This window comes from Nocardiopsis listeri NBRC 13360, assembly GCF_001570765.1.
GTDB classification, from domain to species: Bacteria; Actinomycetota; Actinomycetes; order Streptosporangiales; family Streptosporangiaceae; genus Nocardiopsis; species Nocardiopsis listeri.
In genome coordinates this window covers 1-56,117 of sequence record NZ_BCSH01000051.1, presented here as the reverse complement: position 1 = coordinate 56,117, position 56,117 = coordinate 1, and the positions used below count along the sequence as shown (strand labels likewise).

54 protein-coding genes and 1 tRNA gene (1 of these 55 running past the window's edge) are annotated in these 56,117 nt (G+C 69.2%); 26 read left to right on the top strand and 29 right to left on the bottom strand.

The genetic code is table 11. The annotated features are described in order from the left end of the window. The 8 genes from NLI01S_RS16755 to NLI01S_RS16725 all read right to left on the bottom strand — a co-directional run. Window positions 1-610: the 5' portion of a TetR/AcrR family transcriptional regulator gene (locus NLI01S_RS16755; RefSeq protein ID WP_067605525.1), read on the bottom strand. It extends 5 nt beyond the left edge of the window; only the first 610 of its 615 coding nucleotides appear in the window; its start codon is at window positions 608-610; its stop codon lies off the left edge, out of view. Between the two features lie 205 nt (window positions 611-815). After that, window positions 816-1,661, bottom strand: coding sequence for an ABC transporter ATP-binding protein (locus NLI01S_RS16750; protein WP_371850617.1), 846 nt, complete (start codon window positions 1,659-1,661; stop codon window positions 816-818). Then, entirely contained in the window at window positions 1,658-2,749 is a 1,092-nt protein-coding gene (locus tag NLI01S_RS16745) for a FecCD family ABC transporter permease (RefSeq protein ID WP_067605523.1), read from the bottom strand. Before NLI01S_RS16745 ends, NLI01S_RS16750 begins: the two co-directional genes overlap by 4 nt. After that, window positions 2,746-3,711 (bottom strand): FecCD family ABC transporter permease, encoded by a 966-nt coding sequence (locus NLI01S_RS16740; RefSeq protein WP_084392664.1) that lies wholly within the window; start codon window positions 3,709-3,711, stop codon window positions 2,746-2,748. The genes NLI01S_RS16745 and NLI01S_RS16740 overlap by 4 nt, the downstream gene beginning before the upstream one ends. Before the next feature lie 71 nt (window positions 3,712-3,782). Then, complete coding sequence (locus NLI01S_RS16735) at window positions 3,783-4,811, bottom strand: iron-siderophore ABC transporter substrate-binding protein (protein WP_067605550.1); 1,029 nt, start codon at window positions 4,809-4,811, stop codon at window positions 3,783-3,785. A gap of 194 nt (window positions 4,812-5,005) precedes the next feature. Beyond that, window positions 5,006-5,179 carry a hypothetical protein gene (locus NLI01S_RS25785; RefSeq protein WP_157091058.1) on the bottom strand — a complete coding sequence of 58 codons (174 nt, stop codon included), beginning with the start codon at window positions 5,177-5,179 and terminating at the stop codon, window positions 5,006-5,008. 45 nt (window positions 5,180-5,224) lie between these two features. Then, on the bottom strand, window positions 5,225-6,376 hold the full coding sequence (locus NLI01S_RS16730) for an FAD-dependent oxidoreductase (protein WP_067605517.1): 1,152 nt from the start codon (window positions 6,374-6,376) through the stop codon (window positions 5,225-5,227). A gap of 117 nt (window positions 6,377-6,493) precedes the next feature. Next, a complete protein-coding gene (locus tag NLI01S_RS16725; protein ID WP_067605514.1) occupies window positions 6,494-8,167 on the bottom strand; it encodes a glycoside hydrolase family 13 protein in 1,674 nt (557 codons plus the stop codon). A gap of 150 nt (window positions 8,168-8,317) precedes the next feature. On the opposite strand from NLI01S_RS16725, the gene NLI01S_RS16720 reads away from it, so the two are divergent. Continuing rightward, the gene (locus NLI01S_RS16720; RefSeq protein WP_067605511.1) at window positions 8,318-9,118 is read left to right on the top strand and encodes a cyclase family protein; all 801 of its coding nucleotides are present in this window, start codon (window positions 8,318-8,320) and stop codon (window positions 9,116-9,118) included. Window positions 9,119-9,326: 208 nt separating this feature from the next. On the opposite strand, the gene NLI01S_RS16715 is transcribed toward NLI01S_RS16720, so the two are convergent. Further along, entirely contained in the window at window positions 9,327-10,394 is a 1,068-nt protein-coding gene (locus NLI01S_RS16715) for a TetR/AcrR family transcriptional regulator (RefSeq protein ID WP_067605509.1), read from the bottom strand. Between the two features lie 127 nt (window positions 10,395-10,521). Between NLI01S_RS16715 and NLI01S_RS16710 the strand changes: the two genes are divergently transcribed. The 4 genes from NLI01S_RS16710 to NLI01S_RS16700 all read left to right on the top strand — a co-directional run bounded on the left by NLI01S_RS16710 (window position 10,522) and on the right by NLI01S_RS16700 (window position 13,456). Beyond that, a complete protein-coding gene (locus tag NLI01S_RS16710) occupies window positions 10,522-11,481 on the top strand; it encodes an ATP-binding cassette domain-containing protein (protein WP_067605506.1) in 960 nt (319 codons plus the stop codon). After that, entirely contained in the window at window positions 11,478-11,672 is a 195-nt protein-coding gene (locus tag NLI01S_RS26450; protein WP_223809273.1) for a hypothetical protein, read from the top strand. The genes NLI01S_RS16710 and NLI01S_RS26450 overlap by 4 nt, the downstream gene beginning before the upstream one ends. Window positions 11,673-11,687: 15 nt before the next feature. Beyond that, on the top strand, window positions 11,688-12,284 hold the full coding sequence (locus NLI01S_RS16705; RefSeq protein ID WP_223809275.1) for an ABC transporter permease: 597 nt from the start codon (window positions 11,688-11,690) through the stop codon (window positions 12,282-12,284). A 209-nt stretch (window positions 12,285-12,493) separates the two neighbouring features. Continuing rightward, window positions 12,494-13,456, top strand: coding sequence for an alpha/beta fold hydrolase (locus NLI01S_RS16700; protein ID WP_067605505.1), 963 nt, complete (start codon window positions 12,494-12,496; stop codon window positions 13,454-13,456). 7 nt (window positions 13,457-13,463) lie between these two features. On the opposite strand, the gene NLI01S_RS25780 is transcribed toward NLI01S_RS16700, so the two are convergent. The 6 genes from NLI01S_RS25780 to NLI01S_RS16670 all read right to left on the bottom strand — a co-directional run bounded on the left by NLI01S_RS25780 (window position 13,464) and on the right by NLI01S_RS16670 (window position 17,855). Then, window positions 13,464-13,685 (bottom strand): hypothetical protein, encoded by a 222-nt coding sequence (locus NLI01S_RS25780; RefSeq protein ID WP_190318495.1) that lies wholly within the window; start codon window positions 13,683-13,685, stop codon window positions 13,464-13,466. A gap of 383 nt (window positions 13,686-14,068) precedes the next feature. Further along, a complete protein-coding gene (locus tag NLI01S_RS16690) occupies window positions 14,069-15,604 on the bottom strand; it encodes a polysaccharide lyase family 1 protein (RefSeq protein WP_157091057.1) in 1,536 nt (511 codons plus the stop codon). Window positions 15,605-16,169: 565 nt separating this feature from the next. Further along, a tRNA-Val gene (locus NLI01S_RS16685) sits at window positions 16,170-16,243 on the bottom strand. 49 nt (window positions 16,244-16,292) lie between these two features. After that, window positions 16,293-16,751 (bottom strand): peroxiredoxin, encoded by a 459-nt coding sequence (locus tag NLI01S_RS16680; protein ID WP_067605499.1) that lies wholly within the window; start codon window positions 16,749-16,751, stop codon window positions 16,293-16,295. An 80-nt stretch (window positions 16,752-16,831) separates the two neighbouring features. After that, window positions 16,832-17,257 carry a DUF3052 domain-containing protein gene (locus NLI01S_RS16675; protein ID WP_067605496.1) on the bottom strand — a complete coding sequence of 142 codons (426 nt, stop codon included), beginning with the start codon at window positions 17,255-17,257 and terminating at the stop codon, window positions 16,832-16,834. 187 nt (window positions 17,258-17,444) lie between these two features. After that, window positions 17,445-17,855: a secondary thiamine-phosphate synthase enzyme YjbQ gene (locus NLI01S_RS16670; RefSeq protein ID WP_067605493.1), complete on the bottom strand. Its 411-nt coding sequence runs from the start codon at window positions 17,853-17,855 to the stop codon at window positions 17,445-17,447. 129 nt (window positions 17,856-17,984) lie between these two features. Between NLI01S_RS16670 and NLI01S_RS16665 the strand changes: the two genes are divergently transcribed. After that, window positions 17,985-19,646: an alkaline phosphatase D family protein gene (locus tag NLI01S_RS16665; RefSeq protein ID WP_067605484.1), complete on the top strand. Its 1,662-nt coding sequence runs from the start codon at window positions 17,985-17,987 to the stop codon at window positions 19,644-19,646. Window positions 19,647-19,707: 61 nt separating this feature from the next. Here the strand turns inward: NLI01S_RS16665 and NLI01S_RS16660 are convergent, their stop codons facing one another. Together NLI01S_RS16660 and NLI01S_RS16655 are read right to left on the bottom strand one after the other, a co-directional pair. Next, complete coding sequence (locus NLI01S_RS16660) at window positions 19,708-20,724, bottom strand: hypothetical protein (protein WP_190318494.1); 1,017 nt, start codon at window positions 20,722-20,724, stop codon at window positions 19,708-19,710. 304 nt (window positions 20,725-21,028) lie between these two features. Further along, window positions 21,029-22,273: a PucR family transcriptional regulator gene (locus NLI01S_RS16655; protein ID WP_067605477.1), complete on the bottom strand. Its 1,245-nt coding sequence runs from the start codon at window positions 22,271-22,273 to the stop codon at window positions 21,029-21,031. Between the two features lie 330 nt (window positions 22,274-22,603). On the opposite strand from NLI01S_RS16655, the gene NLI01S_RS16650 reads away from it, so the two are divergent. From NLI01S_RS16650 to NLI01S_RS16630, 5 genes are all read left to right on the top strand, one after another. Further along, the gene (locus tag NLI01S_RS16650; protein ID WP_067605473.1) at window positions 22,604-23,506 is read left to right on the top strand and encodes an ACP S-malonyltransferase; all 903 of its coding nucleotides are present in this window, start codon (window positions 22,604-22,606) and stop codon (window positions 23,504-23,506) included. Window positions 23,507-23,508: 2 nt separating this feature from the next. After that, window positions 23,509-24,465, top strand: a complete 957-nt coding sequence (locus NLI01S_RS16645; protein ID WP_067605468.1) for a beta-ketoacyl-ACP synthase III — start codon at window positions 23,509-23,511, stop codon at window positions 24,463-24,465. A gap of 70 nt (window positions 24,466-24,535) precedes the next feature. After that, window positions 24,536-24,775, top strand: a complete 240-nt coding sequence (locus NLI01S_RS16640) for an acyl carrier protein (RefSeq protein WP_067605459.1) — start codon at window positions 24,536-24,538, stop codon at window positions 24,773-24,775. Between the two features lie 126 nt (window positions 24,776-24,901). After that, window positions 24,902-26,140, top strand: coding sequence for a beta-ketoacyl-ACP synthase II (gene fabF, locus NLI01S_RS16635; protein WP_067605457.1), 1,239 nt, complete (start codon window positions 24,902-24,904; stop codon window positions 26,138-26,140). A 181-nt stretch (window positions 26,141-26,321) separates the two neighbouring features. Next, window positions 26,322-27,485 (top strand): EAL domain-containing protein, encoded by a 1,164-nt coding sequence (locus NLI01S_RS16630; RefSeq protein WP_067605455.1) that lies wholly within the window; start codon window positions 26,322-26,324, stop codon window positions 27,483-27,485. Between the two features lie 67 nt (window positions 27,486-27,552). On the opposite strand, the gene NLI01S_RS16625 is transcribed toward NLI01S_RS16630, so the two are convergent. After that, window positions 27,553-28,494, bottom strand: a complete 942-nt coding sequence (locus NLI01S_RS16625) for an SGNH/GDSL hydrolase family protein (protein ID WP_190318492.1) — start codon at window positions 28,492-28,494, stop codon at window positions 27,553-27,555. Between the two features lie 689 nt (window positions 28,495-29,183). Between NLI01S_RS16625 and NLI01S_RS16620 the strand changes: the two genes are divergently transcribed. Together NLI01S_RS16620 and NLI01S_RS16615 are read left to right on the top strand one after the other, a co-directional pair. Next, window positions 29,184-31,496 (top strand): hypothetical protein, encoded by a 2,313-nt coding sequence (locus NLI01S_RS16620; RefSeq protein ID WP_067605453.1) that lies wholly within the window; start codon window positions 29,184-29,186, stop codon window positions 31,494-31,496. 162 nt (window positions 31,497-31,658) lie between these two features. Next, the gene (locus NLI01S_RS16615; RefSeq protein WP_371850616.1) at window positions 31,659-32,402 is read left to right on the top strand and encodes a DUF2470 domain-containing protein; all 744 of its coding nucleotides are present in this window, start codon (window positions 31,659-31,661) and stop codon (window positions 32,400-32,402) included. Window positions 32,403-32,489: 87 nt separating this feature from the next. On the opposite strand, the gene NLI01S_RS16610 is transcribed toward NLI01S_RS16615, so the two are convergent. The 8 genes from NLI01S_RS16610 to NLI01S_RS16575 are packed head-to-tail and all read right to left on the bottom strand — an operon-like array spanning window position 32,490 to window position 39,114. Next, complete coding sequence (locus NLI01S_RS16610) at window positions 32,490-32,867, bottom strand: metal-sulfur cluster assembly factor (protein ID WP_067605450.1); 378 nt, start codon at window positions 32,865-32,867, stop codon at window positions 32,490-32,492. Then, entirely contained in the window at window positions 32,868-33,344 is a 477-nt protein-coding gene (gene sufU, locus NLI01S_RS16605) for a Fe-S cluster assembly sulfur transfer protein SufU (RefSeq protein WP_067605448.1), read from the bottom strand. It lies immediately after the preceding gene. Between the two features lie 21 nt (window positions 33,345-33,365). Continuing rightward, window positions 33,366-34,649 (bottom strand): cysteine desulfurase, encoded by a 1,284-nt coding sequence (locus tag NLI01S_RS16600; protein ID WP_067605446.1) that lies wholly within the window; start codon window positions 34,647-34,649, stop codon window positions 33,366-33,368. A gap of 3 nt (window positions 34,650-34,652) precedes the next feature. Further along, entirely contained in the window at window positions 34,653-35,414 is a 762-nt protein-coding gene (gene sufC / locus NLI01S_RS16595) for a Fe-S cluster assembly ATPase SufC (protein ID WP_067605444.1), read from the bottom strand. An 8-nt stretch (window positions 35,415-35,422) separates the two neighbouring features. Further along, window positions 35,423-35,758, bottom strand: coding sequence for a non-heme iron oxygenase ferredoxin subunit (locus tag NLI01S_RS16590; RefSeq protein ID WP_067605440.1), 336 nt, complete (start codon window positions 35,756-35,758; stop codon window positions 35,423-35,425). Further along, window positions 35,751-36,911 carry a Fe-S cluster assembly protein SufD gene (gene sufD / locus NLI01S_RS16585; protein ID WP_067605437.1) on the bottom strand — a complete coding sequence of 387 codons (1,161 nt, stop codon included), beginning with the start codon at window positions 36,909-36,911 and terminating at the stop codon, window positions 35,751-35,753. Before sufD ends, NLI01S_RS16590 begins: the two co-directional genes overlap by 8 nt. A gap of 1 nt (window position 36,912) precedes the next feature. Continuing rightward, window positions 36,913-38,325 (bottom strand): Fe-S cluster assembly protein SufB, encoded by a 1,413-nt coding sequence (gene sufB / locus NLI01S_RS16580; protein WP_067605434.1) that lies wholly within the window; start codon window positions 38,323-38,325, stop codon window positions 36,913-36,915. A 21-nt stretch (window positions 38,326-38,346) separates the two neighbouring features. Continuing rightward, window positions 38,347-39,114 carry a helix-turn-helix transcriptional regulator gene (locus NLI01S_RS16575; protein WP_067605432.1) on the bottom strand — a complete coding sequence of 256 codons (768 nt, stop codon included), beginning with the start codon at window positions 39,112-39,114 and terminating at the stop codon, window positions 38,347-38,349. A gap of 380 nt (window positions 39,115-39,494) precedes the next feature. Here NLI01S_RS16575 and NLI01S_RS16570 point away from each other — a divergent pair, with 380 nt between their 5' ends. Genes NLI01S_RS16570 through NLI01S_RS16560 form a run of 3 tightly spaced genes read left to right on the top strand, consistent with a single transcriptional unit; the run spans window position 39,495 to window position 42,124 of the window. Beyond that, window positions 39,495-40,433 carry an ABC transporter ATP-binding protein gene (locus tag NLI01S_RS16570; protein ID WP_067605430.1) on the top strand — a complete coding sequence of 313 codons (939 nt, stop codon included), beginning with the start codon at window positions 39,495-39,497 and terminating at the stop codon, window positions 40,431-40,433. Between the two features lie 2 nt (window positions 40,434-40,435). Continuing rightward, entirely contained in the window at window positions 40,436-41,272 is an 837-nt protein-coding gene (locus NLI01S_RS16565) for an ABC transporter permease (protein WP_067605535.1), read from the top strand. Window positions 41,273-41,323: 51 nt separating this feature from the next. Then, complete coding sequence (locus tag NLI01S_RS16560) at window positions 41,324-42,124, top strand: inositol monophosphatase family protein (protein WP_067605428.1); 801 nt, start codon at window positions 41,324-41,326, stop codon at window positions 42,122-42,124. Window positions 42,125-42,148: 24 nt separating this feature from the next. Here the strand turns inward: NLI01S_RS16560 and NLI01S_RS16555 are convergent, their stop codons facing one another. After that, on the bottom strand, window positions 42,149-42,844 hold the full coding sequence (locus NLI01S_RS16555; protein ID WP_067605533.1) for an RICIN domain-containing protein: 696 nt from the start codon (window positions 42,842-42,844) through the stop codon (window positions 42,149-42,151). A 99-nt stretch (window positions 42,845-42,943) separates the two neighbouring features. On the opposite strand from NLI01S_RS16555, the gene NLI01S_RS16550 reads away from it, so the two are divergent. From NLI01S_RS16550 to NLI01S_RS16535, 4 genes are all read left to right on the top strand, one after another. After that, window positions 42,944-43,312: a hypothetical protein gene (locus NLI01S_RS16550; RefSeq protein ID WP_067605424.1), complete on the top strand. Its 369-nt coding sequence runs from the start codon at window positions 42,944-42,946 to the stop codon at window positions 43,310-43,312. Window positions 43,313-43,318: 6 nt separating this feature from the next. Beyond that, window positions 43,319-44,197, top strand: a complete 879-nt coding sequence (locus NLI01S_RS16545; RefSeq protein ID WP_157091056.1) for an EamA family transporter — start codon at window positions 43,319-43,321, stop codon at window positions 44,195-44,197. Window positions 44,198-44,343: 146 nt separating this feature from the next. Further along, window positions 44,344-44,541 carry a hypothetical protein gene (locus NLI01S_RS16540; protein WP_067605419.1) on the top strand — a complete coding sequence of 66 codons (198 nt, stop codon included), beginning with the start codon at window positions 44,344-44,346 and terminating at the stop codon, window positions 44,539-44,541. Between the two features lie 135 nt (window positions 44,542-44,676). Continuing rightward, window positions 44,677-45,816, top strand: coding sequence for a COX15/CtaA family protein (locus NLI01S_RS16535; protein WP_067605417.1), 1,140 nt, complete (start codon window positions 44,677-44,679; stop codon window positions 45,814-45,816). Here the strand turns inward: NLI01S_RS16535 and NLI01S_RS16530 are convergent. Further along, the gene (locus tag NLI01S_RS16530; protein ID WP_067605416.1) at window positions 45,731-47,038 is read right to left on the bottom strand and encodes a PrsW family intramembrane metalloprotease; all 1,308 of its coding nucleotides are present in this window, start codon (window positions 47,036-47,038) and stop codon (window positions 45,731-45,733) included. The genes NLI01S_RS16535 and NLI01S_RS16530 overlap by 86 nt on opposite strands. 129 nt (window positions 47,039-47,167) lie before the next feature. On the opposite strand from NLI01S_RS16530, the gene NLI01S_RS16525 reads away from it, so the two are divergent. Next, entirely contained in the window at window positions 47,168-47,578 is a 411-nt protein-coding gene (locus NLI01S_RS16525; protein WP_067605415.1) for a hypothetical protein, read from the top strand. 74 nt (window positions 47,579-47,652) lie between these two features. On the opposite strand, the gene NLI01S_RS16520 is transcribed toward NLI01S_RS16525, so the two are convergent. Next, the gene (locus NLI01S_RS16520; RefSeq protein ID WP_067605413.1) at window positions 47,653-48,612 is read right to left on the bottom strand and encodes a heme o synthase; all 960 of its coding nucleotides are present in this window, start codon (window positions 48,610-48,612) and stop codon (window positions 47,653-47,655) included. Window positions 48,613-49,150: 538 nt separating this feature from the next. Here NLI01S_RS16520 and tkt point away from each other — a divergent pair. From tkt to pgl, 5 genes are all read left to right on the top strand, one after another. Beyond that, entirely contained in the window at window positions 49,151-51,244 is a 2,094-nt protein-coding gene (tkt, locus tag NLI01S_RS16515) for a transketolase (protein ID WP_067605411.1), read from the top strand. Between the two features lie 63 nt (window positions 51,245-51,307). Further along, window positions 51,308-52,414, top strand: coding sequence for a transaldolase (gene tal, locus NLI01S_RS16510; RefSeq protein ID WP_067605409.1), 1,107 nt, complete (start codon window positions 51,308-51,310; stop codon window positions 52,412-52,414). Window positions 52,415-52,520: 106 nt separating this feature from the next. Then, the gene (zwf, locus tag NLI01S_RS16505) at window positions 52,521-54,071 is read left to right on the top strand and encodes a glucose-6-phosphate dehydrogenase (protein ID WP_067605407.1); all 1,551 of its coding nucleotides are present in this window, start codon (window positions 52,521-52,523) and stop codon (window positions 54,069-54,071) included. Between the two features lie 16 nt (window positions 54,072-54,087). Then, entirely contained in the window at window positions 54,088-55,008 is a 921-nt protein-coding gene (locus NLI01S_RS16500; RefSeq protein WP_067605403.1) for a glucose-6-phosphate dehydrogenase assembly protein OpcA, read from the top strand. 1 nt (window position 55,009) lies between these two features. Continuing rightward, entirely contained in the window at window positions 55,010-55,756 is a 747-nt protein-coding gene (gene pgl / locus NLI01S_RS16495) for a 6-phosphogluconolactonase (protein WP_067605395.1), read from the top strand. The last annotated feature ends 361 nt before the right edge of the window (window positions 55,757-56,117 follow it).

The following is a 56,117-nucleotide window of genomic DNA, read 5'->3' as shown; positions in this document are numbered from 1 at the left end:
CCTGGGGACGCAGGCCGGCCAGGAGCAGGTCGGCGAAGTGCCCGCCCACGTCCTTACCGGTCAGGGCGCCGTCGTGGCGGTACCAGGTGCTCAGGTGGTGCACGGAGCCGAAGTAGTAGTCGATGACCAGGTCGGCGGGGACGTCGGCACGGAAGACGCCCTCCTTCTGCCCCTGTTCGATCATGGACCGGAACAGCTCGTGGTACTTGCGACGCTCGGCGCGCACGCTGCGCTGCTTCTCCGGAGCGAGCTGGTGCATGGAACGGAAGAAGATGGTGCTGTCGTCGAGGTTGGCGACGGTGGTGACGATGACGTCGGCGGCGGCCGCGTGCACTCGTTCGGTGACGGGCTCGTCCCGGGCGGAGATCTCCTGCAGGTGCTCGGTCTGCATGCGCAGCACGCGGGCGTAGACCTCGTAGAGCAGGTCGTCCTTGGAACCGAAGTAGTGGTACATGGCGCCCTTGGTGACGCCCGCCGCGGCCACGACCTCCTGTACAGAGGTGCCTTCGAAGCCGCGTTCGGCGAAGAGCCGTGTGGCCGCGCTCAGCAGTCGTTCGGGCACCGTGCCCCGCGGGGTGTCCCCATCGGCCGTCCGCTGTGCACTGCGCATGTCCCCTACCACCTCTTGCCCCCGTCCCCCGGTGGCGAGTCGACTGTCGATCCGAGACAGCATACCGACCGGATGGTACCCCTAGCACGTACACCCGCAGGTTCCCCGACGACCCCTCGCGGCCCCGTCGGGTGTTCGGGTGCCGAACAGGGCGAAACCTTCGGCACACCCGAACGGGTGACCCCCGTGGCCGACGAGACGGTGGCTAACCCACTCTGGCGTGGTCGGAGTCCTCGCGCTCGCGCGGCCCTTCCGGTACGGCCCGCTCATGCGGGATGACCAGCGGGGTCCGGGTGCGCGGGTCGGGCATCACGTCGCAGTTCAACCCGAACACGGTGCGCACCCGGTCGGCGGTGACCACCTCGGCGGGCGCTCCGTCGGCAACGATCTCCCCGTCGCGCATCATCACCAGGCGGGTGGCGAACCGGGCCGCCTGCGCCAGGTCGTGCAGGACCGCCACGACGGTGCGACCCTGCCGGTGCAGTTCGGCGAACAGCTCCAGCAGGTCGTACTGGTGGGCGATGTCGAGGAACGTGGTGGGTTCGTCCAGCAGCAGGGTGGGGCTGTCCTGGGCCAGCACCATCGACACCCAGGCACGTTGACGCTGACCGCCCGACAGCGAGCCCACCTGGGTGTCGGCCAGGTCGGTCAGTCCGGTGAGTTCCAGGGCAGCGGCGATGGCGACCTCGTCCTCGGGGCTCCACTGGCGCAGCAGCGTGTGGTGGGGGAAACGTCCACGAGCGGCCAACGCCCGCACGGTGATGCCCTCCGGGGCCAGCGGGCTCTGCGGTAGCAGGGCGAGCTTGCGGGCCACCGCCTTGGCGCGCTGGGAGCGCACGTCCTCCCCGTGCAGCAGGACCTTGCCCCGGACCGGACGGTTCACCCGACCCAGCGCCTTGAGCAGGGTGGATTTCCCACAGCCGTTGGGGCCCACGATCACCACGAACTCGCCCTCGTCGACCTTCATGTCCAGGTCGGACACGACGGGGTCGCCCCCGTAGCCGAGGGTGAGGCTCCGAGCGGACAGCACGGGGGTGGTCTCGCCGTTCAAAGGGTTCCCTTTCGCCATTCGCGGATGAGCAGGTAGCCCAGGTACACGCCGCCCAGGGCCATGGTGAACACGCCGACCGGCAGACCGTCACCGACCGGGGACTGTTGCACGGCCAGGTCGGCGCAGACCAGGATCAGTGCGCCCACCACCGCGGACAGCACCAGGTTGGGGCCGGGCGCGGCACTGAGTCGGCGGGCGATCTGGGGCGCGGTCAGGGAGATGAACGCGATGGGTCCGGCGACGCTCACCGCGGCCGCCGACAACACCACCGAAAGCACGACCGCTCCGGTGCGCGTGGTGGTGGCGCCGGCCCCGAGGGAGTCGGCGAGTTCGTCGCCCATCTCGTTGACGGTGATGGGGCCGGCCAACGCCAGCACGAACGGTACGGCCAGGGCCACGGCCACCCAGATGGTGGCGGCGTGGTCCCAGGATCTGGCGGACAGGCTTCCGTTGACGTAGGAGGCGAGCACGCCGGCCTGGTCGCGGGCCATCACCGACACCACGAAGTGGGTGAGGGCGGTGGCCATGGCGGCCACTCCGATCCCGGCGATGATGAGACGGCCCGGGTCGCGCAGTCCCGTTCCGGTCACCAGGTACACGATCACGATGGCCAGGGACGCTCCGGCCAGTGCCCCCAAGGGGACGGGAACGATCCCGGGCAGCGCGAGCGCGGCGACGGAAGCGCCGGCCCCGGCACCGGCGGCGAGCCCGATCACGTCGGGGCTGCCAAGGGGGTTTCGGGTGACCGACTGGAACAGGGATCCGGCCAACCCCAGGGCCACACCGGTGCCGGCGGCGACGACCAGACGGGGGCCGCGCAGGCGTTCGAGGGCGAACAGGTGGGTCGCCTCACCCTGCCCGCCGAGCGCGGCGGGGATCTGGGCGAGGGGAATGCCCAGACGGCCGAGGCTGAGGGTGGCCGCGGCCGCCACGAGCAGCACCACCAGCAGCGCCGATCCGATGACGAGGGAACGCGGGTGGACGGGGAGGGCGAGCAGCCGCCCGACCCGCAGCACCCGTCGTGCGGGTTCGGGCGGCCCCCCGCGGGTGCTCTCGCTCTGCGTGGGCTCGGAGATCGTGCGGCTCATGAGGCCCCCTTCGTCCTGCGCAGCACGTACAGCAGTACCGGAGCGCCCACGAACGCGGTGACGACGCCGACCATGAGTTCCATGGGTCGCACCACCGTGCGCCCCACCACGTCGGCCACCAACAGCAGGGTCGGACCGACCAGCGCCGCGAAGGGCACCTGGACACGAAAGTCCACCCCCACCAGGGAGCGCACCACATGCGGCACGGCCAAACCGACGAAGGCGATGGGGCCCGCCGCGGCGGTCGCCCCGGAGGCCAGCAGCACCCCGGCGACAAGACCGCCGGCCCGGGTGACGGTGACGTTGGCCCCGGTGGCCACGGCCGCCTCGTCCCCTAGGGCCAAGGCGTTGAGGCCGCCCATGACGAACAGGGCCAGGACCAGGCCCAGGCCGATGACCGGCAGGACCGCGAGGACCACGTCCACGCCACGTCCGGCCAGGGAGCCCACCACCCAGTAGCGGTAGCTGTCGAAGACGTCGGGCATGCTGAGCGCCACCGCCTGGACGTAGGCGGTGAGGACGGCCGAGACGACCGCGCCCGCCAGCAGCAGACGCACCATACCCCCGTCGCCGCCGCGGGTTCCCACGGTGTAGGCGGCCAGTCCGGCCAGCAGGGCACCGGGCAGCGCCCACCAGACCGTTCCGGTGACCGAGGTGGGCCCGAGCAGTGCGGTGGCGGTCACCACGGCCGCCGCGGCACCCGCGTTCACGCCCAGCAGACCGGGGTCGGCCAGCGGGTTGCGGGTGACGCCCTGCATGAGCGTGCCTGCCAGCGCCAGGGCGGCACCGGCCAGCACACCGACGATCGTCCGGGGGATCCGGCTCTCCACCACGGTGACGATGTAGGGGTCGGCGCCACCGGTGAACACCCCCAGCACCTCCAGCGGAGGCGTGGGCTTGCTGCCCGCGACCAGACTGAGCAGAACCGCCCCGGCCAGGGCCGCCACGCCCACGCCCAACATGAGCGTGGCGCGGACGGGCCCGGCCTTGGGCGGTGCCGTCGTGCGTGTCTTCACGTTCACCTGGCGATGGGTCAGTCGTCGATCTCGGCGGCGGCCTCTTCGATGAGGGGCACGTACCGGTCGATGGTCCACGGAACGGTGAGCGGGTTGATCAGGGAGGAGGCGGTGACGAAGGCGTTGTCCTCACTGGCGACCACCGCACCGTCCTCGATCGCGGGGATGGCCGCGTACAGCTCCTGCTCCTCGATCTCCGCGCGCGACTCGGGGTCGCTGTAGAAGGTGAAGATCAGGTCGCTGTCGGAGAGTTGGTCGGCGTTCTCCAACCCGATGAGGGCCGAGTCGGTGCCCTCGGTCTCGGGGAAGGTCTCGACGATCGGGTCGACCTCCAGGCCCAGGCCGCGGACCATGGCCACGCGCTGTTCGTCGGGCAGGAAGACGCCGAGGGTGCCGGGGCCGTCGGTGTAGACGTAGGAGAAGGACAGGTCGGCGAACTCGGGGTGGTCCGCGGCGGCCTGCTCGAAGGTGTCCTCGATCTCGGTGACGAGGCCGGTGGCCTCCTCCGGCTTCCCGAGCGCCTCGCCGATGATCTCGATCTGCTGGTCCCAGTCGGTGCTCCACGGCAGGTCGGGGTAGGCGACCGTGGGGGCGATGTCGTTGAGGATGTCGAAGTCCTCCTGGGTGATGCCGGACCAGGGGGCGAGGATGACATCGGGGGCGAGTTCGATGATCGCTTCGAAGTCGATGTCGGCGGCGCCCGCGAACTGTTCGGGGAGTTCTTCGCCGGACTCGGTGACGGCCTCGTGGATCCAGGGCAGGTAGCCGGTGTCGTCGGCGCCCCACTCGTAGCTCTCGATTCCCACCGGGACCACGCCCAGGGCGATGGAGGTCTCGGCCGATCCCTGGCCGAGGGTGACCACGCGTTCGGGCCGCTCGGGGATCTCGGCGGTCCCCAGCGCGCTCTCCATCTCGATCGGGAAGGTGCCGTCGGCGGGGGCCGCGTCGCCGTCAACGCCGCTGTCGTCGGTACCGCAGGCGACCAGGCCCAGTGCCAGGGCGGTGGTGAGGCCGAGACCGCCGAAGCGGCGCAGAGTGGGGTTCATGCTCACTGCTTTCTTCGTCACGGGATGCGACCTCGTCGTACTCGGCGGGCCGTTTCGTACCGGGGGAGCGCCCGAGTCCGGGCAGCACGAAAGCCGGGCGTATCAGGACGAACCCGACCACAACCAAGGTTAGTCTAACCTCACTTGAGCCGATCCCAAAAAATCCGAACCCGCGCCCGGACCCGTTTCGAGGCTCAGGGGACCTCGGATCCCCCGGTGGGGTAGGGCTCACCCGGAGGGCTTGCGGCCTCCTCCACGACTCCACCATGGCTGTGGCCCGACAGGAGGACCGGCACCGGTTCGCCCAGGGGGTCGCCCTCCCTGCCGGCCACGTACTCCAGGTCCCCTCCCGCCCCGGAGACCGCCATCGCGCCGTGCAGGTAATAGAGCCGGTTCCGGACCTCCTCCGGGGGTCAGGGAGTGCGGTCGGTCAGCACGTTGCTCACACCGCCCAGATAGCCGATGAACCGCCGGGTGGCCATGGCTCCGAGCCGTTCACGACCCAGGAAACGCGGTGGGGCCAAACGCATGATCGCCTCCGCGCCGGAGGCCATCGAGGCGAGTGAGGCCGGGCCGCGGCGAGCCTTTTCGTACCGACGCAGCGCCCACGCGGGATCGCGTTCGACCCCCTCCTCACCCAGTACCCGGGTGAGCGCCCAGGCGTCCTCCAATGCCTGGTTGGCGCCCTGCGCGGTGGAGGGAGGGAACGTGTGCGCGGCGTCGCCCAGCAGGGTCGCCCCGCCCTCGCCCCAAACCCGCGGCACCCGGTGCCGGACGTGTTCGAACAGTTCGGGTTCGTCGTCGGCGGCGTGCTCCAGGACCGCGCGCACCCAGGGGTCCGTCCAGTCACCGAAGAGTCGGCGCAGCACACTCGCCGGGGACACCGGATGCCGCATGCCCGAACGCCAGCGCACGTCGAACCACCACTGCACCAGCCCGTCCCCGGCCGGCATGATCCCGCACATGCCCTGGCGGCCCTGGACCACCGCCGCGACCGTGCCCTCTGCGGCGTCCATGGGCACCTCGGTCAACGCCTGCCAACTGGCCCACCCGGTGGGGCGGACCGGGTCGCCGTCCCACAGGTCGCGTCGGGCGGCCGAACGCACCCCATCGGCGCCCACCACCACGTCACCGTCGGCGGAGGTCCCGTCGCCGAACAGCGCGCTCACCGAACCGTCCGGGTTCACCCGCACCCGGGTACAGATCCGCCCGTAGCGGATGGTGCCCTCGGGCAGACCGGAGGCGAGCAGCGCCAGCAGGTCCCGCCGGGGCACGGTGCGCGCCTCGAAGCCGTAGTGTTCGCGGGCCGCCTCCACGTCCAGGGTGTAGCGCACACGGCCGGAGGGATCACGGTTCTCCAGGCCGTCCAGACGGCGGCCGATCCCGGACACCTCGATCCCGAGCGCGTCCAGGGCGGCCACACCGTTGGAGCACAGGCCCAACCCGGCCCCACCGGTGCGCGGCCCCGTCGCGCGTTCGTGCACCTCGACCTCGTGCCCCTGGTCGAGCAGTCCGCGGGCCAGGGCGAGCCCGCCCACACCGGCTCCGACGATGACGACCCTCATGAAAGCTCCCAATCCGCTCGCTCGGCCTACAACACCGTACTGACGGATCGGGCCTGGGCGACGAACGGGCCGATCACGATCCGGTGATCGGCCCGCGGACGAAACGTCGATCGAGGCTCAGTCCAGGAGGTGGACGCGCGCCTCCCAGGGGCGCAGCGGGGCGAGCACCCGTTCGGGTTCGGGATAGTTGCCGATGAGCATCCGCCCACCGGTGCCCACGATGTCCCCCGACAGCTCCACCGGGGCCGCTCCCCCGCTCCAGTTGGCCAACACCAGCAGGGTCCGACCGTCGAGGGTACGGGTGTAGGCGAACACCCGGGGGTCGTCCTCCAACAGCGGCGCGTAGCGACCGTGCACGATGATCGGGTGCTCCTTGCGCAGCTCGATCAGGCGCCGGTAGTGGTGGAAGACCGAGTCGGGGTCGGCGACGGCCGCCTCCGCGTTGATCTCGGTGTGGTTGTCGTTGACCGCGATCCACGGCGTTCCGTCGGTGAAACCGGCCTGAGCCGAGGCGTCCCACTGTATGGGGGTACGGGCGTTGTCCCGGCTCATCCTGGCGATCCCCGCCATCGCCTTCTCGGAGTCGACCCGCCCGGTCACCACCATGGTGCGGTGGTGGTTGAGGGTCTCCAGGTCCCGGTGGTCGGTGATGTCGGAGAAGCCGGCGTTGGTCATGCCCAGTTCCTCGCCCTGGTAGACGTACGGGGTGCCCTGCATCATGTGCAGGGTGGTGGCCAGGGCCTTGGCCGACTCCACCCGGTACTCCCCGTCGTCGCCATAACGCGAGACCGACCGCGGCTGGTCGTGGTTGTTGAAGTAGAGGCTGTTCCATCCCACGTCGCCCAGGCCGGTCTGCCAGCGGCTCAGTGAGGCCTTGAACTCGACCAGGTCCAGTGGACGCGGATCGAACTTGCCGCCGGGGCCGTGGTCCAGGTCCACGTGTTCGAACTGGAACACCATGTTCAGTTCGCGGTTGATGGGGTTGGTGTGGACACGGGCCTGTTCCACGCTCACCCCGGGCATCTCACCGACGGTCAGCACGTCACGGCCGTCGAAGACCTCCCGGTGCATCTCGTGCAGGAACTCGTGCAGTCGGGGACCGTTCATGGCGTGGTCGGCGAAGATCCCGTAATCGCCGACCATCGGGCCGTCCGGCAGCTTCGGGTTCTTGGACACGAAGTTGATGACGTCCATGCGGAAACCGTCGGCGCCCCGGTCCAACCACCACCGGGCGACCTCGTGCACGGCCGAACGCACCTTCGGATTCTCCCAGTTCAGATCGGGCTGGGAAGGGCTGAACAGGTGCAGGTAGTACTCGTCACGGCCCGGGTCATGGGTCCAGGCGGGTCCGGAGAACACCGAACCCCAGTTGTTGGGCGGGCCGCCCTTGGTCCCGGGACGCCAGAAGTAGAAGTCGTCCTTGTCGGGGACCCCTGCGCGGGACGCTTCGAACCAGGGGTGCCGGTCGCTGGTGTGGTTGACCACCAGGTCCATCACCAGACGCATGCCACGCTCGTGCAGTCCATCGCGAAGCCGGTCCCAGTCCTGGAGGGTGCCGAATCGCGGATCGATGTCGATGTAGTCGCTGATGTCGTACCCGTTGTCGTCCCACGGAGAGGGGTAGACCGGGGACAGCCACACCACGTCCACCCCCAGCCGCTTCAGGTAGTCGAGTCTGCCGATGATCCCGGGCAGATCCCCGATCCCGTCACCGTTGCTGTCGTTGAAGCTGCTCGGGTAGATCTGGTAGACGACACTGGACTTCCACCACTCGGCACCGGCCTCGGGCATGGGCTTCCTCCCCCATTGGACGTTGCGACCATTCAATCGGTCCGACCGCCCGAACGGGAGGGAAACGGCCACCCGGAACCAGAATCCGGTTGAAGCGGGTGGCGCACCGGGGATATCCCGGGCGAGACCACTCAGGCGGCAGGAGGACCCATGTGTCTGCACGGAACCGGTGAGACCGTTCGTTCGCGTACGGAAGGGGCCACGCGCGCCCCGACGCCGACGCGGCCCGCGGGCGTGCGTTCGTGGCCCGGCGGGTTCGGTCGGGTCGTGGACCTCACCCACACCATCTCCCCCGACATGCCATCCTGGGACGAGGTGAAACCGGCTCGTGAGACGTTGAGCCCGCCCGCACCGGAGGGTGGGTTCGGGTTCTACCTGCAACGATGGAGCCTGACCGAGCACACCGGGACCCACCTGGACGCACCCGGACACGTGATCGGCGGCGGACGGCTGGTGCCCGACATCACGCCCGAGGAGCTCGTCGTGCCGGCGGTGGTACTGGACATCCGGGAGCGCGCGGCGCAGGATCCCGACACCACGGTGGGAGTGGACGACGTGCTCGCGTTCGAGCGCGAACACGGGCCGATCCCCGAGGGCACGGCGGTGTTGATGTGTTCGGGGTGGAGCGCCAGGTGGGCCGAGGGCGACGCGGCGGTACGGGGTCTGGACCAGGACGGTTCCTGGCACTTCCCCGGCTTCTCACCACAGGTGTGCGAGTTCCTGGTGGAGCGGCGCTCAGTGGCCGGTTTCGGGGTGGACACCTTGAGCAGCGACCCGGGGAACTCGACCGACTTCCCCGCCCACGAGGCGATCGGCCGCGCCGACCGGTGGGGGTTGGAGGCGCTGACGGGGTTGGACCGCTTGCCTCCCATGGGCGCGACGCTCACGGTGGGGGTGCTGCCCGGCCTGGACGCCTCGGGCGGACCCGGTCGGGTACTCGCGCTGTGGTGAGACGGCCGGCCCGGGAGGGTCGGTTCCGGCGGTCGGTCGGTCCCGAGGTGCGGGAATCCTCGTATCGGGGGCCCACCCCGGCAGCAGGAACGTCGCCTTCGACGCCCACGCTCCACGCGGGGTCCGGGTCTCCCGGCACGAGCGCCACCCCGACCACGAGACCGGGGCCTGGAACCACACGGCGGGGCCCACTCGGGATGGCTCCCCCTCAGTCCGCGGTCGCCGCACCCGTCCGCACGGGGTCGGCGGCGAAGGCGGCCACCGCGTGACCCGCGCCCCGCCCCTCGGCCCGAGCGACGATCCGGCCGTCTTCGACCCACAGCGCGGACTCGGTCTCTCCATCCGGGTCGACCACGCCGGCCATGGCGGCGACGTCGGACTCCGGCACGATCCGCGCCCGGGTCCACGCCCGGGCCGGGAAGGCCCGGGACAGGTGCCCCCGCAGCTCGGCGACGACCAGTCGGATCAGCGGCAGGAGTTCACCCGGATCGTCGGTGACCGGGACCAGGGTGACCGGCGCACCCTCGGGCGCGGCGCGCAGAGCCTCCTCCAACGCCTCCAGCCGGTGCGGACCGAGCACCACCACGATCCCGGTGTCCACCGTCACCGATGCGCGGGTCAGCAGGTCGAACCCGGTGGGGGCCTCCCAGGGCTCGTTCGCGGCCCGAGCGAGTGGGACGTGGGCGATGTGCGGCAGCGGCCAGGCGTCCTCCAGGTCGAGTTCGGCCAGGTGCTCACAGGCGCGGATGACCGCGAAGGGGTCGGTGAAGCCGGGCGCCGCGGCGGCGAGCCGCTCCGCCCCATGCAAGGTGGTGAGCACGCTCTGCGCCACCCGGACGCGGCGACCACGCGGATCCAGGTGTTCCAGGGCGATACCGAGCAGGACCGACTCCAGCATGGCGAGTCGGGCGAAGACCGAGCCCAACCGGGCGTCGGCGGTGATCTCGGCCATGACGTCGGCGCCCGCTCGTTCGTCGCCGCCGATGGGCGGTCGGGCCACCCGGGAGCGGGCGAAGTCGCCCAGGGCCCGTTCGACGGTGGTGTCGTCGATCTTCCCCGGTGGGGTCTCTTCGGCGGCCTGGGCCAGGGCTGCGAAGTACAGGGCGCGCTTGCCCGGGAAGTTGGAGTAGACGGCCCCGCGGGTGAGTTCGGCGCGCGCGGCGATGCGGTCGATGCCGGTGCCACGGAATCCGTGTTCGGCGAACTCCTCGCGGGCCGCGGCGAGCACCTTCGCCCGATTGTGTTCCTGCTGCTGGGCCCTGTTGAGCCGAACCATCGTCCTCCTAGCCGCGGTGTGCCACCCATCCTACGTTGAGATACCGCAAACACTCGGATACCTTAACCATCCAGATGACGCCATCATTTCAAGTTGAACACCGCTGCGAAAGCGAGTGAGGCACACCATGACCGACTACGCCTTCCACGCCCGGGGGCTGGTGAAACGGTTCGGGAAGACGACCGCGCTTGCCGGGGTGGACCTGTCCGCCCATCCCGGTTCCGTCCTCGGCGTCCTGGGCCCCAACGGAGCGGGCAAGACCACCGCCATCCGGATCCTGGCCACCCTCGCCCGCCCCGACGAGGGCACCGCCACCGTCGGCGGCCACGACGTCGTCCGCGAGGCGGCCCGAGTGCGTCGACTGATCGGGCTCACCGGGCAGGGCTGCATGCTCGACGAGGAGCTGACCGGCACGGCCAACCTGGTCCTGATCGGCCGACTCCTGGACCTGGGCAAGGCCGGGGCCACAGACCGGGCCCACCGACTCCTCGAACGCTTCGAACTCACCGACGCCGCCCGGCGTCCGGTCACCACCTACTCCGGAGGGATGCGACGCCGGCTGGACCTGGCGGCCTCGCTCGTGGGCCGACCCCACGTGGTCTTCCTCGACGAACCCTCGGTCGGCCTGGACCCGGGCAAACGCGAGGAACTGTGGCGCATGGTCCGCGAACTCACCGCCGAGGGCACCACCGTCCTGCTCACCACCCAGTATTTGGAGGAGGCCGACGCGCTGGCCGACGCCATCGCCGTGATCGACCACGGCCGGGTGATCGCCGACGGCACCCCGGCCGAACTCAAACGCGTGGTCGGCGGTCAGGCCGTCTCGCTGCGCCCCACCGACCCCGCCCTGGTTCCGACCGCCGCCCTGGCCATGGAGCGGGTCACCGGCCGCGCGCCCGACCACACGGGCGGCCACACCCTGTCCGTCCCGGTCGATGGCGACGCCACCGCCTGGGAACTGGCCCGTGCCCTGCGCGAGGCGAACATACGGGTCACCGAGTTCTCCCTGCACCTGCCGAGCCTGGACGAGGTGTTCTTCGCCCTGACCGGCGCCTCTCGCGACACCCACGAGGAGGAGACCGCATGAACGCCCCCACCATGCTCCGACGACCGGCCGCCCCGGCCCGGCCCGCCGCCCTGATCCGACACGGCATCGTGCTGGCCCGACGGAGCCTGGCCAAATCCCTGCGCAACCCGGGGAGCCTGGTCAACGGGGTGATGACCCCGGCGATCTTCATGGTCCTGTTCGTGTACCTGTTCGGTGGCTCGGTGTCCTGATCCACCGACGCCTACCTGCAGTACCTGTTCCCCGGGGTGCTGGTGATGGGCGCGGGCATCGCCGGGATGCTCTCCTCCGGACTCAACATCAACATCGACATGGAGAAGGGTGTCCACGACCGGTTCCGCAGCCTGCCCATCGGTCGCTCCGCGCCGCTGCTCGGTTCGGTCCTGGCCGACCTGGTCCGGTACGTGATCACCGTGCTGATCCTGTTCGCCATCGGGTTCCTCATGGGCTTCCGGGTGGAGACCGACGCGGTTTCGGCGATCGCCGCCTCCGCCCTGGCGATCGGCTTCGGGTTCGCGCTGAGCTGGGTGATGGTGTTCCTCGGGGTGCTCATGCGCGACGAGACCACCGTCATGGCGTTGACCTTCATCGCGATCCTGCCACTGCTCCTGGGCACCAGCATGGCGGCACCGGTGGAGACCCTGCCCGACTGGCTGCGGAGCTGGGCGGGGATCAACCCGGTCACCCACGTCATGGACGCCGGTCGGGCCTTGCTCACCGGGACACCGATCGGGAACACCGTCACCTGGACGCTGGCCTGGTCGGCGGGGTTGGTCGCGGTGTTCGCCCCGTTATCGGTGTGGGCGTTCGACCGCGAACGCTGACCCCGGTGCTTCCCGGTCGGTGCGTCCACATCGGCCGGGAAAGCCCTTCCCCGCCTCGTCTCGACGTCTAGAGTGGGCGAACGGTACGGGTGGTTCGTCGGCGGGCGAGGCCCGCGCCTGCTGGACGGCGATCCACGACGAACCGCCCGCGGAGTGGCGGCTGTGGCATTCGTCGGCGCCCGCCCCGAAGCGTTGAAGGAGGAACCGACATGAACCTCGAACACCACCACGTCGAGGTCAACGGACTGCGGTTGCACGTGGCCGAACAGGGTGAGGGACCGCTCGTCCTACTCCTGCACGGTTTCCCGGAGAGCTGGTACTCCTGGCGGCACCAGTTCGCCCCACTGGCCGAGGCCGGGTACCGGGTGGTCGCCCCCGACCAGCGCGGATACGCGCGCAGCGACCGGGCGGCGAGCGTGGACGAGTACTCCATGCCGCACCTGGTCGGTGACGTCGTCGCGCTGATCTCCGCGTTGGGTGCCGAGGACGCCGTGGTGGTGGGACACGACTGGGGCGCCCCGGTCGCGTGGAGCACCGCACTGGTCCGCCCCGACCTGGTACGGGGCGTGGTGGGTCTGAGCGTGCCGCCCGTGCCACCGGCGGGCATGCCCTCGATCGAGTCCTCTCGGAGGATCTACGGGGACCGCTACTACCAGTCCTACTTCCAGGAACCCGGCCGCGCCGACGCGGAACTGGCCGCGGACCCGGCCGTCACGCTTCGCCGACTGCTGGTCACCGCCTCCGGTGATGGCCCCTCCCCCGAGCCCGTGCCGTGGATCGTCCCCGAGGGCGCGGGTGTGGTGGACTCCCTGCCCGAACCGTCCGAGCTGCCCGTCTGGTTGACCACGAAGGACCTGGCGGTGTTCACCGAGGACTACTCGGCTCCGGACGCCTTCACCGGGCCGCTGAACTGGTACCGCAACATCGACCGGAACCAGGGGCTGATGGCGGCCTTCCAGGGTCTGCGGATCGAGGCGCCGGCGCTGTACGTGGTCGGTGACAAGGACATGGTCATCGCGCTGAAGGGCGTTCCGGAACTACGGGAGGTGTTGACGGGGATCGTGCCGAAGCTGCACGCCGACATCACGCTTCCCGGTTGCGGCCACTGGACCCAGCAAGAGCGCCCCGAAGAGGTGAACACGGCCCTGTTGGACTTTCTACGATCCCTATAGCCCTCGCTCATCCAGGCGCCCATCGACAACTCGGTTCGGTCCACGCGAAGGCCGTCGGCCACAGGCCGCTGTCGTTGTCCAGGCAGGCCTGCGCGGAGAACCCGAACGTGGGATAGCGCTCCTCGTCCATCCGGCCGCTGCGGAAATAGCACACGACCTTGCCCTTCCTGGCGTAGGCGGGTTGGCCGTACCAGAGCTCGGGGGCCGGGTCCGATGCGGCGGTCCTCACGAGGGTGCGCACCCACTCGGCCGGTTCCCGGCCCCTTCCGGCATCGAGGCGCTTTCGTCCCACACCTCCCGCGCGTCGGCCGCCGCCTTGTCCGCGGAGGTCCTTGTTCCCACCGCTGCTCATCGCTGTTCCCGTGCCCCTCGTACCGTGTGGTGGTTCCCACGGTAAAGACCCGGGCCGGGCGAGGCGTATCGATTCCTGCCCGGTTACGCAAGACCGTTTCCAGGAGGAACGATGGAACGACCCTGCGGGAGGGACTCGGTCCTCCGACAGGGTCGTCCCGGGAAAGTGGCTTCCGGGTGGATCGGCCACGCCCCGGCCCGGCTCACCACCATGCTCCGAACTCTCTCCGTCAGGTGGCGGGGGCACACGCCTTCCGGAGACTAGCCGGCGTAGGTCTCGAACTCGGCGACGCGCGGTGTGCCGTTCGATCCGGTGATCTCGAAGTTGATCTTCCGAAGCGTCGTCGGTTCGAAGGTGATGGCGCCCGCTCCACCGCCGCTCGCCAGGACGGCACCGGTGGCGTGATCGGTGACCCGCCACGAGCCGATGTTGCCTTCGGCTCCGGCCGCCTCACGGATGTTGATCGCGGAGACCGTGGTTTCGGAGCCCCACTTGACCGAGATACGACCGGTCGAGCCACTCGGTGACCAGTAGGTACTCATGTCGCCGTCGAGGACGTTCCCGTAGCTGGTCCCAGAGGCCTTACCGGAACCGTCTGCGCCCGCTCCGATGCTGAGGTTGGTCCCGTCGGGGGGATCCGTCGGCTCCGGGTCGGTCGGCTCGGGGTCCGTCGGCTCGGGGTCGGTCGGTTCGGGGTCGGTCGGCTCCTCCGCTTCGCAGTCGCCGTCCGAGGTCCGGTTGCCCTTGTCCGCGCCCGCCGTCCGGTCCAGCACGTCCAGCACGCAGCCGGCGTCGTCGAGCTCGTAGGGGTACGGGATACTCACCGAGGTGTTGGACCGCGGGTCGGGCCCGGCGGGGTGGTTCTCGTCGCCCTCACTGGACCAGGTCACGTTGTCGAAGATGTTGCCACCGACCTCCCAGGAGCCCATCTCATCGGTGTAGAAGGTGCCCAGGACGTCCTTGGAGTCCTCGAAGTGGTTGTTCTCCACCTTCGCGCTGGCCCCGGCCCTGGAGTTGATGCCGGACTTGTGCAGGTCCACGTAGTAGTTGTTGTACATGTGCCCGATACCGCCGCGCAGGAGTGGGGCGCGCGAGTCGATGTTCTCGTAGCGGTTGTGGTGGTACGTGACGTAGCCGTTCGAGCGGTCGCTCTCGCTGGACCCGACCAGTCCGCCGCGGCCGGAGTTACGCAGGATGCTGTAGGAGAGGGTGACGTACCGGGTGTTGTTCTTCAGGTCGAAGAGACCGTCGTAGCCCTCCGATTCCCCACCCGACGCCTCCAGGGTGACATGGTCGACCCAGACGTTACGGACGTCACTCTCCATACCGATGGCGTCGCCGCCGTTGGAGGTGGGGGAGCCGGACTTCTTGACGTTCCGGACGGTCACGTTCTGGATGATGATGTTGCTGGACTCCCGGACGTGGATGCCCAACTGGTCGAAAACGGCTCCGTCGCCGGTACCGATGATCGTGACGTTACTGATCTTCTTGAGCTCGATCACATCGTCGGCGGTGTCGCAACCGTCGCCCGACACCTTGGAGGTGTTGCCGTGGTCGATGGTCCCCTCCACCTCGATGATGATCGGGGTGTCGGTGCCGGCCCGGTCGCACAAGGCCTCGTGGATCTGGGTTCCCGTCGTGGCACGTACCGTCTGCCCGCCCGCCCCGCCGGTGGTCCCGCCGTTCTGGGTCGCGTAACCCGTGGCTTCACCGACCTGCGCCGACGCAGAGGTCGTCGGCAGGGCCAGACCGGCCGCCACCGTGACCGCAGCGGCCGCCACGGCCAGCGTCGGCACGAGCCGACTCTTGTTTGATCGCCTCACTGCTCACCCTTCGTAGTAGAGCATGAGCATTCACCTGCTCTACACCCGAGAGTAAAGAAAGCGCTTTCCGTGTCAAGAGGGGTTAATGCAACCGTTTGTAAGAAGTCAGAACCTCCACACCGTCCATCATGCCTGTGTACTGCGACCTCATAAGCAAGCGACCGGATTTCGGAATCGATCGCCCTGAAGCCTGCAACCGCTTGGCTTGGAGGGGTTCCCCTCTGACCGACACCCGGGCCCTCCGGCGGGCCCGGAAACGAGAGGTCCCGTGAACGATCAGGTGACGAGACGATCCGGCGAGGTGGCCGAAGGCCACGAACCCAGGGTCGCCCTGAGCCCATGGACCCTGGGCAAGCCGACTACGACCCACGAAGCGCAGCCTCGCGTTGTAAGAGATCGCTCCACCCACCCCGCCGATCTGCGCGGCCCCGGCCGCAGGGGGTGCCTCGGGGGGTCGGGGGGTCTCCCCCGGCGGGAACGACGAAACGACCCCGCGAAGCGGCCGGAGGCCGCCGAGCAGGGTCGTCCGAGAGTGGAGTGGGCGCGAAGGGACTCGAACCCCTGGCCTATTGCTTGTAAGGCAATTGCTCTAACCAACTGAGCTACGCGCCCGCTGCTTCGCGAGTGATCATACCGCTTCACGGAGCCGGATGCGCCCGGTTTATCCGTTCAGGGACCGGACCCGCGCAAGGTACTCGGTCACGTCCCTGGCCTGACCGATCGGGGTGAGGGTCGACCAGGCGACGGTGCCCTCGGAGTCGATGAGGAAGGTTCCTCGGCGGGCGACCCCTCGTTCGGGGTCGAACACCCCGTAGGCCTGGGCGGTGGCGCCGTGCGGCCAAAAGTCCGACAGCAGCGCGAACGGGAAGTCCTCCCGGTCCGACCAGGTGCGCAGAGCGAAGGTGGAGTCCACCGAGATCGCCAGCACGGTGACGCCGAGCTCCTTGAACCCGGCGTGGTTCTCCTTCAGGTCGGCGAGTTCGCCCGAGCAGATACCGGAGAAGGCCAACGGGTAGAAGACCAGCAGCGCGGGTGCGCCCCGCGGCAGGGTGGTGTCCTGACCGTACTGGTCCTGAAGGGTGAACGCGGGGGCGATGTCGCCCTCGGTGACGTGTCTCATGTTCACATTCACTCGGGTCGGCGCACGGATGGGTGCCGGCGCCCGCCACTCGGCGGGCGCCCTGCCGCGTCTTGGCCCGTTTACCGCTTGGGGACGACCAGGCGGGTGCCCGACCACTCCTCACCGATGCTGACCGCACTGGTCTGGGACAGCCCCGAGGTGTTGGCCGCCTCGGCGACGTCGTTGGGGGACACGTGCAGATCACGTCCCGCCTTAGGGGTCAGGACCAGGATGGTCCCGCCGTCGGCGATGGTGGTCACCGTGTCCATCAGGGCGTCGGTGAGGTCGTCTTCCTCGTCGGACCGCCACCACAGAAGTGCGGCGTCGACATCGCCGTCGTAGTCCTCGTCGACCAGCGCTTCGCCGGTGAGTTCGGCGATGGAAGCGCGCAGTCCCTCGTCGACATCGTCGTCGAAGCCGAATTCCTGCACCACCTGACCCGGCTTGAATCCGAGTCGGTCAGCCAAGCCGCGTTCGCTTTGTGCCTGGCCCGCGGTCGCGCTCACGAAAGTTCTCCTCCACAGATGGTTTTTATCAATCTTGCCTGCCGAAGCAGTCGTCATAACGATGTCGGGCTTTTCGCCGCCCGTCGCGTGGGTCCGTAACCATCGCTGATGGTCTAGTTCACACGGTAGTGCCTTCTGGCGTCAACGCGCCGGCGATCACGCCACACTCGGGGCCCGCACGCGCCGTCTAATCGGCGTTGAGGTAGGACAGCCGGACCTTGCGGTCGGGGTTGTCCACGTTCAGGTCGACGACGGCGATGGACTGCCAGGTTCCCAGTTCGAGTCTGCCCCCGACCACCGGGACGGTGGTCTGTGGAGCGACGTACGCAGGCATGACGTGCGAGCGCCCGTGCCCCTGGGTGCCGTGCTTGTGACGCCAACGGTCGTCCGCCGGAAGCAGGTCGGCCAAGGAGGCGAGCAGGTCGTCGTCGGACCCCGCTCCCAGTTCGATGATCGCCACGCCCGCCGTCGCGTGCGGGACGAAGACGTTGAGCAATCCGTCGCCCCCGGTCTCGGCGACGAAGTCACCACACCGCCCGGTGATGTCGGTGATGCTCTCCGAGCCACCGGTGTGCAGCTCAAGGATCTGTGTCCGCATAGCGCCCACCTTCGCGCAGCGCGGGCTCGGGTGCAACCATCCGCCGTGAACCTGTGGATGGCGGAACCCTCCCGTAAGGGCCATACTCGTCGTCAACGTGCACGGACATGAACGAAAGAAGGGATAAGGGTGACTGTCTCGTTACGTCTGGGACCGCAGCTGCGGCACGTGGGAACCTCCACGGCGACGGTGTGGATGGAGACCGACGCCCCCTGTGACGTGCGGGTCCGGTTGGAGAACGGTCTGGTCGGCACCGCACGGACCTTCACGGTCCACGGTCATCACTACGCCGTGTGCGAAATCGAGGGTCTGCCGTCGGGCGCAGCCCTGTCCTATGAGGTCTTTCTCGGTGAGGACCGGGTCTGGCCCGAACCCGAAAGCCCGATGCCGCCCAGCGTCGTGCGCACCCTGGACGGATCGGCGCGGACCCGATTGCTGTACGGATCGTGCCGCACGCCCACCGGCGATACCCCTGAGGGGCTGGTGCGCTATGGCCCGGACCTGTTGCGCGCCACCGCCCGGCGCCTGGTCACCGAGTCGGTGGAGGGCAACCTGGTGCTGTTGCTCATCGGAGACCAGGTGTACGCGGACGAGCTCCAGGAGCCGATGCGCGCCTACCTGCGCCAGACGCGCGGAGACGACACCGACGACGCCCCCGACGATGAGGTGGTGCGCTACGACGAGTACGCCGAGCTGTACCGACAGGCCTGGTCGGACCCGCAGGTGCGGTGGCTGTTGTCGACCGTGCCCACCCTGATGGTCTTCGACGACCACGACATCCGCGACGACTGGAACACCTCCGCGGCCTGGCGTCGGTCCATGGACGAACGACCGTGGTGGCGTACGCGGGTGACGAGCGGCCTGGGCGCCTACTGGGTGTACCAGCACGTGGGTAATCTCTCCCCGGAGGACAGGGCCAAGGACCCCTTGTCGGCCGAGTTGAGGGACCACGCCGAGCAGGGGAAGGACGCCGCCGACGCGGTCGACTCCTTCGCCTGGCGCGCGCACGTCGAACCCTCCTCCTACCGGTGGAGTCACCGGCACGACATCGGCGACGTACGGGTGTTGGTGACCGACACACGTTGTGGCCGCGCGCTGGGCGAGGGCGACCCCTGGGACGGCTCCCGATCGATCCTCGGGCCGCGGGGCCACACCTGGCTGGACGAGAACCTCACCGGCGGCCCGGAACACGTCGTGGTGGCCTCCACCGTGCCCGTGCTCCTGCCACCCGCCGTGCACCATCTGGAGGCCTGGAACGAAGCCGTGTGCGGCGGCGCCTGGGGATCGGCCATGCGAGGGCCGGCGGAGAGGCTGCGTCAGGCCCTGGACCTGGAGCACTGGGGTGCCTTCCAATACTCGTTCCACCGACTGGCCGACGCGGTGCTGGAGGTGGCCCGCGGGGAACGCGGCCCGGCTCCGGCCACGGTGCTCCTGCTCGGCGGGGACGTGCACTTCTCCTACCTGGCACGGGCGCACGCCCGTTCGGGTAGGACGACCTCCCGGGTGACCCAGTTGGTCTCCTCGGCGCTGTGCAACCAGTTGCCGGTCAACTTCCGTCGGGCGGCCACCCTGTCGGCGAGCGCGCCCTTCCATCTTGCGGGCGTGGTCATGGCCAGGCTGTCCGGGGTCCGGCGTGGGCCGCTGCGGTGGCGGTTGGCCGAGAAGCCCTACTTCGGCAACACCATCGGCGAGGTGGACTTCGACGGCCGTGAGGCGTGGGCGCGTTGGTACGACTGCCCGCGGGGCGGCGACACCACCCCGGCCGAGGTCCGTCGTTCGGTGGAGTTGTGACCGGGGCCGAACACACGTGTGGTGGTGTCCCGGAGCCGGGACACCACCACGAGCGGTCGTTCTAGGGCTTGTGCGAGGGCGGGCGGCGGCCGGCGTGGCCACGGCGGCGGTTGCGCACGCTCAGGCCGAGGGCGCCACCCTGGTCCAGGATCTGCCGGGCGGCCCGGCCCACCGTGGCGCCCGGACCCCATGAGGAGGCCGCCACCTCGTTCTTGGTCGATTCGGCCGGGATGTCGTTCTCGTCCCCGTCCTTCTTCGCCTCTTCCTCGGCGGGCACGTCCTCAGCGGACGCGTCCCGTTCCCGCTCCAAGTGCGGGATAAGCGCCGTGGGCTCGTTGTCCGCGTCCTCCTCCGGAAGCGCCCGCAGCTTGCGCGTGCGCTGTAGCGTCCCGTCCTCGGACCCGGCCTTGTCGTCCTCGACGGCGGGCGTGGTCGGCTCGGTCGGGTTGGCCCGCTCGGTCGCCACGGCGTTCTTCCAGGCCTTGTCCTGCTCCTGGTCCTGGATCTTCTGCTGGGCCAGACGACGGGCTCGTTCGGTGCGCCAGGCACGGAAGGAACGGGCCAGGGGTGTGGCGATGGGCCAGGTCACCTTGGCCGGGCGCGACAGGGCGTGCCATAGGTAGGCGGTGGTGCCCCAGGCCTCCATGGCACGGCGCGCCCGCGTGATGGTGAAGAAGGTGGGCATGGCCAGCAACAACTGCGGCCAGGCCAGGGCCAGCGCGGCGAACAGCGGGTACATGCCACCGCCGATGATCGCCGCGCAAGCGCCGATGACCATCGGGGCCAGCGCCAGGGCCAGCCTGAGCTGGGTGAACTGACGGAACCGGTGCAGGGACCGCCGTGCCGAGACCGGCGGAGCCAACCCTTCCGGCAACGGTGTGGGCTGCACGACGGCGGCCAGCAACAGCGAGGCCACGCCCACGCTGGCGGCCAGAAGGATCGTCCAACCGGCCGCGGAGAAGGTGCCTCCCACCAGGAGGTAGACCAGCCCCAGGAGAGGGAGCGGAGCCGGGACCCAGAACAGGACCCGTCTGCGGAGCTCGCCTTCCTGCGTCGGCTGCAGAACGAAATCGATCACCGGGCGTAGTACCCGAAACCTCTTCCTCGGTCGCTCGACCACTGCGTTGGACCCCCCAAGAACGTCGTGACGGAGCGGTGCGGGGAACCTCGCCCGAGGGTTTTCGTCGCCTCTTGGTTCGACCCGCAACCTGCCCGTATCAAATCTATCTCTTTCGCGTGGTCCCCGGGCGCAGACGGTCGGTAACAGACATACCCGACGCTGGTGAAACTTCCATAAGAGAAGCGATTTGCCAGGCAACGATCAGGTTACGCCGAATCCCGACCGCTGTCTCGACCTTGGCTGATTCCGGTCTCACGAGGCGTCAGGATCGGGTTTCGGACAATCTTCCGAGGGCCACCGCCACACGCAGAACGAAGGAGCCTCGACCGTCCGACGGAATGTGTCCGGTGAGTTCGGCGATGCGGCTGAGGCGGTAGCGCACCGTGTTCGGGTGTACGAAGAGCATGCGCGCGGTGGCCTCCAGTGAGGACGCGTGCTCCAGGTACACCGAGAGCGTGTCCAGCAGTGGGGAGCCGGCCCCCTGCAGGGGCAGGTACACCTCCTCCACCAACTGGCGGCGCGCGTCGGTGTCGCCTTCGAGGGCGCGTTCGGGCAGCAGGTCGTCGGAGAGCACCGGCCGGGGCGCGTCGGGCCAGGCCACCGCCGCGCGCAGCCCCTGGACGGCGGCGCGCACCGACGTTCCGGCCGAGCGTAGGTCGGGGACGGCGGGACCGACCACCACCGGGCCGGGGCCGAAGAGCCCGGCCAGGGGTTCGGCGGCCGCGGCGGGCAGGTCGTCCGCCGGGTAGCGATCGCCCACGCCCACGACGACGACCACGCGGCTCCCCTGTAGTCCGGCGAGCACGTCATGGCCCAGTCGTCGAGCGGCGGCCCGCAGGTCGTCCATGGCCTTGCCGCCTTCGCGGTCGCCCAGGTCGCCGACGATCGCGATCACCGAGGTGTGCGACCACCCCAGGGCCGACCCCCAGGTCTGTAGTCCGTCCTCTCGGTCCCCGTGCAGCAAGGCGTCGACGATGAGCGCCTCCAGGCGCGCGTCCCAAGCGCCCCGGGCCTCGGCCGCTCGGGCGTAGACCTTCGCGGAGCTGAACGCGACCTCCCGCGTGTAACGCAGGATCGCCTCGCGCAGTTGCTGGGCGCCGCCGGGGGCCGCCAGGTCGTCGACCTCGCCCTCCACCACCTCGATGACCACCCGGATCATGTCGACGGTCTGTTGGAGGGAGACCGAACGGGTGAGCTCGCGCGGGGCCGTGCCGAAGACCTCCACGGTGATGGCGGGGCGGCCTCGTTGCGGGTTGCGGAACCAGTCCACGAAGGCGGCCACCCCGGACTGGGCGACCAGCCCGATCCAGGATCGGTCCTGGGCGGACATCCTGCGGAACCAGGCGAGCCGCTCCTCCATGCGGGCCACGGCGGCGGTGCCCAGGGTCCCCATGGAGCGCTCCAGGCGGCGTACGGTCTCCGTGCGGATCTCGTCCGGTTCTACGACGGCCGGAGCGTCCGTGCCGTCCTCTGAGTGGTCCTCGGGTTGCCTGGCTTCGGTGTTCACACTCTTAGGTTCGCATCCCGCACCGACCTGTTCGCGGCCTCACCACCGTGTCGGCGGTCACCCCCTGGGCGGGAGTCGGTCGGCGCGGCACTCGGAGGGTGCGCGTACGGTCGGAAACAGTGACCTCTTCCACCGGTTCCGGGTTCTCGCGGACGGCCCCGAACCGGTTTTGTGGATCCCCTACAAACGAGTTCGATCGAACTTCGTGTCCCTCCCCATCCAACTGGCGATCTCCTACAGGGCAAGGTTGATGTCGTGCTTGTAATCGTTGCTCCCGGCCAAGGCGCCCAGGTCCCCGGTTTCCTCTCCCCGTGGCTCGAACTTCCCGGCATGGCCGAGACGTTCGCCTCGTGGTCGGAGGTGGCCGGGCTCGACCTCGTGCACTACGGCACCACCGCGGACGCGGACGAGATCCGTGACACCGCCGTGGCCCAGCCGCTCCTGGTCGCCGCGGGACTGGCCACCGCCAACGCCATGCTCGGACAGTTGTCGACGCCCGAGGCGCCGCTGCCCGCCGACCCGTCCTATGTGGACGCCGTCGCCGGTCACAGCGTCGGCGAGTTCACCGCCGCCGCGATCACCGGCGTGCTCTCCCCCAAGGAGGCGTTGGCGCTGGTGGCCGAACGCGGTCGTGGCATGGCCGACGCCGCCGCCCGCACCGAGACCGGCATGACCGCGGTCCTGGGCGGTGTACGCGAGGACGTCCTGGCCGCGATCGAGGCCGCGGGGCTGACCCCCGCCAACGACAACGGTTCCGGGCAGATCGTGGCCGCGGGCACCACCGAGCAGTTGGCCTCCTTCGCGCAGAACCCGCCCCACCGCGCCCGCACGCGTGCACTGTCGGTCGCGGGGGCCTTCCACACCGAGCACATGGCCCCGGCCGTGGAACGGGTCCGTGAGGCCGCCGCCAGGACGAGTCCGTCCGACCCCACCGTGCGTCTGCTCTCCAACGCCGACGGCGCCGTGGTCGAGAGCGGCGCGGAGTACCTGGACCGTCTGGTCTCACAGATCTCCTCCCCGGTCCGTTGGGACGCCTGCACGCAGACCCTCGCCGATCTCGGCGTGACCGCCCTCATCGAGCTCACCCCCGCCGGCACCCTCACCGGGCTGGCCAAGCGTGGCCTGCGCGGTATCGAGCTCCTCGCGGTGAAGACCCCCGACGACCTCGAACGCGCCGGCACCCTCATCAAGGAGCACGCGGGCGTTTCCGCGGACTCCCGGCAGGAAGGCTGATCATGTTCAACGTCCCGAGCACGCCCGGTGGCGCCGCGATCCGCTCCTTCGGCGAGTTCCAGCCCTCCAACGTGGTCACCAACGCCGACCTGGCCGAACGCGTCGAGACCAGCGACGAGTGGATCCAGAGCCGGGTGGGGATCCAGGAGCGACGGGTCGCCGGCCCCGAGGACACCGTCCTGAGCATGGCCGTGGCCGCCGGTGGCAAGGCCTTGGCCTCCAGCGGCCTGTCCCCCGAGGACATCGACCTGGTGATCGTGGCGACCTGCACCGTGCAGGACCAGATCCCCAACACCGCGGCGAGCGTCGCCGCCCGGCTCGGCATCGTCGCTCCGGGCGCGTTCGACGTCAACGCCGCCTGCGCGGGCTTTTGCTACGCGATCGGGTTGGCCTCGGACAGCGTCCGGGCCGGCAGCTCCCGCAACGTGCTGGTGATCGGCTCCGAGAAGCTCAGCGACTGGGTGGACTGGGACGATCGTTCCACCTGTGTGATCTTCGCCGACGGCGCCGGCGCCGCGGTGGTCTCGGCCTCCGAGGAGCACGGCATCGGCCCCGTGGTGTGGGGTTCCTCCGGCGAGCGCGCCGAAACGATCTTCCTGCGTGAGGGCAAGTACCTCTACCAGGAGGGGCAGGCCGTCTTCCGGTGGACCACCACCGAGTTGTACAAGGTCGCCCTGGAGGCGTTGGAGCGGGCGGGCGTGGAGCCCTCCGAACTGACCGCCTTCGTCCCCCATCAGGCCAACCTGCGGATCGTCGAGTCGATCGCACGCAAACTGGGAGCTCCCCAGGCACGCGTGGCACGCGATATCGTCACCGCCGGCAACACCTCCTCCGCGTCGATCCCACTCGCGCTCTCGCGCATGGTCGGCAGGGGGGAACTGCCGTCGGGGAGCATCGTGCTCACCCTCGGTTTCGGAGCGGGTCTGGTCTACGCCGCTCAGGTGATCCGTATCCCCTGAGGAACGGATCCACCTCTGCGCACGCGGGGCCGTTCCCCGACATCGAACGTCGAACAAGGAGAAACAAGACATGGCTCTCAGCGAGCAGGAGATCCTGGCCGGCCTCGGCGAGATCATCGAGGAGATCGTCGGCACCGAGCCCTCCGAGGTCACGCCCGAGAAGAACTTCGTGGACGACCTGGACATCGACTCGCTGTCCATGGTGGAGATCGCCGTCGCCGCCCAGGACAAGTTCGGCGTGGAGATCCCCGACGACCAGCTCAAGGACCTCAAGACGGTCCAGGACGTCGTGAACTTCATCCAGAAGTAGCCTCATCGGGCCGCCGGCGCACACCCCGTCCCGGCGGCCCCGCCCTCATCCGGGGGCAGACCAGACCTCATCCGCAACGCCTCTCGGCCCCGGCCGGGAACGACCCACGAGAAGGGCGATCGGATCATGCCTAAGACCGATGTCGTCGTCACCGGCCTCGGCGCCACCACCCCCCTGGGGGGTGACGTAGCGACCACATGGTCCGCGCTCCTCGATGGCCTCTCCGGCATCAGCACCCTGCCGGAGGAGTGGCACGACAAGCTCCCGGTGCACTTCGCCGGGCAGATCGCGCAGGAGCCCTCCGAGAAGCTGCCGCGGCCCCGGCTGCGGCGTCTGGACCGCACCCAGCAGTTCGCGCTCATCGCCGCCCAGGAGGCCTGGGACCACGCCGGCGCGCCCGAGGTCGACCCCCTGCGTCTGGGTGTGGTCGTCTCCAGCGGGATCGGCGGCATCCTCACCATCCTGGAGCAGTACGACACCTTCCGTGAGAAGGGCTGGAAGCGGGTCTCCCCGTTCACCGTGCCCATGCTCATGCCCAACAGCCCCGCGGCCGCCGTCGCCCTGGAGTTCACCGCGCGCGCCGGAGCCCACGCCCCGGTCAGTGCCTGCGCCTCCAGCGCCGAGGCCATCGCCAACGCGGTCGACATGATCCGTGCCGGGCGGGCCGACATCGTCATCGCGGGCGGGACCGAAGCGGCCATCCACCCGCTGAACATCGCCTCCTTCGCCTCCATGCGCGCACTGTCCACCCGCAACGAGGACCCGCAGGGCGCCTCCCGCCCCTGGGACGCCCAGCGAGACGGCTTCGTCATGGGCGAGGGCGCAGGCATCCTCGTACTGGAGTCCGCGGAGCACGCCGCCAAGCGCGGCGCGAAGGTGTACGCGCACGCCTCCGGTGTGGGCTACACCGACGACGCCCACGACATCGTCATGCCCGACCCTGAGGGCGCCGGGCAGGCCCGCGCCATCACACAGGCGCTGACCGACGCCGACCTGAAGCCGAGCGACATCGTGCACGTCAACGCGCACGCCACGTCCACCCCGGCCGGTGACGTCGGTGAGACCCGGGCGATCCGCGCGGCCCTGGGCGACTCCGCCGCCGACCAGGTCGCGGTCACCTCCACCAAGTCCATGACCGGTCACTTGCTGGGCGGCGCCGGCGCGGTGGAGTCGATCGCCACGATCCTGGCGTTGCACGAGGGTCGGATCCCCCCGACCATCAACATCACCGAGCTGGACCCCGACGTGGCCGTGGACATCGTCCGCGACAAGCCGCGGGACATGCCGACCGGTGACGTGGCCGCCATCAACGAGTCCTTCGGGTTCGGCGGGCACAACATCGCGGTGGCCTTCCGCCGCGCCTGATCCGCGCGGGCGGGCGACCGTTCCATCCATACTGTGGGCGTCACTCTCGGTGGCGCCCACAGTCGTGTTCGCGAACCTTTGCCGACCGAGTGTGAACAACCGGCACCGTCCGGCTCAAGAACGGCTGAACAGGTGGGCACAGGGCTTCAGGTCCGCCCTCTCCGCGGGCCACCATGGTGGTGTGTCCACCCTGCACTCCCAACACATACTCCCGGCCCCCGGTGCGCCCGAGCCGGTGTCGAAGAAGCGCCGGGGACCGACCTTCCGCCCCATAGTGGACCTGGACTCCGGCGCGGTGGTGGCCGTGGAGGTCGTCGCCCCGGTACCGGAGGGTCTGGGTCGCCCGAACGGGTCCGGCCGCGAGGCCGCGCTCGTCGCCGAGTGGCTGTCGGCGCTGGTGCGCTCCGTGGGTGGAACCGAGAGCCTACTGCCGTTGGTGCTTCCGCTGCCGTCGGTGGCGTTGGCCGATGGCGGGGGTCTTCCCGCGATGGCCGAGAGCGCGTTGCGGCGGGCGGGTCGACGTCCGCGCGACGTCACCCTCATGCTCACCCCCGACCTGGTGGACCTGCCCAGGGACATCGTGATGGCCGGGGTCTCGGGGTTGCGTTCGGTGGGGTTCCGGTGCGGTTTCGGTACCGGGATGGCCCGACCGGACATGGTGTTGGAGGCACTCCCCTTCCTCATCCGGTTGGATCCGAAGCTGGTGGCGGGGATCGACTCCGACCAGCGCCACAGCGGCATCGTCGAGGGTCTGTCCCGGATCGGTCGCAGCAGCGGCGTGTACGCGCTCGGCGCGGGGGTGACCCGGGCCGAGGAGATCATGCGCCTGCGTGAGTGCGGGGTGCGCCTGGGCAGTGGAACGTTCTTCACCGACCCCGGTTGGCGTCCGGGCGAGAAGGTGACGCCCGTACCCGAACCCGCGGCCACCACCCTGGGCGACACCGACGCCGGGCCCCGGGTCACCGAGTTCATGGTGCCGCCGCTGGACTTCGACTCCGAGTCGACCGGCGAGCACGTGCTGGAGGCGTTCACCGCCGACGCCGCCCTCAACAGCGTGGTCCTGATCGATCACCGGGAGCGGCCCACCGGGGTGATCGACCGGACCCGGTTCCTGCTGTCGGTGACCGGACGCTATGGGCACGCGCTGCACGCCAAACGCCCGGCCCTGCGCCTGGCGGAGTCACCGCGAACGGTACCGGCGTGGATGTCGGCGATCGAGGCGTTGCGTGTGGCGGGTCAGGACCGCGAACGGGTCTACGACGACCTCATCGTGACCAATCCCTACGGCCAGTGCCTGGGAGTGGTACGCGTCAGCGACCTGATCCAGTCCCTGTCCCGACGGTGAACCCCGACCCGGAGAACGCGACGGCCACCCCGCCGAACGCGTACGGGGTGGCCGAGGCGAGGGACGCTCACCTGGAGGGCTCGGGTCCTTTGGTCCCCGACGGGCTGCTGGTGGGCAGCGAGTCACCGGCCGGGTAGCCGTTGTAGTGGGTGTCGGCGCCGGCCTCGCGCAGCTGTCGGCGCAGCCGCTCTCGGGTCTCCTCGTCGTGCAGGTATTCCAGTTCGGGCCGGCGGGCCATCCGTCCGTCTCCGGAGGAGCGACCCATGGCGCGGCGACGCAGCCACGGTACGAGGTACTGACGCGCCCAGCGACGACCCTCCCGGCGTCGCAGGATCCGCGGGAGCTGCTGGGGCGGGGTGGACCACGGGTCCGTCCAGGACTCGGGCGGGCCCATCGGGAACCCGAGCAGGTCGGCCACGCGGGCCGCGACGATCTGGTGACCGGCGCCGTTGGGGTGCAGCCGGTCGTCGCTCCAGGCACGAGAGTCGTTGAGGGCGTTGAGCGCCCACAGGTCGATGATCTCGGTACCGGTACGTTCGGCGACCGCGCGCATGTGCATGCTGAACACCGCGATGCGTCCGCGGTACAGGCGCAGGACCGGGATCCACCCGGTGTCGTGGCCGGCCAGGATCACCACGCGGATGCCCTCGTCGCGCAGCCGACGTACCCCCCACTCGAAGTGTTCGGCGAGTTCGTCCGGGTCGTGACCGGGCCGCAGCACGTCGTTGCCGCCCGCCAGCACGGTGACCAGGTCGGGCTTCCACTCCAGCGCTCGGTCGAGTTGTTCACCGAAGATGTGCTGCATCCGTCGACCACGAACACCGAGGTTGGCGTACCGGAAGTCCGGGGACAGAGTGCCCAGGTGTTCGGCGAGGCGGTCCGCGAAACCCCGGTAGGTACCGCCCGGCCCACTGTCGTCTTCCATCCCCTCGGTGATGCTGTCACCGATGGCCACGTAGGACCGGATGAGTTCCGGTCTGTCCGTGGCATCGGTGGCAGGGGGATTCATCTCAAGGTCTGTCACGTCAACCAATCATCCGGATCGACCGTTCCACGCCTGCCGAGCACCGGGGTGCGCGGAAACGGAAGTCTTGGTGGGGCGCGGTGTGCCGCCGGCCCGTGTCGTCCAAGCACCGTGGCCCCGGGGGCGGTTGCGGCCACCCGGCCGAAGTGGGCGCTTCGGGCGAGAACAGTGCCCATCCAGCATACCCGTGTCCGACATTCACGTGTGGGCTTCGGTTTGGCCGATACCTGCCGGCACACCCCGTGTCCAGGGCACCTCGGTACACCGTTCACGTACGAACGGTCCGGCCATCCGTCGGCCACTGCTCTCGGAACAACGTCCGATACGCCGGAGAAGAGCCACACACCATATATGAGGTAACTCACACTCCCTGTCACGGTTTCGTCATGGAACTTCGGCGCCACAGCGATCACACACCGTGGCGAAACCGCGCCGGAGACCGATGAAACGGATCGGGGCTACCCTTGTGCCCTCCGGCCACGTACGATCGCGTCAAGTACTCCCGGCACCCCCGCCCCTCGGTCCACCGTTTCCTCTCATGGCAGGGCCGGAGCGTTCTCAAGGGCCTGTCCCTCTGATGGTCCGAGGCGCGTACTGTGGTGCATCGAACCGAAGGCCCGTGCGGTTCCTCCTCAATTCACGAGCAGACACCAGGAGGTCGAGGTCCCCAGCGGATGAACGCCGTCTCTCCGATCTGCCTCGTCGACCTCGCACCCGCCCTGCGCTGGTCGAGGTCTCCGGACGTGGCATCCCTGCTCAGACACGACCGGCTGATCGACGGTTGGTGGCACTCCCTGCCCATCACCCGCGTTCTGGACATCGCCGGCCCGCCCTGGTTGGCCCAAGGCCTGGCCCGGCTCGCGGTCGAGCAGTGGGACCACGTACCCCTGTTGGAATTCCTGCCCAGCCTGCGCGGCCAGGCGGTGGACTGCGCCGAACTCTCCGAACCCGTACGCGGAGCTGTCACGACCACCGCCGGCAACTGGGACAAACTCGTCTCGGCCACCCCTCGCGAGATCCTCGAGTGGGAACCGACCCAGTGCGGTGTCCTCGACATCGTCAGCACCGTCGCCTGGCGTGCCCTACAGCCGTGCTGCGAGCTTCCCGGCGGGCCCACGCCCTCCCCGGCGCTGATGCTGGAGGCCGTGCGCACCATCACGCACTGGCTTCCCGAGTCCGCGCCCGATCACGTGCGCAACGCGCTCGACTACCTCGACGCGGCCACCGGCGCGCACGACGCCCCCGGCTCCTCGGTGAACGGGCCCGACCCGGCACCGCCCCAGTCCCCGGCCACGCGGGCCATCCGCACCCTGCGGGCCCTACGCGCCCAGCGCGAGGAGGGCAGGCCGGACACCGACGACGTCCCCGCGGGAATGGCGCCCACCCCGAGCTCCGCCCCGCCGCCCTCGCCGACTCCGCTGGGCGGCATGGTGAGTTCGGCCGCGATGATCCCCGGTGACGCCGCCGAGGACGCCCCTGAACACCCCGAGTCGCAGGACGATGTGGGCGATCTTCGTTCGCAGTTCCGCAGTTCCCTGCTGGGTCCGGGCCGTACCCTGCGTCGTCCCAGCTTCAGCCGTCCCAAGCTGCGCCCCGAACAGCCCGAGGAACGTCCGGCCCCCGCGCTGGGGCAGCACCCCCTGGTGGACGCGGTCGAGGAGATGTTCCGCTCCTGGCCCGACCTGGAGCGGACGGTGGCCGCCGAACGGCTCTTCGCCACCGACCCCATCAGCATCCGGGTGCTCTCCGAGCAGATCGCGGTGGACGTCACCGAGATCCGCGGCGCCCAGCGCAAGGTGGAGGAGCGGCTGTTGCAGTGGCTCTCCTCCCCCGAGGGCGCCACCATCACCAAACACCTGCGCGAGCTGTCCGAGCAGTTGGGTTCGGCGACCACCATCGACCGACTCATCAACGCGCACCCGGACCACCCGGTGGACGTGCCCACCCTGCACACTCCGCTGTGGCGGGTGATCATCACCCTGTTCACCGACCGCCGCATGCACAGCGGCTGGCTCATCGCCGACGATCCCAACCGGCTGCGCCGGCAGACCCGAGAGATGCTCGATGACGCACCCGACCTGACCGAGGCCGGCATCCGGCTGGGTCGAATCGGTATCCGCCAGCAGGAACTGCGCGCGTGGTTGCTGAGCACCCCGGGCGTGAACCTGCGCGAGGGCCGGGTCCTGGTGGACACCTCCGTGCCCATGGAGGCTCCGAGCGGCGGTCACTCCCCCGAGGGTTCGGGCACCACCGAGAACGGCCTGCCGATCCGGCGCCGCTTGGAGACCGCCCCGGACTCCCCCATGGAGGCCCCCACACCGGCCCACGGGTACAGACCCGACTCGGGTACGTTCCCACAGGTGGCGCCACCACCCGCACCGATGGCACCGCACCTCGGACAGCAGCCTCGGTCTCCGATGGCGCCCCCGGCGCCGATCCGTCATGGCGCGAGCGAACCCGCGATGTCGGCCCGCTGCTTCCGTGCCCCGGACGGGCGTTGGTGGCACCGCATCGACGTCACCGCTGACCATCTCAACGGCGCACCGGTGGCCGTGCCCGCCGGGTACGCCACGCACCTGGGGCTGCAACCCGGTCGTCTGTTGTGTCTGACCGCGCCCGGAGCGGACCTGCTGGTTCTGGTCTGGCGCGATCAGCCTGCCTTCGACTCGTTGCGTCCGTTGCTCCGTAGGCAGGCCGCCCAGCCCGGCGACCGCATCTTCATCACGGTCTCCGGTGACAGGTTGGACGCGCGCAAGCTCCCGGTGAGCGACCTGAGCGGTCACTCCCCCTATGCTCGGGCCCTGCACCTGATCGGCTACACCGCACCGGCCGCCACGGACGAGGCGCTCAAGATCCTCTCCCGCAGGATCACCGACAGCGGCGATGAGTCGCTGGCCGCCCCGCAGGCCCTGTTGGACGTGCTGTCCCTGCGCGGTGACGAGGACATCGCCGGGGAGCTGCGTTCGGGCATGTTCGCCACGCACTGACACCCCCCGTCGACCGCACGAGGCCCACGGACCGGACCCCTTCCGGCCGTGGGCCTTCGTCGTGTGCGGCGTCTTCGCACCTCTTTTTCACCGTCCCCGACGTGACAGGACACCCCGAAGGGATATAGGTTAGCCTTACCTAAGAGAGCTGAGGTGATCCTGGTGTTCACGCACACCCTGGCGCCGACCCCCGCCGAAAGCGCCCGTTCGGTCCTGGCGCGCCCCAACCCCGCCACCGTCACGACCTCCGACGTCTCCCTGCACCTGACCGGCCCCGCCTGCCACACCGGCGCCGATGGGGAGATCACCCTGCTCGTGCCGGACCAACACCGGGTATTGAACGAGATCGACGCCGACGGACTCGAAGCCACCATCGAGTTCACCGACACCGCCCCCGTCGACCTGCGCGACCGGACCCGTTCCCTGCTGTGGATCAACGGCGATCTGAGCCTGCCCCCCGCCGCGGAGGCCCGCGACCGCGCCCTGGCCGTGCTGGAGGGGGAACCCGACGAACGCCTCCTCGACCTGGGCCACGGGCGCACCATGATCGTCCTGCGGCCCCACCTGGTGGTGTACTCCGACCACGATGGCTGTCACCTGCTGGAGCCGGCGGAGTTCACCTCCCTGAGCCCCGCCCCCTTCGACCGCTGGGAGGGACCATGGCTCCGCCACCTGGAGCAGGACCACGGCGACCTGCTCGAAGCGGTCGTCCAGCACTGCCCCGTACCGCTGCCCGACGGCCGCCCTCGTCCCCTGGGCGTGGACCGCTACGGCCTGCGCCTGCGCCTGGAGAGCCCCGGGGGCGACCACGACGTGCGCATCCCCTTCCGTCGCCCGGCGCGCACCGCGCACGAGGTCGCCCACCAGGTCCAGGAACTGGCCCGTCTTCCCCTCCACCACTGCTGAACGCATCGACCCCCGGGCGGCCCCTCACGCGCACGACGACGGGCCGGGTCCCCGAAGGGTCCCGGCCCGCTCGCACGTCCGCTCAGGTCAGACGTTGAATCCCAGCATGCGCAGCTGATCCCGGCCATCGTCGGTGATCTTGTCCGGACCCCACGGCGGCATCCAGACCCAATTGATCTTGACGTCACGCTCGAACTCGTCCAGGGCGCTGTTGGTCTGATCCTCGATGACGTCGGTCAACGGGCAGGCAGCGCTGGTCAGGGTCATGTCCAGGGTGATCGACTTGTCGTCGGCGTTCACCCCGTACAACAGCCCCAGGTCGACGATGTTCACCCCGAGCTCGGGGTCGATCACGTCCTTGAGGGCCTCACCGATCTCCTCGGCCAGCTCCTCCTGCTCAGGAGTGAGCGGAGCGGCCTCGGCCTTCTCGGCGGTCTCGGTCGTCGTGCTGTCGTTCTCGCTCATTCAGGCGCCTTCCTTCTCGAAGGACTGCGACACCGCGTCCTTCCAGGCCATCCACCCCAGCAGGGCGCACTTGATCCGGGCCGGGTACTTGGACACGCCGACGAACGCCACGGCGTCCTCCAGCACGTCCTCGTCGGGTTCACCCTTGCCCTTGGACTGCATCAACTCCGTGAAGGCTTCCAGGGTACGCATCCCCTCGGCCACCGACTTCCCGATGAGGAGATCGGTCAGCACCGAGGTGCTGGCCTGGCTGATCGAACAGCCCATTCCCTCATAGGAGACGTCGCTGACCGTCGCCTCATCGTCCAGTCCCGCACCTTCGGAGGCAGGGGTCAACGCCACACGGAGCGTCACCTCGTCCCCACAGGTGGGGTTGATGTGATGCGCCTCGGCGTCGTGCGGATCCCGCAGCCCTTTGTGGTGCGGGTTCCGGTAGTGGTCCAGGATGATCTCCTGGTACATCGCGTCCAGCTGCATGGTCAGGCAGAATCCTCGTTGCTAGGCCCGGGTTCCGAAGAACCTCTGGGCGGCCCGGATGGCCTCCGCGAGCGCTTCCACGTCCTCCAACGTGTTGTAGAGGTAGAAGGACGCGCGCGTGGTCGCGACGATACCGAGCTTGCGGTGCAGCGGCCAGGCGCAGTGGTGACCCACCCGCACCTCGACCCCCCGGTCGTCCAGAACCTGGCCCAGGTCGTGCGGGTGGATGTCCTCCACCACGAACGACACCGCGCCGCCCCGGTCCACGGCCTCCGTGGGACCGACGATCCGTACGCCCTCGATCGCGCCGACCAGCTTGAGCGCGTACTCGGTGAGTTCGTGCTCGTGCGCGGCGACCCGGTCCATGCCCACCTTCGACAGGTAGTCACAGGCCGCGGCCAGACCGACGGCCTGCGGGGCCATCGGCACACCGGCCTCGAATCGCTGGGGCGCGTCGGCCCAGGTGGAGTGGGTCATGTGCACCACGCCGATCATCGAACCACCGCTGATGAACGGTGGCATGGCGGCGAGGAGCTCCCGGCGCCCCCAGAGCACACCGATCCCGTTGGGACCGAGCATCTTGTGTCCGGAGAAGGCCAGGAAGTCCACGTCCAACGCCGCGACGTCGACCGGCATGTGCGGCACCGACTGGCAGGCGTCCAGCAACACCAGGGCACCGACCTCACGGGCCCGAGCCGTGATGGTGTCGACGGGGTTGACCGTGCCCACCACGTTGGACTGGTGCGCGAACGCCACCAGCTTCGTGCGCTCGTTGACCAACTCGTTCAGGTCCGACAGGTCCAGACGACCCTCGTCGGTCACCGAGAACCAGCGCAGCGTCGCACCGGTGCGCTGACACAGCTGCTGCCAGGGCACCAGATTGGCGTGGTGCTCCATCTCGGTGACGACGATCTCGTCGCCCGGACCCACCTGGAACCTTCGGAGGTCGTCCTCGGCCGTGGCGGCGTTGCTCATCGCGTACGCGACGAGGTTGACCGCCTCGGTGGCGTTCTTGGTGAACACCACCTCGTCGGAGTCGGCCCCGATGAACGACGCGATGGTCTCTCGGGCCGACTCGTAGGCGTCGGTGGCCTCCTCCGCGAGCTGGTGCGCTCCCCGGTGCACCGCCGCGTTGTGGCGTTCGTAGAACTCACGCTCGGCGTCCAGTACCTGCCGGGGTTTTTGCGAGGTAGCCCCGGAGTCGAGGTACACCAACGGGCGCTCGTCACGGACGGTCCGGGAGAGGATCGGGAAGTCCTCCCGGATCGCCGCGACGTCGAGCGGTCCCAGCTCGCGTTCACTCATGTGCTACGCGCCCGCCTTCACGAAACGCTCGTAGCCCTCGGACTCCAGGACCTGCGCCAGCTCGGAGCCGCCGGACTCGGCGATGCGCCCCTCGGCGAAGACGTGCACGAAGTCGGGCTTGACGTAGTTCAGGATGCGGGTGTAGTGCGTGATGAGCATGACACCCAGGTCGTTCTCGTTCTGGGCGCGGTTGATGCCCTCGGAGACGATCTTGAGCGCGTCGACGTCCAGGCCGGAGTCGGTCTCGTCCAGGATGGCGACCTTCGGCTTGAGCAGCTCCAGCTGGAGGATCTCGTGCCGCTTCTTCTCACCACCGGAGAAACCCTCGTTGACGCCGCGGGCGGCGAAGGAGGAGTCGATGGCCAGGTTCTTCATGGCGCCCTGCAGTTCCTTGGAGAACTGACGGAGCTTGGGAGCCTCGCCGCGCATGGAGGTGACGGAGCTGCGCAGGAAGTTGGACATGGACACGCCCGGAACCTCGACCGGGTACTGCATGGCCAGGAACATGCCGGCGCGGGCCCGCTCGTCGACCTCCATGTCGAGGACGCTCTCACCGTCGAGGAGGACCTCGCCTTCGGTGATCTCGTAGCGCGGGTGACCGGCGATCGCGTAGGCGAGGGTGGACTTGCCGGAGCCGTTGGGGCCCATGATGGCGTGGGTCTCACCGGAGTTGACGGTCAGGTCAACGCCCTTGAGGATCTCGCGACGCTCGTCCTCACCGATGAGGACGTCGGCGCGCAGACCGCGGATTTCGAACTTCGTCATTTCAGGCCTCAGGAATTCTTCTCAGCCAGCGACACGAGCACGTCGTCGCCGTCGATCTTCACGTCATAGGTGGGGACCGGCTGGGTCGCGGGCGGGTTGATCGGCGCCCCCGAACTCAGGTCGAAGCACGAACCGTGCAGCCAGCACTCGATGGTGCCGTCCTCGACCTCGCCCTCGGAGAGGCGGACCTCCGCGTGCGAGCACACGTCTCGCAGCGCGAAGACCTCACCCTCGGAGCGCACCAGCGCGATGGGCGTCTCGTCGTCGGTCTCGACCCCCAGGACCCCCTCCTCGGGGATCTCGTCGAGCTCGGCGACCTTGGTCCAACCGCCCTGCTCACTCATGTGCGGCAAGCTTCCGCTCGACCTTCTCCATGACCCGCTCGCGCAGTTCCTCGTCGTCGATGCGGTTGACGATGTCCAGGAAGTAGCCGCGGATGATCAGGCGACGAGCCTCCTCCTCCGGGATACCGCGCGAGCGCAGGTAGAAGAGGTGCACGTCGTCCAGACGCCCGCTGGCGCTGGCGTGGCCCGCGCCCTGGACCTCACCGGTGAAGATCTCCAGGTTCGGGACGGAGTCCACCCGGGTGTCGTCGGAGAGCTGGAGGTTGCGGTTGTGCTCGTAGGAGTCGGTGCCCTCGGTGCCCTCGCCGATGATCACGTCACCGATCCAGACGGTGTGGGCCCCGGAGCCGTTGAGCGCGCCCTTGTAGTCCACCCTGGAGCGGGTGTACGACAGGTTGTGGTCGATGAGCGAACGGTGTTCGTGGTGCTGCTTGTCACCGGCGAAGTAGAGCCCGTAGAGCTCGGCGTTGCCGCCGCGACCCGTGTAGGACACGCGCGGCGACAGACGGACCAGGTCCCCGCCCAGGGTGACGATGACCGACTTGAAGCTCGCGTCCTTGGCCACCCGGGCGTTGTGCTGGCTGACCTCGACCGCGTCGTCGTCCCAGTCCTGGAGGCTGACCAGGTCGAGCTTGGCGCCCTCGCCGACGTGCACGTCGAGGTTGCCCGCGCGCACACCGGTACCGGTGTTGGTGATGATCACGGTGGCCTCGGCCATCGGCTGCACGTCGATGACGAGCTGCTCGAAGGCGGTGCCGCCCAAGGCCTTGCGGTCGATCGTGATCGCCTTGTCGGCCACCAGCGAGCGCGGCACGGTCACGACCGTGGCCTGCTCGAAGGCGCTGTAGGCCTGCGCGATGACGCGGTCCACGGGAAGGCCCGCGGTGCCCAGGCGCTCATCGTCCCGGCCGACCTGCTCGACGGTGACGCCCTCGGGCGCGTCGACGACGGTCTCGTCGGTGCCGTCGGTCTCGCCCTTCCAGTCCTGCAGACCCTTGAGACGACGCATCGGAGTGAAGCGCCACTCCTCCTCGCGTCCGTTCGGGACGGGGAAGTCGTTCACGTCGTGGGAACCGTGCGTGTCCAGCTTCGAGACCGGGATCTGGCCCAGTCCGTGGCTGTGCGCCTTGGGTTCGGTGTTCGTGGTGGTCAACTTAACCAACCGATCCTTCCATCTGGAGCTCGATGAGACGGTTCAGCTCCAGCGCGTACTCCATCGGGAGCTCCCTGGCGATGGGCTCCACGAAACCTCGAACGACCATGGCCATGGCCTCTTCCTCGCCCATCCCCCGACTCATCAGGTAGAAGAGCTGGTCCTCGCTGACCTTGGAGACGGTGGCCTCGTGCGCGAGCTCGGTGTCGTCCTCGCGCAGGTCGTTGTAGGGGTAGGTGTCGGAACGGCTGATCGTGTCGATCAGCAGCGCGTCGCACTCCACCGAGGACTTCGCCAGGTGGGCACCCTCCTGGACCTGGATCAGGCCGCGGTAGGAGGAGCGGCCGCCGCCGCGCGCCACCGACTTGGAGACCACCTTGGAGGTGGTGTTGGGCGCGCAGTGCACCATCTTGGCGCCGGTGTCCTGGTGCTGGCCCTCGCCGGCGAAGGCGATGGAAAGGGTCTCGCCGTTGGCGTGCTCGCCCATCAGGTACACGGCGGGGTACTTCATGGTGACCTGGGAGCCGATGTTGCCGTCGACCCATTCCATGGTGGCGCCCTCTTCGGCGATGGCGCGCTTGGTCACCAGGTTGAAGACGTTGTTCGACCAGTTCTGAATGGTCGTGTAACGGCAGCGGGCGTTCTTCTTGACGATGATCTCGACGACCGCGGAGTGCAGCGAGTCCGTCTTGTAGATCGGCGCGGTGCAACCCTCGACGTAGTGGACGTAGGCGCCCTCGTCGACGATGATCAGCGTCCGCTCGAACTGGCCCATGTTCTCGGTGTTGATCCGGAAGTAGGCCTGGAGCGGGATCTCCACGTGCACGTTCTTGGGCACGTAGACGAACGACCCGCCACTCCACACCGAGGTGTTGAGCGCGGCGAACTTGTTGTCGCCGGGCGGGATGACGGAGCCGAAGTACTCCTCGAAGATCTCCGGGTGCTCCTTGAGGGCGGTGTCGGTGTCCAGGAAGAGGACGCCCTGCTCCTCCAGGTCCTCACGGATCTGGTGGTAGACGACCTCGGACTCGTACTGCGCGGCGACACCGGCGACCAGGCGCTGCTTCTCCGCCTCGGGGATGCCCAGCCTGTCGTAGGTGTTCTTGATGTCCTCGGGCAGGTCCTCCCAGGAGGTGGCCTGCTTCTCCGTGGACCGCACGAAGTACTTGATGTTGTCGAAGTCGATCCTGGACAGGTCCGCGCCCCAGTCGGGCATGGGCTTCTTGTCAAAGAGCTTGAGCGACTTGAGACGGAGCTTGGTCATCCATTCCGGCTCGTCCTTCTTCGCCGAGATGTCCCGAACGACCTCTTCGTTCAGGCCACGACGGGCCGAGGCGCCGGCCGCGTCGGAGTCGGACCAGCCGAACTCATATGTTCCGAGCCCTTCGAGCTCGGGATGCGCGACAGAAGTCATGTGCGCGGACTCCTCCTGGACTCAGACGTCCTTGTGTTGCGATCCTCCGTCCGCCGTGCGGCGGACGCTGGTGGTCGCGGGGGCGTGTTCTTCCCCGCCCGCCACGTCTCCCCGAGGGGTGACGTGGGTGGTGCACACACCATCGCCGTGGGCGATGGTGGCCAACCTGCGCACCGGTGTGCCCAGCAGCCGCGCGAAGGCCTCGATCTCGGCCTCACAGAGTTGCGGGAACTCGGCGGCCACGTGCGCGACGGGGCAGTGATGTTGGCACAGCTGGTCACCGCCACCGGGTGCGGGCGCCTGGCCCGCACTGGCGGCGTAACCGTCGTTGGAGAGCGCCTCGGCCAGCAGCCGGACCCGCTGTTCGGCGGGGACGGCGTCCAGCAGGGGCTTGTAGCGCCGCTCCAGGTCGGCGACCTGGCTGCGGGCGAACTCCCCGATGGCCTCGGGACCGGCGCTCCGCGCCAAGAAGCGCAGCGCGTTGGACGCGAGGTCGTCGTAGGCGTGAACGAAGGCGTCGCGTCCGGCTTCGTTGATGACGAAGACCCGGGCGGGGCGACCACGACGACGGCGGCCCGGCGTGGGCCTGGCGTCGCGGGCTTCGATCATGCCCTCACTGGTGAGGTTGTCGAGGTGACGGCGAATGGCCGCCGGGGTCAACCCGAGCCGTTCTCCCAGGTCGGAAGCGGTGATCGGACCCTTCTCCAAGATGAGCCGGGCGACACGGGCGCGGGTTCCGTGATCGGGCCCGTTGAGGGGGCGGGGCACGCTGGACGATGCTTCGGACACGCGATTCCCCTCCCTCGGTCACAACCGGCTCTGTCATTAGACAACATCAGTGTGCCGTAAATAAGTCCACCTAGGCAAACCCGCCCCCATGCGCTTCGTCACGAAGGTCAGCCTTGCCTAATCTGGGGTTTCGCGCCGACACGACCCGCGTGACCGATACCCCCCGGCTCGCCGGATTCGATCCTTCGTCTTGTATAGCGAGACGCCAATCCCGCGATACGGTCGCACTCTCGTTCGACACGGGACGGTGACGGGCACCATTGGTGCACAACGAAGTGATTATGCATCATCATCCCCTTTCGACACCGTGCGCGTCCCACGCTCCCTCTCCGGACGGGGTGGTGAGGCACGACGGCGAAGCGCACGTAAACTCAGGCCCCATGGACACAGCCGCCCTCGAAGTCGTCGACCTGGTGAAGCACTACGGCTCCACCAAGGCCGTCACGGGCCTCTCGTTCACCGCGCGCCCGGGCGCGGTGACCGCCCTGCTCGGCCCCAACGGAGCGGGCAAGACCAGCACCATCGAGATCTGCGAGGGTTTTCGCCGCGCGGACGGCGGGAGCGTGCGCGTACTGGGCCTGGACCCGATCGGTGACGCCACCGAGCTCAAGCCCCGGGTCGGTGTGATGCCCCAGTCCGGTGGCGTGCCCACCGGCGCCCGCGCCGCCGAGTGGCTGCGCCTCATGGCGTCCTTCCACGCCAGCCCCATCGACCCCGACCTGCTCCTGGAACGGCTGGGTCTGACCTCGGCCGGCCGCACCCCCTTCCGCCGTCTGTCCGGCGGACAGCAGCAACGCCTCTCCCTGGCCTGCGCCGTCGTGGGTCGCCCCGAGATCGTCTTCCTCGACGAGCCCACCGCCGGGTTGGATCCCCAGGCCCGCATGGCCACCTGGGACCTGGTGTCGGCGCTGCGCACCGCGGGCGTCGCGGTCATCCTCACCACCCACCACATGGAGGAGGCCGAGCGCCTCTCCGACCACGTCGTCATCATCGACCACGGCGCGGTGGTCGTCGAGGGCACACCGGAGGAACTCACCGGTCGCCGCCGCGACGTGCGTTTCTCCACCGAGGCCCCCATCGACGTCGACTCCCTGCGCACCGCCCTGCCCGAGGGCGGGACCGTGGCCACCACGCTCGCGGGCGGCCGACACCAACACACCGTCACCGCGGACGACCCCGATGACCTGGGGCCCGAGTTCCTCGCCACGGTGACCGCCTGGTGCGCCTCGGCCGGCGTCCTCGCCGAGGACCTGCGCGTGCGACGGCGTACCCTCGAAGACGTCTTCCTCGAAACCACCGGCCGGGAACTGCGCGACTGATGATGACCGAGCACACCTTTGGCGCGACCGTCGCCGACTCAGACACCACACCGACCCTCTCGGGCGATCCCGGGCTGTTCACTCCGGCTCCGGGCGCCGCGCCCATGTGGCGCATGATCGCCGCCCAGGCCCGGATGGAACTGCGCGTGATGCTGCGCCATGGCGAGCAGTTCCTGCTCACCATGGTGATCCCCGTGCTGTTGCTGGTCGGGTTCAGCCTGGTCAACGTGTTGGACGTGGGCGAAGGCGCCCGGGTGGACGCGCTCACCCCCGGCATCCTGGCCCTGGCGATCATGTCCACCTCGTTCACCGGGTTGGCCATCGGCACCGGTTTCGAACGGCGATACGGCGTGCTCAAGCGACTGGGCGCGACCCCGTTGTCCCGGTTCGGGCTGCTGGCCGCCAAGACACTGGCCGTATTGGCCGTGCAGACCATCCAGGTCACCATCCTGTGCGTGGTCGCGGTCCTGCTGGGTTGGAACCCCGCGTTGAGCCCGACCGGTGTGCTCGCCGTCCTGGTCCTGGGCCTGCTGGCCACCGCGGCGTTCAGCTCACTGGCGTTGCTGATGGCGGGCACTCTGCGCGCCGAGGCGACCCTGGCCGGCGCCAACCTGGTGTACGTCCTCCTACTGGGTCTGGGCGGTGTGCTCTTCCCCACCAGCAACTTCCCCGCCCCGATGGAGCAGGCGGTCTCGGTGCTGCCGATCACCGCGCTCGCCTCGGGGCTGCGCGAGTCGCTCGCGCACGGTGCACTGCCGTCCGCGGGCACCTTCCTGGTGCTGGTCGCGTGGACCCTGGTGTGCGGGCTGCTCGCCTCGCGTCTGTTCCGCTGGGAGTGACCCCGGGGGCGGGGCCCGGACCAGGGGTCGCGCGGTCGTAGGCTGTCGGCCATGACGATCGACATCGACGCCGTGACCAAGATCCTCCGCGAGGCCGCGCAGGAGTCGATCCTGCCGCGCTTTCGGTCCCTAGGCCGGGACGAGGTGACCGAGAAGGCACCCGGCGAGATCGTCACCGTGGCCGACCGTGAGTCCGAGGTCGCCATCACCCGCAGACTCCGCGAACTCCTGGACGTTCCAGTCGTGGGCGAGGAGGCCACCTCCACCGACCCGAAACTGCTCCGGGCCCTGACCGACGAACCGGCGGCGTGGTTGGTCGACCCGCTGGACGGCACCCGCAACTTCGTGCGCGGCTCGGAGGACTTCGCGGTGATGGCCGTGTTGGTGCGCGAGGGCGAGGCCGTCGCCTCCTGGATCCTGCGCCCGACCCAGGACCGTGTGTACACGGCCGAACTCGGTTCGGGGGCCTGGTGTGACGGACGTCGGCTGCGTCGAGAGCCCGCACCGGCCGAACCCGCGCGGATGCGCGGAGCGGTGCAGTCCCGGTTCCTGTCCCCCAGTGCACGAGAACGCGTCGAGGCCGCCGTGGACCGATTCGCCGAGGTGGGTCCGGGCGCTTCCTGCGCCGGGGTGGACTACCCCCTGTTGGCCGAGGGCGAGCTGGACTTCGTTCTCTACCATCGGACCCTGCCCTGGGACCACACCCCCGGCGGCCTGCTGATCACCGAGGCCGGTGGGGTCGCACTCCGGCCCGAGGGCGACCCCTACCGTCCCGGCGACGACCGGCTGGGCCTGTTGAACGCCGCCGACGAGGCCACTTGGCGGACGGTGCGCTCCCTGTTGCTGTCCTGACCCGGCGCTCCGGGCCGGGTCGGTTCAGTCCAAGGGGGCCAGGCGCCATCGTTGGTGGGGGTGGTCCTCGTCCTCGGCCGGGGCGGCGAGGGTGCCGTTGTCCGGTTCACCGCCCTGCCCTTCGAGGGCCTTGCCCGAGGCGCGGTTGACCAGGCGGACCACCCCGTCATCGGCCTCGACCACGGTCCAGTGCTGGTTGGGCTCGCCGGTGCGGGTGAGCAGGGTGGCCGCCGGCTCCGCCTCGGGGTCGGGTTCGGCGGGGAACTCCAACAGCTTGCCGCTGCCCACGCCGACGATCTCGTAGAAGTCGTCCTCGACGGGGACGAACCTCCACTGCTGGTTCTGCTCGTCGTGGCGATCCCACAGGTGCACGTGGGCCCCGTTGTCGGTGGAGCCGCCCGCGACGTCCAGGGCCCGTTCGCCGTTCACGTTCAGCAGGGCGTAATCGACCGTCGGATCCAGACCGGCCGGGTGGGTCCTCTCCTGCGGCTCGGGGTCCTCGGAGGGTTCGGGCTCGGGAACTCCGGAGGGGTCGACGAGGATCCCGGAGGTCACCGTCATCTCCTCGACCTGTGACGTGGTCTCGGCGAAGAACATCCCGCCGGTGTAGCCACCCACCACCACCGCCAACAGCAGGGCCAGCGCACCGGCCACCATCGGCCAACGAGGCAGGCCCTCGGGGGCTGTGCGGGTGCGGACTCTACGTCGGGAGCGGGACATCGTGGGACTCTCCAGCGAGGACGGGGTCATCCGGGATCGGACCGAACCATTTCACACCATGCCGGTCGTGTCTCGAACCTCCCCGATAGGGTTCCCGACATGGAGAGCATCGGCGTGCCCTGGTTCATCGTGGTCCGTTATCTGGGCCCGCCCCTGTTCCTCGTGCTGGTGGGGGGTGCCCTCCTGTGGTGGCGACGTCCGCCCCGGGCCGGGTTGGCGTGGACCGCCCTGGTGGTGAACCTGTTCGCGGCGACGCTGCCGTTCCTGTGGATCGGTGTGCAGTCGCTCACCGGCGAGGGCGACCTGACGGTGATCGGTCTGGTGATGACGCTCCTGCAACCCGCCGTGGTGGTCATCGCGTGGTCGTTGCTGTTGCTGGCCTTCGTCGGGGGTCCGCGCGAACACTCGGACGCGACCGAGGTCGAGGGGGCCGAGGCGGCGGCCCGCACCCCGCAAAACGTAGGATGACTCATCATGAGCACCAGTACGTCCCGCCTCTCCCCCGGCGCGGTACTCGATTCGATGCCGCCCGTGTGGCTGATCCTGATCGGCATCGTCTCCGTGCAGACCGGTGCCGGGGTGGCCAAGAACCTCTTCGAGGCGTTGCCGCCCGCCGCGGTGGTCTGGCTGCGTCTGCTCACCTCCGCGGTCGTCCTGGTGGTCCTGGCGCGTCCGGTGCTGCGCGCTCGGAGCCGCACCGACTGGATGGTGGTGGTCGGCTACGGGGTGGCGCTGGCCGGCATGAACTTCCTCATCTACCAGGCCTTCGCCCGCATTCCGTTGGGCATCGCCGTCACCATCGAATACCTGGGACCGCTGGCCATCGCGATCCTGGGCTCACGTCGACGCGTCGACCTTCTGTGGGCCGGTCTGGCCGGACTCGGCGTGGCGGCCCTGGGCGTGGAGTTCGCCTCGCTCGACCCGCTGGGCGTGCTCTTCGCGGTGCTCGCCGCGGTCGCCTGGGCCGGCTACATCCTGCTGAGCGCGGCCACGGGGCAGCGGTTCAGCGGCGCCTCCGGAGTGGCCATCGGCAGTGTGGTGGGGGTCATCGTCCTGGCTCCGGCGGGGATCGCCGAGGGCGGCGCCGCGCTGCTCGACTGGCGGCTGCTGCTCTTCGGGCTGGCCGTGGGCGTGCTCTCCTCCGTCATCCCCTACACGATGGAATTGAACGCGCTGCGTCGGATCCCGCCACGGGTGTTCGGGGTGCTGATGAGCCTGCAACCGGCGGCCGCCGCCCTGGTGGGGCTGGTCCTGCTCGGTGAACTGCTGACCGTGTGGCAGTGGCTGGCGGTGGCCTGTGTGATCCTGGCCAGCGCCGGTTCGACCCGCACCTCCTCTCCTTCGAGCTCCTGACCCCCTCGATGCGCCTTTTGCTTCCTATCTGGAACTGCAAGACGACACAAAAAATAAGCACAGAGAGTTTCCAGCCACGAGCGAAGGGCTATCAGGGCTGGTGGGCAGCGCGCCCAAGCCGTTGTAGTCGCTCGAAAGGCAAAGCAATGCGAACCATGACCAAGTGTGCGGTCGCCGCTCTGTTCACCGCGGGTCTGCTCGGAGCGGGTGCCGGAGCCGCGACCGCCGGCACCCACTCCGAGTCCGAGGTCTACCAGGCGTGTGTCAAGGAGCAGAACACCCTGGGCCTGATCAACCTGGACCTCGACCTGCTGAGCCAGTGCATCGCCAACTACAACGACTGATCCGGGTCCGATGACCCAGGGTCCCGGGGTTCGACCCCGGGACCCTTTCCATGCCACCCGGCCCCATCGACGCAGGTGGAGCCACTCGGCGGGGTCGCGTAATCGCCACCACGACGATGTACTACAGTCTGTCGTATGTCTGATTCCCCGGTCGCCGCGACGACGACCAACGCACTCTCTTCGATCGCGGCCGACGAGCTCGAGGACATCGTGCTCCTCGGCGTGCCCCTGTGGGGTTGGCAGGTCGCCTTGGCCGCCCTCGGCGTGCTGGCCCTGGTCCTGTTGGCCGGCACCATCTGGAAACCCACGCAGAGGTCGCTGCGCGGTTGGGCACTGGGGAACGTCGTGGTCAACGCCGGGATCGCCGTCACCGGCGCCACCGTCCGGGTCACCTCCTCGGGGTTGGGCTGCTCCGAGTGGCCCCGGTGCACCCCCGACAGCTTCGTGCCGATCGACACCGGGCACGCGGCCTTCAACGCCGCCATCGAGTTCGGCAACCGCACCCTGACCTTCCTCGTCCTGGCGGTCGGCGTCATCACCCTGATCGCCGTGCTGCGGTCGACCCCGCGTCGCCGTGACCTGACCCGCCTGGCCACCATCATCCCCCTCGGCGTGCTGGGTCAGGCCGTGGTCGGCGGCATCACCGTCTGGACCGACCTGCACCCGGCCTCGGTCGCCACTCACTTCCTGTTGTCCATGGTGATGGTCTTCATCGCCGTCGCGTTGTACGTACGCTGCCAGGAGCCCGAGGGAACTCCCAAGGTCGTCGTGGGACCGATGCTGCACACCGTGGGCATCGCCCTGGTCGTGGTCGGCTTCCTGCTGCTCATCGCCGGAACCGTCGTCACCGGCACCGGCCCGCACGGTGGTGACGCGGCCGCCCCGCGTTGGGAGATGGACCTGCCCGCGGTCACCCGCGTGCACTCGGTCCTGGGTTGGCTGACCCTGATGGGCAGCGCCGCCGCCGTCCTGCTCGCCCACCGGGGCGGGGCCGGTCGGCCCGCCCGCCTGAGCAGCGTGGCGCTGCTGGTGATCGTGCTGCTCCAGGGTGTCTTGGGCTACACCCAGTACGCCCTGGAACTGCCCGAGACCCTCGTGGTGCTGCACGTGCTCGGTTCGGCGCTGACCTGGGTCGCGATCGCACGACTGTACTTCGCCACCACACGGCTGACCCCGACGGAGGAGCGGATCAGTACCGAGGCGGGTACGGAGGCCGGCCCTGAGGCTGGCCGTGACGGGGAACGTAGTCCTGCTGAGCCTGCGCCTGGGCGATGACGTGCGCGAAGTCCGCGCGCCGCATGAAACCCGAGTCCGTGGGACGCTCCGCCCAGCCCGGGGTGACCGGCTGGGGTAGCCGCCCCAGGAAGGTGTCCCGGGCCACGTGCATCAGGGCCAGGAACGCGTCGCGGTTGACCTTCCAGTCCTTGCGGGCCACCCCCGCGTCCAGCTTCTGGTGCAGCAACGCGAGCTCCGTGGCGGCCAACTGGTAGTCCTTCATCGCCGTGCGCCCACGGGCGCCGGCGTTGTGCACCGCCCAATCCCTGGCCTGGCGTCGGCCCTGCATGGAACCGAGCATGGTGATGTCGGCGGGGGTCACCAGGCCGGTGGAGATGTAGGGCGGCAGGTAGCGGGCGATCGCGGTGATCTGGTCGCGCCGGTCCCGGCGGGCGATGCCCAAGATGGCCATGAGCACCACGAACAGAACCAGGTAGGCCACACCCAGACCGCCCCACCCGAAGAGGGTCGCGCCGTTCCACATGCCGTGCAGCAACACCGCCAGGACCCAGCCGGCGATGGGGGCGAGGAAGCGTGGTCCCCCACTGCGCATGGCCGCGTAGGCGACACCGATACCGATCATCGCGGTGTAGAGCGGGTGGCCGAAGGGCGCGATGATCCCGCGGATGGCGAAGGTCGCGACCAGTGTGCCGTCGAAGAAGGCGCTGAGGAAGTACAGGATGTTCTCGGTGAACGCGAAGCCGGTGGCCACCATGCCCGCGTAGACCACGCCGTCGGTGAAGGTGTCGATCTCGTGGCGACGCCGCCACAGCAGGATGAGCAGCACCAGACCCTTGGCGCTCTCCTCCACCACCGGGGCCACCAACGAGGTACCGAGGAAGTCGCCCAGGTCCGGCCCGAAGAACGGCACCATGAGGTAGGCGATGCCCCAGGTGTTGAGGAGGAAGGACGCCACGACCGCCACTCCGGCCCCCCACACGAAGGCGAAGAACAGCACCCACCCGGGCTCGGGTTCGATGCGGTCCAACAGGAGGATGAGCGGGATGAGGATGGTGACCGGGACGATGGCCGCGAGCAGGCTCACCGTGAAGCCGACCGCCCCGTCGATCCCCGCGGCCGCGCCCCCCGCCATGGCCAGGAGCCACAGGTAACCGAGCATGCCGATCATGCACACCACGCTGATGGTGATGCCCAGGATGAGCGTCATCGAGTAACGGGATCTGCGGCCCTGGAGAATGGCCTTGCTGTCGAGTCGGGGCATGAGCACAGATCGTAGCGCTTGCCATCGGCGGCGCCGACTCCCCCTCCACCCTGCGGGGATTGCCTCGGAGGGGCCGTCCGTGTACGACAGGAGGACAGTCCCACCCGACCCACTCGGAAAGGCCCCACCATGGCCCCGAACGACACCGCCCGGGCCCGCCCCGTCACCGCCTGGGAGTGGGTGCTGCGCGTGACGGTGCCGGCCGCGCTGGCCGCGCTCCTGTGGGAGTTCGTCACCGCCGGCCAACTGATCACCTACAACCTGGACGCCCTGCCGTTCCACTACGCCGGAGCGTTCGCGGTACACGTGACCACCGGCGCGCAACTGCTCGCCGCGGGCGCGCTGTGGTCGTCCAAGGGCCGAGGTCCCGGGACTCACCGCACGGTCCTCCTGCTCAGCCTGGGGGCGTTCGTGGTGGGCTTTCCACAGGCGGCGCTGGGCACCTACGGCCCCCTTCAGGCACACGTCCCCCTGGCGTTGCTGCTGGTGACCCTGGTGGTGTGGTCGGCCGCGCTGATCTTCCGCCGTCGATCCACCTGAGTCGGCCCGCGTAACGGAAACGGCGCCCGTCCCCAGCGAGGGACGGGCGCCGTCGTCGTCTATCGGGTCGACCTTCAGCCGAGCACGCCGGCCAGGAGCGGGTCGATGGTCACGGCCGAGAACAGCAGCGCCAGATAGGCGTTGGACAGGTGGAAGAAGCCCATGGTCTTGAGCTTGGCACCGGTCACACCCGCCTTGGAACGGCTCAGCAGTCGGTGGGCCTGGAACACCAGCAGGGCGCCCAGGATCAGCGCGACCGCGCCATAGAACCAGGTGGTGCCGGCCACCGGCCAGAAGGCGAGGGAGACGATGACGGTCGCCCAGCTGTAGAGCACCGACTCCAGCAGCACCCGGCGGTCACTGGCGACCACGGGCAGCATCGGCACCTTGGCGGCCGCGTAGTCCTCGCGATAGCGCATGGCCAGGGTCCAGGTGTGCGGGGGCGTCCAGAAGAACACCACCAGGAACAGCACGAACGGCGCCCAGTCGAGGCTGTTGGTGACCGCGGCCCAACCGATGAGCACGGGCATGCAGCCGGCGATACCGCCCCACACCACGTTCTGCGCGGTGCGCCGCTTGAGCAGCATCGAGTACACGAAGATGTAGAACCCGATCGCGAACAGCGACAGCACGGCGGACAGCACGTTGACGAACACCAGGAACCCGACCGTGGAGCCGACCGCCAGGATCAGCCCGTAGACCAGGGCCCCCTTGGGGGTGACCAGGTCCATCGCGGCCGGACGCTGACGGGTGCGACGCATCTCACGGTCGATGTCGCGGTCGATGTAGCAGTTCATCGCGTTGGCGCTGGCCGCCGACATGGTGCCGAACAGCAGGGTGGCCACCGCGATCCACAGCGGCGGCACACCGCCTGCGGCCACGAACATCACCGGGATGGTGGTGATGAGCAGCAGTTCGATGACGCGGGGTTTGGAAAGCGCGACATAGGCGCGGACGTACTCGCCCAGGGAGGCCTTGCGGGGAGCCTCGGGGGTGGACGATCCGACCTGAGGGGAACGATTGGTAAGCGCCATCAGTACCGCGTCCCCACGGCCGAAAGCACTCCTGTCCCCTGCGGGGCCGGCTCGGTTTCAGACACGCGGATACCTCGACAACTCTTCGGGAATTTCAACACTGCTCGCCACGCGGGGTCGAGCGGACCGACAAACCGTCAGGATCAGCGAAAACCCCGTCAACGACATACTGTAGTACTTCCTTGAGCGGGCCGATGACCAACCCCCTGGGAACGAAGCCCCACCCGTCAGGTGACCTTCGCCCCATGACGAGCGGCCACGGGAGTGAGGCGGGTGTAAGGAAGGTTCGCACAAGCCCCATCGTGCCACCAACGTGCCACGCTTCCGTTACCCACGGGTAAGAGGAGGTGTCGGCCAACGACACGTCTCGACACGGACGATAGGCTCGCAAACAGCGCCGTTCTCACCCTCCACACCCTTTCGGCCCACCCCATCGGTGGGCCGTCACCGGGGTGCCCGGCGACCGACAAGTACACACCACCCCACACCGCCCCGAACGCCGGATGGTTCGGGTGCCCGAGAAGGAGGACGTCAGTCCGTGAACGCCCACACCCCGCAGACTCTGGAGTGGTCGGACCTCGACCTCCGCGCCGTGAACACGGTCCGGGCACTGGCCATGGACTCGGTGGAGAAGTCGGGTAACGGTCACCCCGGTACCGCGATGAGCCTGGCTCCCGCCGCCTACCTGCTGTTCCAGAAGATCATGCGGCACGACCCCTCCGACCCCGAGTGGGCCGGCCGCGACCGCTTCGTCCTATCGATCGGTCACTCCAGTCTCACCCTGTACATCCAGCTCTACCTCGCCGGATACGGCCTGGAGCTGGAGGACCTGAAGTCCCTGCGCCAGTGGGGCAGCCGCACCCCGGGCCACCCCGAGTTCAGCCACACCCCCGGTGTGGAGACCACCACCGGCCCGCTGGGGCAGGGCGTGGGCAACGCCGTGGGCATGGCCATGGCCGCCCGCCGCGAACGCGGCCTGTTCAGCCCCGAGGCCGGACCGGGCGCGAGCCCCTTCGACCACCACATCTACGCGTTCTGCTCCGACGGTGACGTTCAGGAAGGCGTGAGCCACGAGGCCAGCGCCCTGGCGGGGACCCAGCAGCTGGGCAACCTCATCATGATCTACGACGACAACAAGATCTCGATCGAGGACGACACCCGCATCGCCCACAGCGAGGACGTGGCCGCCCGCTACGCCGCCTACGGCTGGCACGTCGAGGACGTCGACTGGACCGCCACCGGCGAGTACGTCGAGGACATCGAGGCCCTCCACCAGGCGATCCTGCGCGGAAAGGCCGAGACCGAGCGTCCCACCTTCATCCGTCTGCGCACCGTCATCGGGTGGCCGGCGCCCAACAAGCAGAACACCGGCGCCATCCACGGTGCCGCGATCGGCGCCGACGAGATCTCCGCCACCAAGCAGATCCTGGGCCTGCCCGACGAGCCGTTCGGTGTCGAGGACTCCGTCATCGAGCACACCCGCAAGGCCGTTGACCGCGGCCGTGCGGCGCACGACGCCTGGAAGGTCGAGTTCGACGCCTGGCACAAGGGCGCCGGTGAGCGCGCCGAGCTGTTCGATCGCCTGATCGAACAGCGGCTCCCCGAGGGCTGGGAGGAGTCCGTTCCCACCTTCGAGGCGAGCGAGAAGGGCATGGCCACCCGTAAGGCCAGCGGTGAGGTGCTCTCCGCCCTGGCCCCGGTGCTGCCCGAGCTGTGGGGCGGCTCCGCCGACCTGGCCGGGTCCAACAACACCACGCCCAAGGGCGAGCCGTCCTTCCTGCCCTTCGACCGTGCCAGCGAGATGTTCCCCGGCAACCCCTACGGGCGTGTGCTGCACTTCGGTGTGCGCGAGCACGGCATGGGTTCGATCCTCAACGGCATCGCCCTGCACGGCCCCACCCGCCCCTACGGCGGCACGTTCCTCGTGTTCAGCGACTACATGCGTCCGGCCGTGCGTCTGGCCGCGATCATGCAGCTGGGCATCACCTACGTGTGGACTCACGACTCCATCGGTCTGGGTGAGGACGGCCCCACCCACCAGCCGGTCGAGCACCTGTGGTCGCTACGGGCCATCTACGGCCTGGACGTGGTCCGTCCGGCGGACGCCAACGAGACCGCCGTGGTGTGGCGTTCGATCATGGAGAACGGTGACCGGCCCTCCGCCCTGTCGTTGACCCGCCAGAACCTGCCCGTCCTGGACCGTCAGGAGTACGCTCCGGCCGAGGGCGCGGTCAAGGGCGGTTACGTGCTGGCCGAGGCCGACGGCGAGAGCCCCGAGGTGATCATCATCGCCACCGGAAGTGAGGTGCAGATCGCCCTGGAAGCCCGCAAGTCCCTCCAGGAAGCGGGTACGCCCACCCGTGTGGTCTCGATGCCGTGCGTGGAGTGGTTCGACCGTCAGGACGAGGAGTACCGCGAGCAGGTGCTGCCCTCCTCGGTGCGCGCCCGTGTGTCGGTCGAGGCCGGTATCGCCATGGGTTGGCGCGCCTACGTCGGCGACGCCGGCGAGTCGGTGAGCCTGGAGCACTACGGTGCCTCCGCTCCCTACCAGGTCCTGTACGAGAAGTTCGGCTTCACGACCGAGGCCGTCGTCGAAGCGGCTCGCAGGAGCCTCGCCAAGTCCGGCAAGTGATCAGGGGGTCCGCCGCGGATGAGCCCCGCGGCGGGCCTCGTTCCCGCCAAGGAAGGAACACGTATGAGCAACGCACTCCGGGACCTGTCCGAGGAGGGCGTTTCGGTCTGGCTGGACGACATCAGCCGCGAACGTCTCCGGACCGGCGATCTGACCGAGCTGATGTCGACCAAGCACGTGGTCGGCGTCACCTCCAACCCCACCATCTTCGACAAGGCCCTCGCCGAGGGCGACGCCTACGACGAGCAGGTCCACGAGCTGGCCGTGCGGGGCGTCTCGGTGGAGGAGGCGGTACGCTCCATCACCGCCTACGACATCCGGTGGGCCGCGGACGTGCTGCGTCCGGTCTACGACGCCACCGACGGCGTGGACGGCCGCGTGTCCCTCGAGGTGGACCCGCGCCTGGCCGACGACGCCGAGCGCACCGCCGCCGAAGCCAAGGCCCTGTGGTGGCTGGTGGACCGGCCCAACCTGATGGTCAAGATCCCCGCTACGGCAGCGGGTCTGCCGGCCATCACCCGGACCCTGGGCGAGGGCATCAGCGTCAACGTCACGCTGATCTTCTCCCTTGAGCGCTACCGACAGGTGATGGACGCGTTCTTGGAGGGCATGGAGCTGGCCCGGATCAACGGCCACGACCTGTCCAAGATCCACTCGGTGGCGTCCTTCTTCGTCAGCCGGGTGGACACCGAGGTCGACAAGCGTCTGAAGGCGATCGGCACCGACGAGGCGCTCGCCCTGACCGGCAAGGCGGCACTGGCCAACGCGCGCCTGGCCTACGAGGCCCACACCAAGGTGTTCTCCTCGCCCGAGTGGCGTGCCCTCGCCGACCAGGGCGCCAAGCCGCAGCGTCCGCTGTGGGCGTCCACCGGCGTCAAGGACCCGACGCTGGAGGACACCCTCTACGTCACCGGTCTGGTGGCCCGCGACACCGTGAACACCATGCCGCAGGCCACCCTGGACGCGACCGCCGACCACGGTCGGATCACCGGCAACACCGTTCTGGGCACCTACGAGCAGTCCCAGGACGACTTCGCCGCTCTCGCGGACGTCGGAGTGAGCCTGACCGACGTGTTCACCGTCTTGGAGAAGGAAGGAGTCGACAAGTTCGTCGATTCCTGGAAGAGCCTCCTGGAGGCCCTGTCGGCCAAGCTCGAAAAGCTCCGCTGACACCGCGGGCCGTTCCGGGGCACGGCTTTGGAACGGCCCGCGAGCACACCACCGAAGCACCGGCCACTCTCCATCGGAAAGAGAAGAGACCGTGAAAGAACCGGTGATGCCGGGGGCGGTACCCAACCCGCTCCGCAACGCCCTGGACCGAAGACTTCCCCGGATCGCCGGGCCCAGCGTTCTGGTGCTGTTCGGGGTCACGGGTGACCTGGCGCGCAAGAAGCTGCTGCCTGGCATCTACGACCTGGCCAACAGGGGACTGCTGCCGCCGGGCTTTGGTCTGGTGGGTTTCGCCCGCCGGGACTGGGAGGACCAGGACTTCGCCCAGGTGGCCCAGGAAGCCGTGCGCAAACACGCGCGCACGCCGTTCCGTGAGGACGTGTGGCGCCAACTCAGCGAGGGCGTGCGGTTCGTGCAGGGCGACCTGGACGACGACGAGGCCTTCGACGAGCTGGCCCGGACCGTGACGGAACTGGACCACGAGCGCGGTACCGGCGGCAACTACGCGTTCTACCTGTCGCTGCCGCCCAAGCTGTTCCCGACCGTGGTCACCCAGCTCAAGCGGTCCGGTCTGGCCCAGGCCGAGGAGGGTTCGGGGCCGGGCGGGATCACCCCGTGGCGCCGGGTGGTGATCGAGAAACCCTTCGGACACGACCTGGAGAGCGCACAGGAGCTCAACCAGGTCGTGGACGAGGTCTTCCCTCCCTCGGCGGTGTTCCGCATCGACCACTACCTGGGCAAGGAGACCGTCCAGAACATCCTGGCGTTGCGCTTCGCCAACACCCTGTTCGAGCCGCTGTGGAACCGCAGCTACGTCGACCACGTGCAGATCACGATGGCCGAGGACATCGGTGTGGGCGGTCGCGCCGGCTACTACGACGGCATCGGCGCGGCTCGCGACGTGATGCAGAACCACCTGCTGCAACTGCTGGCGCTCGTGGCCATGGAGGAGCCGGTCTCCTACAACGCCGACGCGATCCGCACGGAGAAGGAGAAGGTGCTCTCCGCCGTCACCCTGCCCGAGGACCTGGCCACCGGCACCGCCCGGGGCCAATACGCCGCCGGGTGGCAGGGCGGCGCGGCGGTGCGCGGATACCTCGAAGAGGAGGGCATCCCCTCCGACTCGGTGACCGAGACCTACGCGGCGTTGAAGGTGAACGTGGGCACCCGCCGTTGGGCGGGTGTTCCCTTCTACATGCGTACCGGCAAGCGTCTGGGCCGCCGCGTCACCGAGGTGGCGTTGGTGTTCCAGGCCGCGCCGCAGCAGATGTTCTCCCGCACCGATGTCAGCGAACTGGGGCAGAACGCCTTGGTGCTGCGTATCCAACCGGACGAGGGTGTGACCCTGCGGTTCGGTTCCAAGGTGCCGGGCACCTCCATGGAGGTGCGCGACGTGAGCATGGACTTCACCTACGGACAGTCCTTCACCGAGGCCAGCCCCGAAGCCTACGAGCGGCTCATCCTGGACGTGCTCATCGGCGACCCGCCGCTGTTCCCGCGGCAGGAGGAAGTGGAGCTGTCCTGGCGGATCCTGGACCCGGTCGAGGAGTACTGGGCCGCGAACGGCAAGCCCGAACAGTACGGTTCGGGTACCTGGGGTCCGGAGTCCGCCCACGAACTGCTCGCCAGGGACGGCCGCCAGTGGCGACGTCCGTGACCGACGGGAGGAATCGATGACGCTCTACCTGCCGCGCACCACCACCTCGGAGATCACCGAGGCGCTCATGGCCGAACGGCTCAGCGTCGGTGGCGGTGCCATGAACATGGTGCTCACCCTGGTCATCGTCACCGACGAGGCCGACCACTACGACGCCGTACGGGCCGCCACCGAGGCCGGGCGCGAACACCCCTCGCGGGTGGTGGCGCTCGTTCGTCGTGACCCCAAGGCCGAACCCACCATCGACGCCGAGATCCGTCGACCGGGCACCTCGGGGCCCGGCGAAGCGGTGCTGTTGCGCCTGTACGGGCCCCTGGGCGAACATCCGGACTCGGTGCTCACCCCGCTGCTGGTGCCGGACGCGCCCGTGGTGGTGTGGTGGCCGGGGCAGGGTCCGGTCGACCCGGCATCGGACCCGGTGGGCCGACTCGCCCAACGTCGGATCACCGACGCCCTGCGCTCCCCGGACCCACTGCGCGACCTGATGGACCGGGTCGCCCACTACCGTCCCGGTGACACCGACCTGACCTGGACCCGGCTCACCCCGTGGCGCTCACTGCTGGCCAGCGTCATGGACCAGCCCTGCGGGTGGGTGACCGGGGCCAAGGTGACGGCCGAACCCGACTACCCGAGCGCCGACCTGCTCGCGGCGTGGCTGTCCGAACGCCTGGAGATCTCGGTGGAGCGTCACTCCTCGGACGGTCCCGGACTGACCGAGGTGAGTCTGACCACCGACCAGGGGGACATCGTGATCTCCCGACGCGATGGCCGCGTGGCCACCCTGAGCAGGTTCTCCCAGCCCGACCAAAGGGTGGCCCTGGCCCGACGCGGTGCCGCCACGGCGCTGGCCGAGGAGCTGCGCCGCCTGGACCCCGACGAAACGTACGCGAACGCGGCCCGCCATCTCGGGCCGATGCTCGCTGGAAGCGGAGCTTGAGATGAGCGAACCGGAGATCGTCCGCACCAACGACGCCGCACAATTGGCGCAGAGCGCGGCCTCACGGTTGGCGCAGCTGATCGTGAGCGCTGAGACGGCCGAGCGCGACTTCCACCTCGTGCTGACCGGCGGTGGGGTCGGTATCCAGACCCTCGCGGCCCTGCGCGACGAGGCCAAGGCCAGCGGTATGAAGTGGTCCCACGTGCACCTGTGGTGGGGCGACGAGCGTTTCCTGCCCGAGGGGGACGCCGAGCGCAACGAGACCCAGGCCCGCGAGGCGCTGATCGACGACATCGAGATCCCTGCCGACAACGTGCATCCGATGCCGGCCTCCGACGGGACCGACCTCGCCGAGGCCGAGCGCGCGGCGACCAACTACTCGGCCGCGCTGTCGGTGGCCGCACGGGGCGAGGGGCCGGTACCCGATTTCGACGTGTGCCTGTTGGGCCTCGGGCCGGACGCGCATGTCGCCTCGCTGTTCCCGGGCCTGCCGGGCGTCCGAGAGGACGGGGCCGCCGCCGTGGCGGTCCATGACTCCCCCAAGCCCCCGCCGACCCGGGTGAGCCTGACCCTGTCGTCCATCAACTCGGCGCGTCAGGTGTGGGTACTGGCGTCGGGTGAGTCCAAGGCCGAAGCGGTGCGTCTGGGGCTGTCCGGTGCGAGCGTGGACGAAGCACCGGTCGCGGGTGTGAAGGGCGACGAGAAGACGGTGTTCTGGTTGGACGAGGCGTCCGCGTCGAAATTGTAGTGGTGCGCCTACAGACGTAGGAAAGAACGCACGGAGAAGCGATGCCCTGGCCGGGACCCGGCCAGGGCATCGTCATGTGCGGGGTTGGAGGCGGATGGGGTGGGGGTGGATGGGTTGGAACCGGGGGTGGAGGTGGGGATGGGGATGAGCGCGGGGCAGAGGCGAAGACGAGGGCCGGCCCCAGAGTTGTCCACAGGTGGACGGGGTGGGGTGGCGGTTGGCGGGTGAGTTGATGTCTTCTTGATATGGGGGAGCTTCTGGCTCCGCCGACTTCGTGCTGCCTCGGGTCGGGGTATAGGTGTCGAGTACAGATGAGTGCGTGGGGCGCCTCGGGTCGTGGTCCTTGGGGTTGTTGGGCGGG

Coding starts and splice junctions, on each gene's coding strand:
- NLI01S_RS16745 (WP_067605523.1), bottom strand. CDS start 2,749: ATGAGCCGCACGATCTCCGAGCCCACGCAGAGCGAGAGCACCCGCGGG.
- NLI01S_RS16740 (WP_084392664.1), bottom strand. CDS start 3,711: ATGTTGGGCGTGGGCGTGGCGGCCCTGGCCGGGGCGGTTCTGCTCAGT.
- NLI01S_RS16735 (WP_067605550.1), bottom strand. CDS start 4,811: ATGAACCCCACTCTGCGCCGCTTCGGCGGTCTCGGCCTCACCACCGCC.
- NLI01S_RS25785 (WP_157091058.1), bottom strand. CDS start 5,179: ATGGCGGTCTCCGGGGCGGGAGGGGACCTGGAGTACGTGGCCGGCAGG.
- NLI01S_RS16730 (WP_067605517.1), bottom strand. CDS start 6,376: ATGAGGGTCGTCATCGTCGGAGCCGGTGTGGGCGGGCTCGCCCTGGCC.
- NLI01S_RS16725 (WP_067605514.1), bottom strand. CDS start 8,167: ATGCCCGAGGCCGGTGCCGAGTGGTGGAAGTCCAGTGTCGTCTACCAG.
- NLI01S_RS16720 (WP_067605511.1), top strand. CDS start 8,318: ATGTGTCTGCACGGAACCGGTGAGACCGTTCGTTCGCGTACGGAAGGG.
- NLI01S_RS16715 (WP_067605509.1), bottom strand. CDS start 10,394: ATGGTTCGGCTCAACAGGGCCCAGCAGCAGGAACACAATCGGGCGAAG.
- NLI01S_RS16710 (WP_067605506.1), top strand. CDS start 10,522: ATGACCGACTACGCCTTCCACGCCCGGGGGCTGGTGAAACGGTTCGGG.
- NLI01S_RS26450 (WP_223809273.1), top strand. CDS start 11,478: ATGAACGCCCCCACCATGCTCCGACGACCGGCCGCCCCGGCCCGGCCC.
- NLI01S_RS16700 (WP_067605505.1), top strand. CDS start 12,494: ATGAACCTCGAACACCACCACGTCGAGGTCAACGGACTGCGGTTGCAC.
- NLI01S_RS16680 (WP_067605499.1), bottom strand. CDS start 16,751: ATGAGACACGTCACCGAGGGCGACATCGCCCCCGCGTTCACCCTTCAG.
- NLI01S_RS16670 (WP_067605493.1), bottom strand. CDS start 17,855: ATGCGGACACAGATCCTTGAGCTGCACACCGGTGGCTCGGAGAGCATC.
- NLI01S_RS16650 (WP_067605473.1), top strand. CDS start 22,604: ATGGCCGAGACGTTCGCCTCGTGGTCGGAGGTGGCCGGGCTCGACCTC.
- NLI01S_RS16645 (WP_067605468.1), top strand. CDS start 23,509: ATGTTCAACGTCCCGAGCACGCCCGGTGGCGCCGCGATCCGCTCCTTC.
- NLI01S_RS16640 (WP_067605459.1), top strand. CDS start 24,536: ATGGCTCTCAGCGAGCAGGAGATCCTGGCCGGCCTCGGCGAGATCATC.
- fabF (WP_067605457.1), top strand. CDS start 24,902: ATGCCTAAGACCGATGTCGTCGTCACCGGCCTCGGCGCCACCACCCCC.
- NLI01S_RS16625 (WP_190318492.1), bottom strand. CDS start 28,494: ATGAATCCCCCTGCCACCGATGCCACGGACAGACCGGAACTCATCCGG.
- NLI01S_RS16620 (WP_067605453.1), top strand. CDS start 29,184: ATGAACGCCGTCTCTCCGATCTGCCTCGTCGACCTCGCACCCGCCCTG.
- NLI01S_RS16610 (WP_067605450.1), bottom strand. CDS start 32,867: ATGAGCGAGAACGACAGCACGACGACCGAGACCGCCGAGAAGGCCGAG.
- sufU (WP_067605448.1), bottom strand. CDS start 33,344: ATGCAGCTGGACGCGATGTACCAGGAGATCATCCTGGACCACTACCGG.
- NLI01S_RS16600 (WP_067605446.1), bottom strand. CDS start 34,649: ATGAGTGAACGCGAGCTGGGACCGCTCGACGTCGCGGCGATCCGGGAG.
- sufC (WP_067605444.1), bottom strand. CDS start 35,414: ATGACGAAGTTCGAAATCCGCGGTCTGCGCGCCGACGTCCTCATCGGT.
- NLI01S_RS16590 (WP_067605440.1), bottom strand. CDS start 35,758: ATGAGTGAGCAGGGCGGTTGGACCAAGGTCGCCGAGCTCGACGAGATC.
- sufB (WP_067605434.1), bottom strand. CDS start 38,325: ATGACTTCTGTCGCGCATCCCGAGCTCGAAGGGCTCGGAACATATGAG.
- NLI01S_RS16570 (WP_067605430.1), top strand. CDS start 39,495: ATGGACACAGCCGCCCTCGAAGTCGTCGACCTGGTGAAGCACTACGGC.
- NLI01S_RS16565 (WP_067605535.1), top strand. CDS start 40,436: ATGACCGAGCACACCTTTGGCGCGACCGTCGCCGACTCAGACACCACA.
- NLI01S_RS16560 (WP_067605428.1), top strand. CDS start 41,324: ATGACGATCGACATCGACGCCGTGACCAAGATCCTCCGCGAGGCCGCG.
- NLI01S_RS16555 (WP_067605533.1), bottom strand. CDS start 42,844: ATGTCCCGCTCCCGACGTAGAGTCCGCACCCGCACAGCCCCCGAGGGC.
- NLI01S_RS16550 (WP_067605424.1), top strand. CDS start 42,944: ATGGAGAGCATCGGCGTGCCCTGGTTCATCGTGGTCCGTTATCTGGGC.
- NLI01S_RS16545 (WP_157091056.1), top strand. CDS start 43,319: ATGAGCACCAGTACGTCCCGCCTCTCCCCCGGCGCGGTACTCGATTCG.
- NLI01S_RS16540 (WP_067605419.1), top strand. CDS start 44,344: ATGCGAACCATGACCAAGTGTGCGGTCGCCGCTCTGTTCACCGCGGGT.
- NLI01S_RS16535 (WP_067605417.1), top strand. CDS start 44,677: ATGTCTGATTCCCCGGTCGCCGCGACGACGACCAACGCACTCTCTTCG.
- NLI01S_RS16530 (WP_067605416.1), bottom strand. CDS start 47,038: ATGCCCCGACTCGACAGCAAGGCCATTCTCCAGGGCCGCAGATCCCGT.
- NLI01S_RS16525 (WP_067605415.1), top strand. CDS start 47,168: ATGGCCCCGAACGACACCGCCCGGGCCCGCCCCGTCACCGCCTGGGAG.
- NLI01S_RS16520 (WP_067605413.1), bottom strand. CDS start 48,612: ATGGCGCTTACCAATCGTTCCCCTCAGGTCGGATCGTCCACCCCCGAG.
- tal (WP_067605409.1), top strand. CDS start 51,308: ATGAGCAACGCACTCCGGGACCTGTCCGAGGAGGGCGTTTCGGTCTGG.
- zwf (WP_067605407.1), top strand. CDS start 52,521: ATGCCGGGGGCGGTACCCAACCCGCTCCGCAACGCCCTGGACCGAAGA.
- NLI01S_RS16500 (WP_067605403.1), top strand. CDS start 54,088: ATGACGCTCTACCTGCCGCGCACCACCACCTCGGAGATCACCGAGGCG.
- pgl (WP_067605395.1), top strand. CDS start 55,010: ATGAGCGAACCGGAGATCGTCCGCACCAACGACGCCGCACAATTGGCG.